Source organism: Arthrobacter sp. EpRS71, from assembly GCF_001512285.1.
GTDB lineage: Bacteria > Actinomycetota > Actinomycetes > Actinomycetales > Micrococcaceae > Arthrobacter.
The window spans coordinates 147086-193940 of the sequence record NZ_LNUV01000006.1 but is presented as its reverse complement, the minus strand read 5'-3'; the positions used below and the strand labels follow the sequence as shown (position 1 = coordinate 193940).

The window sequence follows — 46855 nt, the reverse complement described above, 5'->3', positions numbered from 1 at the left end:
GCTGCACGTAATACTCATGCACCAAATCCCTGATCTCATCGCGGCTAATACCACGCGGCCCAACAGTCATGGCAGCTCCTGCTCTCTTCAATCACCGACTGACTCACAACCAGCCTGACTTAGAGGGCCTTGGGCAGATCCCTCTCTCACCGGGTGAGAGAGGGATCCGGGGAACCCCGAGGGATGTGAGAGAGGGTGCTAGCCGGTGTTGCGAAGGCCGGCGGCTACGCCATTGACGGTGATGAGCATGGCGCGCTGGAGCCGTTCATCGATCTCGCCTCCTGAAAGCTGGTCCTCGCGAACACGCCGAAGAAGCTCCACCTGCAGGTAACTGATCGGGTCCAGGTACTGATCGCGGATTTCCAGTGAACGCTTCAACGTCGGCTGGGCATCCAGGAGTTCGGTCTCGCCGGTGAGGCGCTCAATTTCGGCCACAGTGAGCTCATACTCATCGCGAATCATATGGAACAGCCGGTGCAGTTCCTCCGGAACCAGAGACGAAACGTAGTGACCCGCAATTTCCATGTCCGTCTTAGCCAAGGTCATTTCCACATTGGAGATGACCGAACGGAAGAAGTGCCAACGGTCCATCATTTCCAGCAACTGATCCGTGTCCCCAGCCTCGCGGGCGGCCTTCAAACCGGAGCCCACACCGAACCAGCCCGGAACAATCTGTCGTGACTGCGTCCAGCCGAAAACCCACGGAATGGCCCGCAGGCCACCAAGTCCAGCACCGGAGTCCGGACGCTTGGAGGGACGCGAGCCAATGTTCAAGGAACCCAGCTGCTCCACCGGCGTGGAAGCCAGGAAGTAGGCCGGAAGCTGGGAATCGTCAATCAGCGTGCGGTAGCGGGCGAATGCTGCGTCCGAGATGGTTTCCATGACGTTGGCATAACGCTCACGCTCATCTTCCGAGGTCCGTGGAGTGCGGTGCAGTGCCGAGCCCTGCATTACGGCGGCCAAGGAGAGCTCCAGGTTTTCGCGGGCGAGTTCAGGCAAGGAGTACTTGTCCGAGATGACCTCGCCCTGCTCGGTGAACTTGATTTCGCCTTCCAGCACGCCGTTAGGCTGGGCCATGATGGCATCGTACGTGGGTCCGCCACCGCGGCCCACAGATCCTCCGCGGCCATGGAAGAGACGAACGCGGACGCCATGTTTGGCAGCAACATCGCGCAGCTTTCGCTGGGTCTTGTGGATTTCCCACTGACTGGTCATCACGCCCGATTCCTTATTCGAATCGGAGTACCCCAGCATGACTTCCTGGACATCTCCGCGGAGGCGGACCAGCTCCCGGTAGGACGGATCGGACAGCAACTGGTCAACGATCTCCGCTGATGCGCGGAGTTCCTCCACGGTCTCCAACAGCGGAGCGAAGCCGATCTTGGCGCGTGGCTTCCCGCTAAACAGGTCAATCAAACCGGCTTCGCGTGCCAGGACTGCTGCTGCGAGAACATCATCGGCGCCGCGGGTCATGGAGATGATGTAAGTTTCCACGACGTCCGGGCCGTACGTGTGAAGGGCCTGGCGGATGCTCCGGAAAACGTCATAGGTACCGTCGGCCGTACCCTCAAGCTTGATCGGGTGTCCGGAGAGAGGACGGCGGGAAGCCAACTCCGCGCCCAGGAAGTCGAAACGCTCTTCTCGGGTCAGTTCGGTGTAAGGCTTCCCCGCACCAAGCCTGTCCACGAGCTGGCCCACAGCATCGTGGTGGTAGTCAGCGTGTTCACGGATGTCCAAGGTTGCCAGGTGCAAACCAAAAGCAGCGATTGCACGGCGGACGCGGGCCAACGCACCGTCTGCCACCAATCCAGCCGAGTGGTTCCGCAGCGAATCCTCCAAGAGCCCGAACTCAGCCAGCAGCTCGGGCGTGGTGGCGTAGTCGCGGCCTGGTTCGTGATGGCTCGACGACGACACCCTGCGACCGGTGTTAATCAGCTTGGCTTTGATGCAGGTCAGCTTCAACCGGTAGGGCTCCTGCGCATTCAGTTCGAGGATGCGCTTGTCCAACCCGGGAAGGTTCTTGAGATCCACAGTGATGGAGTCCAGCAACTCCTGGTCGGCCCCGAAAAGTGCTGTGGAGTTGGAGAGAACCGAGATGAGTTCATCGATCAAGGCAATGCTGATGCGCACGGCGTTCTGGTTCTGAAGCTGCAGGATTTCGCGGGTGACTTCCGCGGTGACGTTCGGGTTGCCGTCACGGTCGCCACCGATCCAAGAACCAAACTTCAAGGGCGCGGCAGCGGCGGGAAGTGAGACACCGTGCTCAGCCAAGAGCTCTGAGAGGTCCGTCAGCATCTCCGGCATGGCATCGGTGAGGATGCTGTTCAGGTAATAGATGGCATTCCGTGCCTCATCCACGGGAGTGGGGCGCACTTGGCGGAGTTCGTCGGTCTGCCACATTTGATCAATGATTTCGGCGAGTTGACGGTCCTGGCGGCGCCGCGCTGAGGTCCCCTCCGTGGTGGGCTCGGCGAGGACGTCTGAAAGCTTGCGAACCTTATCCAGAACTGAGCGCCGCGAGGCCTCGGTAGGGTGCGCCGTGAAAATGGGCCGGACGTCGAGTTCGTTGATCACATCCTGCAGGACCTGAGGCCCGGCTTGGCCAGCGATTTCCGAGACCGCTTTGGCCAGCCATCCGTCCTTTTCCTGCCGGGTGCGCAAGCCACGTACACGGTGAACCTGCTCGGCCGCATTGCTGAGGTGGAAGTAGAACGCGAAGGCGCGGACCAAGTCAGTGGCCTGGTCCAGCGGCAGCGAGGCGAGCAGCTCACGGACCTGGGCAACGACGTCGTGCGCGCTCCACGGGCCGGTGGCATCCGCGCCGCCCCGGGCAGCTTCCTTGGACTCCTTGGTCAGCAACCGCACCTGCTCCACGAGCTGGAGCAGTTCCGGTCCGTGTTGGCGGACCAGGGACTCACCGAGAAGTGTGGAAACGCGACGCACATCAGCGCGCAGTTCGGCAGCGAGATCGGTGTCTTGATGGGCAGTGTGAACCATAGATACATACCTTCGGGATCTGGTTGGGCCCGTACACTGCGCTGGATACTGTGAGCCGCATTACTAATGTTTCCTACGGGATCTTACCCGTAGCTAACTCAACACAAGGAATGCGTCTCAGATTTTGACCTGGCCCTCTGCCGGCTTCCGGTCAGGCCGTGGCAGCACAACTCTTCCTCCGAACACTTCCTGTCCTGCCGCGCCCGGTCCCGCGGACAAGGACTCGTGCCGGCGCTGCCTCATCTCCTCAATGGCTGCGGCCGCTTCCATCCTGGTAGGCACACCCGTGGCCGGTTCTATCATGGAGAGGACGCTTCCCAAGGTCCCGGTGGCTCCTTTTGAGGGGACACCTTTCTGCACCAGCCGGGTACCGGCCCAGATTGCACCCACTATGAGCGCCAGACTGACCATGGCCGAAAAAACTGCCTCAATCCCCATGGGCTCAGGGTACGCCACACGATGATGGGAACACAGCGAAATCCCTCTCCTGAGGATGGTGCGTGCCACCCGCATCCATGCGATGCCCGGCTCAATACACAACAGAGAACCTTTTCGAGGCCAACCCTGGTCCGCTCAACGTGTAGGTGAGGACCCTCTCACCTTTGCTGGGATCAAACTTGCTTCGCTTAACGCCCGCTCCAAGCTGAAAGCTGAGGTCGGTGCGCTGCACAGAGTCGGTGGAACAAATAACCACGCTCCGGCTCTCGAACGTACAGGTCCATCCGTCAGGTGCCCGGAAGGAATCCTCAGCTATCCACGAGTTCTTCCCCACCGAGAACACCGCCTTGCCGGTACTCAGAGGGGCGGCCCCGGAAACCCTGAAGTCGATTTCCATTACGGTGTCGTTGGAATGGCTGTCCCCAGCCTCACGCGCAGAACCATCTACAACCGCTGGAGCAGTCACCGGCGGGACTGTCAAAGGTGCGGCAGGTGGTGTGGTGGCCGGCAAAGGACCAGGGGTCGGCGCGATCTGGGGATTAGCCGGAGTCGCCGGCACAGGCTCTTCCTCCACCACGGGCGGCACTTCAACGGGCAGGGCGTCCTCGGGTTGTGGTGCCGCCGGCACGGAGAAAACAGGCGCTGCCGTTGGGGAAGGCGCAGCGGTTGCTGAAGGCGCGGGCGTCACCGGAGCCTCGTCCCGCGGAGCAACGGCGGACTCCACTGCCCGCTTCTCCGAATAGGCGTCCGGAGTCAATTGGTCAACGACGCCCACGGCTCCCAGCACGAGACCCACTGCAGCCGCGGCGATGACCGCCATCACGGCCGGTTGCGCAAGGGCAGGGAGGGCAATAGCCGCCTTGGCGGGCATCACGCTTCCCACTACACCAAGTCCAGCCCCTTTCCCCGCCCAAAGTACGGCCGGGATTCCTGTCACCAACGGCAGGAGGACTGCCCTCATGCTGCCCTGGACGTCCTTGAGTTCGGCAAGGGCCGCCGTGCACGAAGCGCAACCATTCAGATGATCGCGGACTTTGCGCTTAGTGGCGCTGGACACTCCACCTCGGATGTAATTGCCGAGCTTCGACGCGTATTGGGAACATTCGCTGTCGGTTTGCTCCGAGACGTGGCATTGCAGGTACTGCCTCCTGAGACCTTCCCGGGCGCGAAGGGCCAGAGCCGAAACGGCATTGGCGGAGAGACCCAGAATCGGCGCCACGGCTGCAGGTTTCATGCGTTCGACGTCCAAGTACCAGAGCACAGCCTGCCACCGTTCAGGCAGGGCACGGAATGCTTTGGCAATAGTGTGTGACTCGAAAGCGCCGATGGCGGTGTCCGAGTCCGCCAGAGCCTGATCCAGAATGGATTCGTCGCCGCTAGGTACCACCTTCCCGGCTTTGCGATTCCGGTGGTGGGATAGCCGTGCAACTGTGGACAGCAGGTACGCCCTAAAGAACGTGTCCGGCCCTTTGCCCGCAATCAGGCTCTGCAGGACAGACTGGAAAGCCTCAGCCACCACGTCCTCGGCATCACTCTGGTTGTCCACGTTGCGTCTGGCAACATTGGAGGCAACGGCCACATGGCGCTCGTAGAGCCCGTCAAAGGCAGATATGTCTCCGCTGCGGACCAATTCAATGAGTTGATGGTCGTCGACGCTAGATTTATTGCTCGCATGGGACGTGCGTGCCATCTATGACACCCCCAAATCGTAGAGAACCCTACCCATATATATGGAGTGTCGGCAGTACGCGAGTCGTGACGCCAGTTTGTACAAAGTCTTTAGCAACCGATTCTCCGTAACGTCTCCGTCACGAACGAGCCCTTTTGCGCACTGTTCGGATATGACATCGTTCCGGACAAAACCAGGTGCCGAATACACGTTTCTGCAGCACCACTTGCTGCGCAAATGGCGGACCGCCAGTTACCAGAGGGGTTGGCGGTTCCGCGCGGATTGGTTCCTGCCAGAAGTCCGGACAGTAGTCACTTCCCTCGCGAGCAGCACGGTAGTTCCGGCCCCCGCGGCGAAATCGCTGGGCGCTGCGCGAGCCAGGAATGGCGTCAGCATCAGAGAAACCCTGAACGATTTCCGTGCACTGTTCACCGCAGCGGAGCGGGCCCTTGACATCGATGCCCTCCTGTCCATCGCGGAAGGCTGGGCCGAGGGGGCGGAAACAGCCCCCACTATCTCCTGCACGGACGTCTATACGGGGCTGGCCACCCCGGCCCACTTTCAACGGCGAATCCACGAGGTGTCCGCGCTCGGCGCGCAGTGGCCGGGTTCGCATGCGGTGGCCATCATTTCGCTGCCCCGTCCCCGGGATAGCCGCAGCCATTGCTGGACGCTGCTGGCCCGGCTTGGGGATGTAGTCAACGGTGAGCTGAAAGGAACCGGAGCGACGGCAATGTACCAAAATTCCGCCGTCCATATCCTCTTTTACATCAGCGACACCAACCTGTCGCAGCTCGTGGAATGCAAGGCGGCTTTGGAAGCCCTCGGCGATGGCCGCCTATGCCCTGCGCACATGAATTTCTTCCCACTTTCCGAGGCTGCGGCAACGGCTGCCACCCCCAAAACTGCCGCGCGGGACTCCTCTAGTTAGCCGGACTTGGCCAAAAACCGTTCTGCAGCGTAACGAACCACGCACTTCAAACACTCACCTTGTGACGGACACATCCCAAGGACTCTAAGGACCTTCCAATAATGAATAACCAGCTACGCCCAAGAACCTTGTCACTGGCTGCTGCCTTGCTGGCCGCTGTCATGGCCGTCCTGGGCCTGGGACTCTCGGCCCTGCCAGCCAGTGCTGAGGAAATCCCCGACGCCGAGATCACCCTCAGCACCAGTTCCATTGTCACCGGGCAATGGGATCAAGTGGATCTGACCTGCGAATGGTCCGTCCCGGACAACTCGCAGCCCGGGGACACGTTCACTTTGCAGCTTCCGCCCGAACTGCGGTGGTTTGGTGCTGCCACTTTTGACCTGGACACCCCCGATGGACAGACGGTGGCGACAGCTACGGCCAACGGCGCCGGCCTTGTGGTCTTCACGCTCACCGACTTCGTCGCCTTGCATCCGCTGGACGTGGGCGGAACATGCGCCTTCGTCACGCAATATTCCGTGGATCCGGCAACCGGTGGAAAAGAGGAACTTAGCTTCGTCTTTGGCGACAGCGTGATTCGCGTCCCTGTGAATATTGAACCCTGCACGGAAGACTGCCTCCCGGATGTGCCCGCAACTGCAGGAAAGTCGATGTGGTGGGCGGATCCTGCACAAACAGAATTTCAATCGATCCTTTACATGCCGCCCATGGCGTCAGCGAACAACGATGTAGTGGTCACCGATGTCCCTGCAGCCGGAATGGTCATCGACTGCAGCCAGGTAACACCGCGCGTTGGCAAGGTACGGGGCGAGGCCGGCAACATCGTTGAGCCCTACGACGACGAGCAGTATCCAGCCACCATCGACTGCACCCCTCAGTCGCTCACGGTCAGCTGGACCGGCCTTCCCAAAGGTGAGCACGTGGAGGTCTTTGTGACCACCAAGGTGTCTGACCCTTCTCTGGACGTCTACGAAAACAACGGGACAGTGACCATCTCGGGCGAAGAAAATCCCGTGGAAGCCCAAACGCGCCGGAGCAATGCCAGCGGAACCGGTCAGGGGACCGCGGCGGCAACACCTACACCCTCACCAAGCACCACCACAGCAACACCCACACCGACTCCCACACCCAGCACCACCACAGCAACACCCACACCCTCACCCAGCACCAGCAGCCCCGTTGTTGTAGTCCTTCCGGCAGAACCAACCGAACCAGCGCAGGCGCAGAACCCGGCGCCGTCTGCCACGTCGGAACCGCTGGCCAACACCGGTGCACAAGGCCAGGCGTTCTTCTTCCTGGCTGCGGTGCTTCTGGCCGTGGGATCCCTGCTCGCCTTTGCCGGTACCCGTAAGTACAGGCGCCGTTCGCACTGACCAGGTGAGCAAACGCCCCTCGGGGCAAGACGGCGAGGATGGACGTGGCATGTGGTGCCCGGCCAACGTCACCGTCCATCAATCCCGGCTCGCGCTGGCATGGGTTCAGGGCCAGCGCGAGCCGATCCAAACGCGAGCCGATCCAAACGCGAACCGATCCACAGCAGTGAAGTCCTGACCCACACGGGTGCGGATTCCGGGAATGCCCGCGCCCGGCGCATAGTTGAGGCAAGAGCATCCGCCGCGAACTGACGCGAACACCAGCTGAGGAGAACCATGAGCTCGCCCACCACCGCAACTGACGCCCAACTCGCACGTTGGGAGCGGTTCCGTGCAGGTCGAAATACAGCCCTTGCCACTGAACACGGCTGGTTGACGCTCACCTCCTTCCAATGGCTTGAGTCGCAACCGTTCGGGGTGGACCTTGTTCCGGGCCTCTGGTCAACGGACGGCACCACGGCTTTCCTCACGGCGAGCGCTGCGGATGGACTCACCGTGGTGGAAACGGGACAGCCCGTAGAGGGGACCATTACGGCGACGCTGCAGGACGAAGAGTCGCTCATGTGGGTCCAGTTTGGCGGCGACGACGGTAAGCAGGTTGTGGTGGAACTTGCCATGCGTGCGGACAAGTACGCTATCCGCACCCGCGACAACAGCTCCCCGGTGCTGACCGGTTTCGTAGGAGTTCCCACCTACGAATACAACCCTGAGTGGGTTATCCAGGGCCGGTTCGAAGCTTACGCTGAGCCCATTGACGTCCCCATCGGCACGGCAAACCCCTTGGTGGACGGCGTCCACCGGTCGGTGGGCGAGGTGGTGTTCCAGATACCGGGTGTTCCCCACGAAATCCGGCTGCACGCGGAAGAGGAGAAGCTGGGCGCGCTCAACGTCACCTTCCACGATGAGACCAACGGGGAGACCACGGATGAATGGCGGAAGGTCTTCATTCCCCGGCCTCGCCCTGATGGGACCGTGATGATCGATTTCAACCGTGCCATCAACTACCCCAGCGCCTTCACTCCGTATGGCACCTGCCCTATGCCTGTCCGGGGCAACTCACTGGACGTGCGCGTGGAAGCGGGCGAGAAGCTCCCCCAGGAATGAGACCGGCAGTTCTAGGTGATGGCTGAAACCCCTGTCACTGCACGGCCGACGATCAGGGAGTTGATTTCGTAGGAGCCTTCGTAGGTATAGATCGCCTCTGCGTCGGCGAAGATCTTGGCAATACGGTAATCGGTAACGATTCCGTTGCCGCCCAGGATGGAGCGGCCCATGGCCACAGTTTCCCGCATCCTGGCACTGCAGTAGGCCTTTGCGAGCGCCACCTGCGCCATGTCGGCCCCTCCGTGGCGCACCCCTTTGGCGTCTGTGAAGATGTCCTCCTGCAGCTGCGCTATTCGGACCATCATTCCCATGCTGGCCACCGCGTTGCCGAGCATGTCCACCAGGTGCTGTTGGATGAGCTGGAACTTGGCTAGTGGCTTGCCGAACTGCATGCGTTCGACGGCGTACTGCCGGGCGACGTCGAAGGCTGCCAGTTGTTGGCCTACTGCTTGCCAGGCCACCATGATGCGGGATCCGCGGAGGAGATGGTTGGTGTCCACGAAGCTGCTGATCCCGGCGAAGCGGTCCGCTTCAGCTACCTCGACGTCTTCAAAGACGATGTCGGCGTTCTGCACCGTCCGCAGGGCAATCTTGTTTTCGATGCGGCTGCGGGTGATGCCCGGCAGGGTCGCGTCGACGATGAAGGCACGCACTGCTCCGTCTGTTTCGTCCTTGGCCCACACCAGCATGTAGTCGCAGAACGTCCCGTTGCCAATCCAGCGTTTGGCGCCGTTGATCACCCAGTAATCGCCGCCGTCGGATTCTGGTCGGTCAACACGGCGGGCGGTGGTTTCCATCCCGCCGGCGACGTCGGACCCATGGTTGGGTTCTGTGAGAGCGAAGGCTCCGGTGGTGCGGAGGTTGGAGGCGTCGTCGAGGTAGCGGTCCTGTTGATGATCGCTGCCGAAGTCGTAGAGGGATTCGACGAAGAGGTCGTGATGGACCATGAAGAACGTGGCGATGGAGGTGTCGACGCGGGTCATCTCAGCGATCACGAGCCCGGCAAACAGGTGTGTGTACCCTCGCTGGGCGGGGGCGCTGAGCCGGAGGGCCGCGAGCTTGGGGAGGATGTGTTCCGGGAACTCCGCTTTCTCCCACCATTGCCCGGCGTAGGGGGCTATCTCAGAGGCCAGGAACGCCCGGAGTTCGTTGAGTTTACGCTGTTCCTGGACACTGAGCAGCGATTCGAAGTCGAAGAAGTCAGCAGTGGGAAGGTCTGCTACGGAGGGCCGAACGGGCCCAACTGACCCCGAAGAGCCGCTGTAGTCGCCCATCATTTGAGACCCATGCGGATGGCGCCATCGAGCCGGATGGTTTCCCCGTTGAGCATGGCGTTCTCCACAATGTGGGCGGCCAGGTTTGCGTATTCCGCGGCACGGCCCAGACGGGCGGGATGCGGAACCTGCTGTCCAAGGGATTCCTGGGCCGATTGGGGAAGTCCGGCCATCATGGGTGTTTCGAAGATGCCGGGAGCAATGGTGGCCACCCTGATCAACGAGCGGGCGAACTCGCGGGCCAAGGGCAATGTCATGGCTGCTACGGCGCCCTTGGATGCGGCGTAGGCAGGCTGGCCGATCTGGCCTTCGAAGGCGGCGACGGATGCTGTGTTGATGATGACGCCACGTTCGGGTCCACCCAGTTGCGTGGAAACGGGCTCCGTTTCCACCATGGCTGCGGCGGCCAAACGAATCACGTTGAAGGTGCCCACGAGGTTGATCTGAATGACTTTGTTGAAGTTCTCCAGCGGCAGCACGCCGTCGCGGCCCAGGACTTTTCCGGGGGTCGCGATTCCTGCGCAATTGACGACGATGCGCAGCGGCCCCAAAGCAACAGCGGCGTCGACGGCGGCTTGGACTTGGGATTCGTTGGTGACGTCTGCGGGAGCAAAGACCGCGCGCGGGGCCTGCTCCCCTGTACCCGAAGACGCGGCATTTAGCTCGGCCGCGTAGGACTCGCCGGCTGACTGTGGCAGATCCACCAACACCACCGAAGCTCCGGCGTCGAACAGTCGCTTGGCGGTGGCAGCGCCCAAACCTGACGCCCCACCCGTAATCAGTGCAACCGTACACTTGATGTCCATTCATCCTCCTTGATGCCGACCCAAATCCGTTAATGCATGTTAACTGGAATTGTGGCGCGGCGCACACTGCCCGGCCTCGCCCGGCTGATCCCCGGCCCGGATAGGCTGTGTCCATGTCCAGCCAGATCGAGCCAGCAGGAATTCCAGCCCCTTCCACAGACGCCGCCGAGTGGGCTACGCGCGCCAATCAGGCGGCCCGATCGGTGACCCGAAGCTTTGGCGGGCGCCTGCTGTTCCTGCCCGGAACCCATATCGCCGCAGTCAGCCTGCCCACCAATGCCCGCAAGAGCCTCTCCGGCCCGTGGCATTACTGGTGGCAAGCGCACTACGTCGATTGTCTGGTGGACGCGGGGCGTCGCGAATTGGCCACAAAAACGAAGTTCGACGGCGGCTCCCGGCCTAGCGCCGGCCGGCTCGCTTCGCGGCTGGTCACCACTATCCGCTTGCGGAATCTCTTGCGATTCGTGAACGACTACTATGACGACATGGCGTGGCTGGCCCTCGCGACCCTGCGCTTGGAGAAGCTGGCGGAGGAGACCAGGAAACCTGGTCGCCGACGCAATGCTTATGTCCAAAAGTGCCTGACCTTGCAGTTTGATTCCGCTTCCACGGACCACCTTGGCGGTGGAACTTTTTGGAGCACCAAGCGGGATTTCAAGAACACCCCTGCCACGGCCCCGGTGGCCCTCTACTACGCCAGGACCGGGCACACAGAGCGTGCGCAGCAGTTGGTGAACTGGCTCAACGGCAAGCTCCTCCACCCGGATCGAGGCTTGTATCAGGACGGGCTTCGGATCAGCAACGGCGAGGTGGTGGTGGACGGGGCCATTTACACCTACAACCAGGGCCCGGTCCTGGGCGCGTTGCTTGAGTTGGGCGGGGATGACAATCTGCGCAGGGCCACCCTCTTGGTGGACGCTGTGCGACGCGAGCTGACGCTTCCCGGCACGCAGGTGATCCGCGGCGACGGCACCGGCGATGGCGGCCTTTTTACCGGCATCCTGGTCCGCTATCTGGCGCTGGCTGCGCGGGACCAGCGGCTCCCGGACGCATCACGCCACACTGCCCGCGAACTGGTGTACGCCACGGCTGGAGCGTTGTGGCTGGGCCGCCGCAAAGTATCTGAGCTTGGGCAGGCCGCTCCGTCGCTTATTTTCTCCCCCGACCCCCTGCGGCCGGCGGTCGAAGCTTATCCGCCGGGTACCGCCGTCGAACTTTCCACCCAGCTGCAAGCGTGGATGACGTTTGAGGCCGCTGCCAGCATAGGTCACTAATTACGATACGCAACACTTCCGTAATTCAAGTGATCCTCGTCACTTAAGCCCTATCCGGCTTTTGGGCAAAGGTATGGCTAACCTACTCTTTTCACAGCGGGCTCCCCAACCTTCCCGCTACCCCGGACCCAAGCACCACCTCCTTGGGCTTCCATGCTTGTTCCCAGAAAGTAGCCCCATGAAGCTCCCCAAAAACGCTCTGGCAGGAATCGCACTCCTCGCCACCGCCGCTCTTGGCCTCACCGCCTGCGGCTCCAACGCCACCACCGCCCCGGACCCGTCCGGTTCTGCGGCTTCAGGCGACGGCATAACGGTCTACAACGCCCAGCACGAAAGCCTGACGAAGGAATGGATCGACGCCTTCACCAAGGAAACGGGCATCAAGGTCACCCTGCGCCAGGGCTCTGACACCGAGATGTCCAACCAGATTGTCCAGGAAGGCGCGGCGTCACCGGCTGACGTGTTCCTGACCGAGAACTCCCCTGCAATGGCGCAGGTAGAAAACGCGGGTCTGTTCGCTGACGTGGACAAGGCCACCATCGACCAGGTTCCCGCCGAGTTCCGTCCGTCCACGGGCAAGTGGACAGGAATCGCCGCGCGTTCCACCGTGCTGGTGTACGACAAGAACAAAATCAGCGATGACCAGCTCCCCACGTCCATGCTGGATCTGGCCAAGCCTGAATGGAAGGGCAAGTGGGCAGCTTCACCGTCCGGCGCAGACTTCCAAGCGATTGTCTCCGCACTGCTGGAACTCAAGGGCGAAGCCGCCACTGAGGAATGGCTCAAGGGCATGAAGGAGAACTTCAAGGCTTACAAGGGCAACAGCACCGCCATGAAGGCCGTCAACGCCGGCGAGGTGGATGCTGCGCTGATCTACCACTACTACTACTACGGCGACCAGGCCAAGACCGGCGAGAACTCCAAGAACGTCACGCCGTTCTACTTCAAGAACCAGGACCCGGGCGCCTTCGTTTCCGTCTCGGGTGGCGGTGTCCTGAAGTCCTCCAAGAAGGCAGCCGACGCGCAAGCGTTCCTGAAGTTCATCACGGGCAAGGCCGGGCAGGAGATCCTCAAGACCGGAACGTCCTTCGAATACGCCATCGCCTCACAGGTTGATGCCAACGAGAAGCTTGTTCCCATCAAGGACCTGCAAGCTCCCACGGTGGACCCCGCCAAGCTGAACTCCGCCAAAGTCACTGAATTGATGACCAAGGCAGGGCTCCTGTAATTCTGTGACCACCGGATCATCGGCTCCCAACGTTCCACGTTCAGAGGGAAGCACGACGACGGCGGGCCGGGGCAAGCGCCCCCGCCCGCCTTTCGGCGTTTCCACGGTGTCCTTGCTGGCAGTGCTGATAGCACTGTTTTCACTGATTCCGCTGGGTTATGTGCTCTACATGACGGCCGCGACCGGCTGGGACACGGCCGTTGAACTGATCGTTCGCCCACGTGTAGGCGAGCTCCTGCTGAACACCGTCTTGCTGATGGTCTTCACGGTGCCGCTGTGCCTGGTTCTCGGAGTGGGCGGCGCCTGGTTGGTGGAACGGACCATGCTGCGCGGACACCGTTGGTGGGCCGTGGCGCTGGCTGCTCCGTTGGCCATCCCGGCGTTCGTCAACAGCTACTCCTGGGTGTCCGCGGTTCCGTCCTTGGAAGGTCTCTGGTCCGGGGTGCTGATCGCCACCCTGTCCTACTTCCCGTTGGTGTACATTCCTGCCGCCGCAACCCTTGGTCGGCTGGATCCCGCCATCGAACAGTCCGCAGCGTCACTGGGCCTGGGCTCTTGGGCTGTCTTTTTCCGGGTGGTGTTGCCGCAACTGCGGATTGCCATAACCGGCGGTGCTTTGCTGGTGGCCCTGCACCTGTTGGCCGAATATGGCGCCTTCGCGATGATCCGCTTCGACACGTTCACCACGGCGATCATGGTTCAGTTCCAGTCCACCTTCAACGGGACCGCAGGCAACACGCTGGCCAGTGTTTTGGTTTTCCTGTGTTTGCTCCTGCTGCTGGCCGAGGTCAAGAGCCGCGGCAGTGCCCGCTACGCGCGGATCGGCTCCGGAGCGCAGGCGAAGTCCACGCGCTTGCCCCTGAGGGGATACCAGGTGCCTGCGCAACTGGCCCTTCTGGCCCTCACGATCCTGGCTTTCGGGCTCCCACTCTATTTCGTCCTCAAGTGGGTGATGGCGGGCGGCTCGGAGGTGTGGGCAGCCGAGGAATTCATCCCGGCACTCCTTCAGACCCTCATGTACGGGGCGGCCGGAGCCCTGGTCACCACGGTGGTGGCGTTCCCCATGGCATACCTTGCCGTCAGGCACCCCAGTTGGTTCAGCAAGATGCTGGAACTCTCCAACTACGTCACCAGTTCACTCCCCGGAATCGTGGTGGGCCTCGCGTTCGTCACCGTCAGCATCAGGGTGGTACCGGGGGTTTATCAGACCGCGGGAGTCCTGGTTGCCGCGTACGTCCTGCTGTTCCTTCCACGAGCTTTGGTAAACATCCGCGCTGGCTTGGCACAGGCCCCTAAGGAACTCGATGAAGCTGCGCGCTCCCTGGGCAAAACACCCTTGGTCTCCTTCTTCCGCGTGACCTTGAGGCTAACGGCACCGGCCGCAGCCGGTGGTGCTGCCCTGGTGTTCCTGGCCATCGTGAACGAGTTGACCGCCACACTTCTGCTCTCCCCCAACGGCACCCGCACCCTGGCCACCGAGTTCTGGAGTAAGAGCAGCGAGATCGACTACACCGGCGCAGCCCCGTATGCCCTGCTGATGATTCTGTTGTCGGCACCCATGACGTACCTGCTTTTCCAACAGTCCAAGAAAGTAGCCGGACAGTGACCGAACAATCCCCCTCCAGGCTTCCCGCGCCGCGGGTGGCTCCGTCCGTGGCTCCGTCCACGAATGCACACTTGGATATCTCGGAGGTCACCAAGAACTTCGGTTCCCAGGCCGTCCTGAAGGGCGTCAACCTTTCTGTCGCCAAAGGCGGGACCACGGCCATTGTGGGGCCTTCGGGCTCGGGCAAGACCACGTTGTTGAGGTTGATTGCGGGCTTTGAGCACCCGGACACCGGATCCATCAGCCTTGGTGGTTCCCCGGTGGCAGGAGATGGAATGTGGGTACCCGCCCACAAACGGCAGGTAGGGTACGTGGCCCAGGACGGCGCGCTCTTTCCACACCTGACGGTGGGCCAGAATGTGGCCTTCGGTGTGGACACGGCAAAGCTCGACGGCGGCCGCTCAGCAGTGCGGGCCAGGGTCCAGGAACTGCTGGAAATGGTGTCCCTGGACGCATCCATGGCAAAGCGGCGCCCGCACCAGTTGTCAGGCGGGCAGCAACAGCGCGTAGCACTGGCCCGGGCCCTTGCACGTGAGCCGGAGCTCATGCTGCTGGACGAGCCGTTCTCCGCGTTGGATGCAGGACTCCGCGTAGCTACCCGTCGGGCAGTGGCCAAAGTACTCAATGCTGCCGGCGTGACCACCATCCTGGTGACCCACGACCAAGCAGAAGCACTGTCGTTCGCGGATCAGGTGGCCATCATGCGCGGCGGCAAACTGGCCCAGATCGGCAATCCCTTTGTGGTCTATACCCGCCCGGCCGATCGCGCCACCGCCGAGTTCCTTGGCGATGCGGTGATTCTTGATGCGTGGATGGAAGGCTCCTTGGCCACATGCTCGCTGGGTGGAATTCCGGTCCGTCGCCCGCCGGCACAGGGAAAGGTCCAGCTCATGCTGCGGCCTGAGCAAATTCGCATTGCCTCGGACGGGCCCATTCGCGGGGTTGTTGTGGACACGGATTATTTTGGCCCGGAAACCACGGTTCGTATCAAGCTCGGCGAATACACGGCACCTGACGGCGGCGTTTCCGGCAACAGCCACCGCTACCCGGGTGGCGGCGAGATCATCACCATCAGGCATTGGAACGCCTCCATCACCCGGCCGGGTACCGAGTTGTGCCTTCGTGTTGTGGGCGAGGGCGTCGCTTTCCCTTTCGAGGCCTGAGCGGCACAGCTAACTAGGCCGGACGCTTCCTTTGTGGATACGGCGCCTCGTGGCGGGCCAGCATCTCCACAAAACCTGCGATCTTCCGTTCGCGGGTCTCGGCCCGTTTGACCCCGTTGGTGCGGTGGATCAGCGCGAAACGGTTCTGGGAGGTCAGGACGTCGAACATCGCCTGCGCTTCCGGGACAGCTGCGATGGCTGCGGCAAGATCCTCCGGCACCACTGAATCCGCCGGACCGGCGTAGGCCGCTTCCCACCTCCCGTCGGCCTTTGCCGCCTCCACGGCTGCCCGGCCGGCGTCGGTCATTTTGCCTTCTTCTTCCAGTCGCGCAATGTGTCCCACATTCCGCAAGGACCAGATGCTCTTTTTGCCGCGCGGTGTCATGCGCTGCATGTAGCTTTCGGCGTCGCGGCTCCTGGCCTGGCCGTCGATCCACCCGAAGCACAGGGCCTCGTCCAAGGCGGCGTCGTAGTCCAGCTCGGTGACGTTCCCGCCTTTTTTGTGCAGGATCAGCCACACGCCGGGGCTGTCCGCGGCGTGCTCTTCCAACCAGGTCCGCCACGCGGTGCCGTCACTGACCAGCAGCTCTTCCAATTCGATGGGCATGGCCCCAGCATAGGCTTTGACCCCGGCTTAGGCTTGGAGAAGGATCCCAATACCCACCAGGAGACCCCATGTTGCGAGCCCGCCCCATCCACTACACCTCCCGCCCGGACAATTGGGGCACCATCCTGCGAGCGCTGGGCTTGGTGAAGACCGTTGACCACGGCGAATGGCAGGAATTCGACGCCGGCTCGGGTCGCCTGGCGCTGGCCGCCGTGCAGCACGGCCATCCGTTCGACGGATCCACGGTGTTTGGCGTCGAGGTTGGGAATCTGGAGGAGTTTGCCCGGCGCACCGAGGAAGCGGGCACCCAGGCAGAACTCCACGAAGGCCCCGACGGAACCACTGTGCAAATATCTGCGGACGACGGGTTTGAGTTTTTCGCTTTTCCCGCGGAACGGGCAACGGATGGCACCTGGGCTACGTCAGGCGACGCCCACCCGGCACTGAGCGTGGTGGCCACCTGGATCAGCCCCTTGGTGGGTGTGGCAGCCAACGCGCTCACTAACATTGGTGCCCGGCCCCGGAGCGAGGACGACGAATCCGCCACCTTCACCACCAAGAACGGCGGAATCCTCCGGGTGATCCACGGAGCGGATGGCGCCAACGGCGATCTCGCGTTCGAGTACAGCGACGGGTTGGAAGCACTGCTGGACCGCCTCAGGGCAGCAAAAATCGAGGCCCGGATCAGTGAGGGCCTGCTGTACGTCGCCAACCCCGACGCCGCGGGTGGCGCGGCACCGGCGTCGATCGCCATAGTGAAAGTTGCCGGTCCCTTCCAGTAATACCGCCGAGAGCGTAACCACGCAGCCATCGGAACGCCTCCACGAAACTTCCGGCGGGGATGGGGTAGAACTTAACCATGAGCGTACGTACACCCGACCCGTATCCAGGCTGGCTTTCAGATGAAGACCTCTTCGAAGCCCGCGGCCGACTCCCCATGGTTTACGTGGAGGCTGTCCCGGTCAGGCTGGATCCGCTCGGGTATGTGAATGAAGTTGGCACGCTCCTGCAGGGCGACGCCGACGGCAACATGGTGCGCTACCTCGTCTCCGGCCGCGTTCTCTACCGCGAGACCATCCGCGCAGCACTCCTGCGGCACATGGAAAAGGACCTCGGTCCCTTGGCGTTCCCGCAGCTGCCCATCAGCCCCGTGCCCTTCACGGTGGCCGAATACTTCCCTGCTCCGTCGCAGACCGGCTTCACCGACGACCGGCAGCACGCCGTCTCGCTGGCCTACGTCATCCCGGTGACCGGTGAATGCGAGCCGCGCCAGGATGCCTTGGAGCTGACCTGGATGACGCCCCAAGAGGTGCTGAGCGAGAACGTCCAGCAGGAATTCGACGGCGGCCGCGGGAACCTCGTGCGGCAGGCCCTGGCTTTCTCGGGCATCGTCCTCTAGCGGGTCCCGGCCCCCGCGCCAGCCGGTCTTTGTAGACTGGACGGCGGACCCCACGAGAACCAAAGGACTTCCGATGACTCACAGCCCAGCCACACAGCAGTACATGGAAAAGCAGGCTGGGGACCTGCAGCCCGGAGATTTTGTGTTCCCGCCCGGTGACGGGCCGGCCGAGGAAATCCGCACCATCGAGGTGCAGAACGACGACTTCGGTGTGGCAGCGCTGCTGCTGGTGACCATGGTCGACGGCGGCACGGTGCGGATCGCGGTAGGGTCCAGTGTTCCTGTGGGCGACGGCGTTGCGGCCGGCTCTGGTGATGCTTCTGACCCCGGCAACCCTGACTCCAGCACGCCCGCGGAACCGGACGCCGAAGCGCAAGCCGGACCCGCCGTCGTCGTGCCTCCCCGCCCGCAAACGCCGCCCGCGTACACCGGACCGAGCGCCGAAGAACTGGCCCTCATCCCCGAGCCGGACGGCACCCCGGAAGCCGTGGTGCGCGCAGCTGCTGCCGACCACAAGGGCAAGAACGGCGTGCAGGTACTGTCCGAACGGCTCGCCAAGGGCATCAACACCAAGTCCGGTAGCTGCCTGCGCGACCTCAGCGACCTCGCGTTCGATCTGTGCATTGTGCTGCGGGATCCGGACCACGCGTTGGCTGTTGCCGACCTGCTGAACGTGCTGCCCTTTGACGGGAACCTGGACCGGTGGGCGTCCATTGAACGGGCGCTTGCCCTGTCCAGTTTCATCTGCCGCGAAGCCGGACAAAGTGATCGTGCAGCGGTCTACGAGAAACTGCTCCGCGCCCCCGAGTCCCAGGAAGAGGACCCGTTCAAGGCACGGATCAATGCCCGGGTACGCCAGCGCTCACTCAACGAACCCAACCTGTACGACAAGGAAATCTTCCGCGCGATTGACAACGGCAACCACGAAGCCGAGCGCGAATGGCGGTTCCTGCGCCTCGAGGCGCTGATGTTCCTGCGTGCCCACGGCGGTTCGAAGACCATCGGCGAAGAAGAGCTGGCGCGTCGGATCGGCAATGAACTGGAATCGGTGCGCGCCTAGGTTCCCTGTCCCGCGGAATCCCGGAATTCAAGGCCTGTTTTATGGGCGCGAACGGCGGTAGATTCGGGCCATGACGAACAATCTGAGCGTTGTGATTAATGCCGACGCGCAGCAGGTTTGGACAATGCTGCGTGAACCGTCCCTGGTCGCACAATGGCACGGCTGGGAAGCTGACGACCTCACCGACGAAATCCAACAGATCTACTTCACCACGGACGTCGTGGAAGGGCCCGATCATACGAGCCTGACCGTCAACGGCGGCGATGTCTTTGAGCTCCACCCCGTCTCCGGCGGCACCGAAGTGAGCGTCACCAGGGTTGCCCTGGATCACGACTCCGAGTGGGCCGACTGGGACGAGGACATCACCCAGGGGTGGCTGACGTTCCTTCATCAACTGCGCTTTGCCTTGGAACGGCACCCTCACGGGCACCGGCGGACGCACTTCGTCTCCGTCTCCGGCAAAGGAGGCCCGGCCATTGAAAAGCTGGGGCTCGGAGACCTGCCGCCCGTTGGGGAGGAGTACTCGCTCACGCTTGCCACCGGCGAGAAGATCTCCGGCAAAGTCTGGTTCAAGAGCCGGCACCAGGTTGGCCTCACCGTCCACAGCTACGCCGAGCACGGCGAAGGGCTGCTGATTGTGGCTGAGCAGCTGCCCATCCCGGAGAAAAGGCCCGACGGCGGGTCCATGGTAATTGCCTCCACCTACGATTTGGGGGCCCACTCTCTGGCGGAGATCCGGTCCTCGTGGGACAACTGGAAGGCTGAGAAGAACGGGGCCTAGGGTTTCCTGAGCAGGTTACTGAGGGTAAAGCTGGCACACTTGGTAGCGTGCCAGCTTCCGTTTCTGCTTCCGCGTCTGTGTCGTCCCCTCCTCCTGCCCTGCCTGACTTGGCTGCCCGGCAATCGGAGTTCTCTTTTTCCGTGGGCAAGCGCCTGACGGAAACGTGCGCGCCGTCGGACGCCCAAGTGGAGGCCAACGGCGGCGCTTTCCTGGGCCGGACCGGAACCATCACCACACCGCACGGAACCATCCAGACGCCCGCGTTCATCGCCGTCGGGACCAAAGCCACCGTCAAGGCCGTGCTGCCCGAGTCCATCGCTGACCTCGGTGCCCAAGCTGTGCTGGCCAACGCGTACCACCTGTACTTGCAGCCCGGGCCGGAGATCCTCGACGCCGCGGGCGGGCTGGGTTCCTTCATGAACTGGCAGGGGCCCACCTTCACGGATTCCGGCGGATTCCAGGTGATGAGCCTGGGCTCGGGGTTCAAGAAGGTCATCGACATGAAAAATGTGGACAGCTCCGGGCCTGATGACGCGGTGGCTCCGGGCAAAGAACGGCTGGCACACATTGACGACGACGGTGTCTGGTTCAAGTCGCACCTCAACGGGGACCGGCACCGCTTCTCCCCCGAGATCTCCATGCAGGTCCAGCACCAGATCGGCGCGGACATCATGTTCGCCTTCGACGAGCTGACCACACTGCAGAATTCGCGGGCTTACCAGGAGGAGTCGCTGGAGCGGACACGGTTGTGGGCCCTACGCTGCTTGGAAGAGCACGCTTCCCTGACTGCATCCCGGGTGGGCAAACCGTACCAGGCGCTGTTCGGCGTGATTCAGGGCGCCCAGTACGAGGACCTGCGACGCAAGGCCTGCCAGGACCTCGGCGCCATGCCGTTTGATGGTTACGGGATCGGCGGTGCGCTGGAGAAGGAAAATCTAGGCACGATTGTGCGGTGGTGCAACGAGGAACTCCCCGAGAACAAGCCCCGGCACCTGCTGGGGATTTCCGAACCGGACGATATTTTCACGGCGATCGAGAACGGTGCGGACACTTTCGACTGTGTATCACCCACCCGTGTGGCCAGGAATTCCGCGTTCTACACACCCTTTGGGCGATTCAACCTGTCCGGGGCTAAGTACAAGGCCGATTTCGGGCCACTACAGGATGGCTGCGACTGCTACACCTGCGTGAACTACTCGCGCGCGTACATCCACCACCTGTTCAAGGCCAAGGAAATGCTCTCGGCAACCCTGATCTCCATCCACAACGAGCGCTTCGTGGTGAAGATGGTGGACGATGCCCGCCTGGCCATTGAGTCGGGGGACTTCTTCGAGTTCAAGGCGGAGACTCTGGGCCGGTACTACTCCTGACCCTCTGCGTCGAGTTCGCCGGAAGCGTGCGTGTTAGTGCGGAAACTTCCGGCGAACCCGCACGTTTCCGGCGAACTCGGCCACTTGCCCGGGGGGCTTAGGCTGCGGCTACCCCGTAGCTGGGCTCGCGCTTCTTGATCCAACCAACCACCAGCACGGTGACAGGCACGAACAGGAACTCGACGGCGGTCTTGTAGACGAAGCCGGCCAGGGCGTAGTTCAGGAATGAGCCCGCGTCCGTGATGCCAATGACCGACGCCGCGATGCTGCAGAAGATCAGCGTGTCCACCAATTCACCCACCACGGATGAGCCCATGAGTCGCGCCCAGAGGGACTTCTCACCCGCACGGGCCTTCATCTTGACGAGGATCCACGAGTTGATGGTCTGGCCGGCGAGGAAGGCAAGCAACGAGGCCAGAACGATCTGCGGCACGGGGCCAAGTGCGCCTTCGATAGCCGCCTGCTTGCTGGTGCCGTAATCGTCAGTGAAGCCCGGCAGCACAATGATGATCCAGTAGCAAAGGGACGCGAACACGGACAGCGCAAACGAGGTGATGATCGCTTTGCGTGCAACTTTGAAGCCGTAGACCTCGCTCATGACGTCGCCCAGGATGTAGGCGATGGGGAAGAGGAAGAATCCACCGTCCGTGATGATCGGCCCGAGCACCACGCCCTTGGAAGCGCCAATGTTGGACAGGATCAGCACCACGGCCATGATGGCCAGCATGATGCCGAAATACGGGGAGCCGATCGACGCGAAGCGCGGCGCGGGCTTGCTCAAGGTACTGGAGCCTGAGGGCGAGGGCATGGGTCATCCATTTCGTAGTGGTTCGCGCAGGCTCCCTGATTGTGGTGCCCCGCTGTATTAGCACTGTGGTTGGCGGGGCATCCGGCCCGGCACCGGTTCCATTGTCCCACCCCCGTCCCTCTCTCACATCCCAAGCCCTCCCTCTAAGTCAGGCTGGTTGTGAGTCAGTCGGTGATTGAAGAGAGCAGGAGCTGCCATGACTGTTGGGCCGCGTGGTATTAGCCGCGATGAGATCAGGGATTTGGTGCATGAGTATTACGTGCAGCGCCTTGTTCTCACCAGCTGAAGTCCACGACGGCTCCTGGAAGAACATCTGGAAGACACGCGACCGAGCCCTCCAGCACTACTACGACCAGAACCCTCACCGATTCCGGCAACGACCCACCACACCGACCCCACGAAGCCACGTCGGAATCAACCTCCCCGAAAAACCAACCAAACAACCCACCCACTGACTCCACACAGTTTGACAACCTGCGCCTTCCAGCCGTCCCTCTCTCATATCCCGCGTGCTTGAGACCAACGCTCTATCACCTCCCCTTTTGAACACGTTCAGAAATAGTGGCATACTCATTCTTGAACACGTTCAAAACATTCCGTGAGGAGTATGGCATGGCCGCAAAGAGTGAACAGACCCGCCAACTCGTGGCCGACGTCGCACTGAAGATGTTCCGCGAAATCGGCTTCGAAAAGACCACCATGCGTGCCATTGCGCAGGAGGCGGGGGTGTCCGTGGGGAACGCCTACTACTACTTCGCTTCCAAGGACGAGCTCGTGCAGGAGCTGTACATCCAGGTGCAGGACGAACACGCAGTGACCGCGGCGCAGGCCCTCGAAGGGGTTCAGGATCTCGCCGGCCGCCTGAAAGCTGTGCTGCACACCGGCGTCGACGTCATGGCGCCGTACCACCAGTTCGGTTCCGACTTCATTGCGACCGCGATCCGGCCGTCGTCGCCCGTCAACCCGTTCGGCGAGGCGTCCACCGCCGCCCGCGAGGCTTCGCTCGCGATCTTCCGGTCCGCCGTCGAAGGCTCTTCCCCCGCCGTCGCGAAGAAGCTGCGCGGCGACCTGCCGGAGCTGCTGTGGCTGGCGTACATGGGCGTCGCGCTGTTCTGGGTTTACGACAAATCCGAGAGCCAACGCCGCACGCGCAAGCTGATCGACGGCGCGGCTCCGCTGGTGGCCCGTGGCTTGTCGCTGGCGAAGATTCCCGGCGTGAGCAAGGTGTTCGACGACGTCCTGGGACTCGTGCGCAGCGTCAAGGAGGACTCGGAATGACCCGGACCGTGGTTCTCGCAGGTGCGAGCGGCTTCATCGGCAGCTACTTCAAGCGGCGGTTTCTTGAGGAAGGCTGGCAGGTGCGTACCGTCGGGCGGGACGCTGGGGCTGACGCTCAATGGAACGACGACGGCGCCATCACCACAGCGCTGAACGGCGCCGAACTACTGGTGAACCTCGCCGGACGGTCCGTGAACTGTCGCTACGACGAGCGGCATCGGCGGGAAATTCTGGACTCCCGGGTTCTGACCACGCGGGCGTTGGGGCGCGCCGTGGCCGCGTGCACCGAACCACCCAGGACCTGGATCAACTCAAGTACCGGCACCATCTACCGGCACGCCGAAGATCACCCGCAGTCGGAGGCCTCAGGCGAACTTGGCCGTGGGTTCTCTGTGGACGTGGCCCGTGCATGGGAGGACGAATTGGCTGCCGCTGATGTGCCTGGTACCCGCACGGTGCCTCTGCGCATTGCGATTGTGCTGGGGCCCGGCGGTGGCGTGATGGGCCCGTTCCGGAACCTCGCCCGGCTGGGCTTGGGCGGGCACATGGGACCCGGAACACAGAAGTTCAGCTGGATCCATGTGGAGGACCTGTTCCGGACGGTGTTGTTTGTCCATGAGCGGCCTGAGCTGAGCGGCCCGGTGAATGCGGCGACGCCCTACGCCGTGGACAACCGTGAGCTGATGACGCTTGTCCGGCAAAGCATGGGAGTCCCTTTCGGCATCCCTACGCCCGCTTGGATGCTCGAGGCCGGCGCGGTCCTCATCCGGACCTGACTGAGCTGGTTCTCAAAAGCCGGTGGGTGGAGCCCAGGAAACTGCTCGACGCCGGGTTCGCGTTTCAGCACCCAACGCTGGCCGGCGCGCTCAACCAGATCGCGAACCCCACACGCTCTCTCACATAACCACCCCTTCATCCGAACCATCTCTCACATAACCACCCCTTCAGCCGAACCATCTCTCACGTCACTCGGAGGTAATCGTGAGCCAGGAACCATGGACCGACGAAGATGAGTACGCGCTGGCAACAAAACGCCCAACCGAAGGCTGGCGTTACGGCCCGAAGGACCGGGTGGTGCTGGGTTGGAAAGGCTTAGTTGTAGGAATCGCCGTCGCGCACCTGACGTTCTGCATCTTTTGGGGCATCCAAGCACCGGGATGGGCCATCATTTTCTTCGGTTACAGCCTGCTCCCGGTATGGGCAATCGGCGCCACTGTGGGCTCACTCGTGGGCTTGGCCCTGCGTCGAGTCCGGAGTCAGTGGATTCACGTTGCCGCGTTCTTCGCAGCGGGGTTCCTTATCTGCGCACCATTCGGTGCACTTTCATCCACAGGCCCGCTGTTGCTCCCTTTATCCATCGCGATCGCAGCCGGCGTTGGCCGCCTCGCCGTCTGGAGACTGGTGCGAATCAACCACGCCGGCGATCCGACGTAGCGGGGAACATCCCTCTCATAGTCGGCGTAGGACTGGCCAAACCGCTCCCGGAGCGTGGCCTCTTCCCACAACGCACCCAAATGTTCCACCAGCATTCCCGCAGGCAAAGTCACCAGAGCCCAAGCAGAACCTCGGTTCACTGCGACTCCCCCATGGATGAGCCACCACCCCAGGTACATCGGGTGGCGACTCAGGGCATAGGGGCCGCTGGTGACCAGGTCCTCGGGGTGGCCCAAGGAAAAGTTTCCGGTCGTTTTACGCCGGCGCTCCGCGACTGCCCACCCGGTGATCCCCGCGCCAACCAATGCCAAGCCAACACCGGCGGCTTCGCGCCGGGCCTTGGGCTCGGCGACGCGAATGGGGCGCAAGCGGTTGAGGACTACATCAAGCACCAGGCCAACAACCTGCCCTGGCGGCAGCGGGATCCTCGCTGCCTCCTGCAGCACTACGCGAGTTGTTCGACGAACTGCACCCATGCCACGAAGATAACTCCGGCCGTTCCGGAAAGCTACTGAGAGAGCGACGCAGCCAAACCCGAGGGACGTGAGAGAGCGACGCAGCCAAACCCGAGGGACGTGAGAGAGCGACGTGCCGCGTAGGCGAGCCGCCGCCGTCGAGCCTTGACGTTCACGGGTTGAGGTCCGCACCAAACTCAAGCCGAAACCTAAGGAAGTGTTAGGAAATCCCCCGCGAGCTAGGGCTGTGCCGTGCATCACCCATAGTTTGGAACATGTCCTCTTCACCCCGGAGGGCCTTTCTTAGTCGACGAAGAGCCATGCGCAAGGACGCCATGAGCACGAGCTTCATGGACAGAACGAACTCATGCAAGACACGGCCGCTGCAAAACGCTGCCGTCCAGGAAGGTTCATTGATGAGCACCCAACAAGCTGCACCTCTGAGCGAAGCCGCCCAGACACGTAAAGCCGTGAGCAACATCCTCAAGGGCTCCGCGGGCAACCTCGTGGAGTGGTTCGACGTTTATGTCTATACCGCTTTTGCGGCGTATTTCCAGTCGCACTTCTTCAACTCCTCGGACGATCTGCAGGCAGGCCTTGAAGCGATGGCTGTCTTCTCCACGTCGTTCCTCATGCGCCCGATCGGCAGCTGGTTCTTCGGCCGCTACGCCGACCGCAAGGGCCGCAAAGCTGCGCTGACACTCAGCGTGACCATGATGTCGGCCGGCTCCTTCGCCATCGCGATCCTGCCAACGCAGGACGTGATCGGCCTCTGGGCACTGATTTTGCTGGTGTTTATCCGCATGATCCAGGGCTTCTCAGTGGGTGGCGAGTACGGCACCAGCGCTACGTACATGTCCGAGGCTGCAACGGCTAAACGCCGCGGCTTCTTCTCGAGCTTCCAGTACGTGACGCTCATTGGTGGGCAGATGCTGGCCCTCCTGGTGCTGGTGATCCTGCAGAACACCATGAGCAAGGAAGACCTGACGGCGTGGGGCTGGCGGATTCCCTTCGCTTTGGGTGGCGTGGCTGCGCTTGTTGTTCTCTGGCTTCGCCGCTCCATGGAAGAGACCCTTTCCGCAGATCAACTCCGCGCAGCCCACGTCAAGGTTGAGGGCGAGGCACAGCCTGGCACCATGAAACTGCTGTTCACCAAGCACTGGAAGCCGCTGCTCATCTGCATTGGCATCACGCTCGGCGGCACGGTGGCGTTCTACACGTACACCAACTTCATCCTGAAGTTCATGAACGATACGTCCGGCATCGCCAAGACCGACACCTCCGTGATCAATTTCTGGGCGCTCTTCATCTTCATGCTGCTGCAGCCTGTGTACGGCATGCTCTCGGACAAGATCGGCCGGAAGCCGCTGCTGATCTGGTTTGGTGTGACCGGGGTGCTGTTCACCTGGCCGTTGCTCTCCGCACTTGCTGGAACCAAGGATCCGTTCGTGGCGTTCCTGCTGATGTTCGGCGGCCTTCTGATGGTGGGTGGCTACACGTCCATCAACGCGCTGGTGAAGGCTGAACTGTTCCCGGCATCCATCCGCGCCCTCGGCGTCGGGCTCGGCTACGCGATTGCCAACTCGCTGTTTGGTGGCACGGTTCCGCTGATCGGTGCGGCCCTGCAGAAGTCGGGTCAGGTGGACATGTTCTTCACCTACGTCACCGCCGCGATCTTCATCTCGCTGCTGGTGTACATCTTCGCGCTGAAGAACAAGAAGCCCACTCACTTGGATGCGGAGCAGGGCAACGCCTTCGTGGCCAAGGGCGCTGTGAAGGAAACCGACGACGACGGCATGAAGGATCGCGTCAACGCCTGACTTGCCTGACTTGTGAGGCCCGTTCTGCGCACTTTGGATACTCCGAAGGGCGCAGAGCGGGCCTCACAACGTTAAGCTCTAGTAGCGAACCACCACCTCCGAACCACCACCTCCGAACCACCACCTCCGAACCGAAGGACCCAGCCCGTGCACGTGCTCATCGTCGAGGATGACGACGCCATGGCGTCGGCCTTGAGTGCAGCCGTCGCTTCCGCCGGGCACAAACACACCAGGGTGGCCCGCGGCGAGGACGCACTCCTTGCCCACCGGCAGCACGAGGTGATCCTGCTGGACCTTGGCCTTCCGGACATGGACGGTTTGGAGGTTCTGCGGAAGCTGCGCCAAGTCACAACAGTTCCCATCCTGATCCTGACGGCCCGCGACGACGAGAGAAGCGTTGTCCTGGGCCTTCGTTCGGGGGCAGATGACTATCTGGTCAAGCCCGTGAAGCTCGTGGAATTGCTCGCCCGGATCGAAGCCGTGACCCGGCGAACCAACCGCTCCGGCCATCAAGCCCCGCACAACATCGTCCTCGGAGAACTGGAAGTAGACCTCGATCGGCGCGTGGCCGCCGTCGGGGAACGGCAGCTCGCCCTGACCGCCACTGAGTTCGACCTTCTGAGTCTGCTGGTCAGGAACGCCGGCTCGGTGGTCACCCGGGAACAAATTCTGGACGCACTCTGGGGCGACGCGTTCGTGGCGCATTCACGGTCCTTGGATGTGCACCTGACGGGCCTCAGATCCAAGCTCCAACTGCCTGGATTCATCATCAACGTCCGCGGCGTGGGCTATCGCGTCGAGCAACCGTGAAAGTCCGCGTCCTCGGCATCCTGAGCCTGCTGGTGGTGATCATCGTGGTAACGGTGTCCAGCGTGATCCTGACGTCGGCCAGCCGGGAACTCACCCAGGAACTCCAAATCAACCGCGTCGCAGCCCTGAACCGTTTTGCCCAACTGGCCAGCGATGCCGCGGAGGACAACGACACCACCCAACTGCAGCGCGAAATGGATCGATATTCCGAACTGTACGGTGAGGGAATCCTGATCCGGCTCCAAGAAAAGACACTGGGCTCCGGCGGTCTCACTGCAGACCGGCCCGAGGCCAGGGACGCACTCAATCGGGCGAGCCTCAACCTCAGCGACACTACCCTCAACCCCATCCGCGCCTTCGGATCTGGCACGGACATCATCTCCCGGTCCTTCGGCACCGCCAGCCAGGTGCTCGGCGAGGTGGTCCTTGAAGTGGACCTCGATGCTGCCCGGCAGAAGTTACGGGAGCGGTGGCTCGTCGTCGTACTTGCCGCTTTGGCGTTGGGTGCACTGCTCCTGCTGGCGGCATCCCGCATCACCGGCTGGGTCCTGCGCCCTGTCCACAGACTGAGCAAGGCTGTCCACGAGTTGGAAACCACGGGCAAAACCAGCCAGCTCCCGGAAGCTGGCCCGCCGGAACTGCGCGAACTCAGCCGCTCCTTCACGGCCATGGCCGGCACCGTGACGGAGAGCATGGAGTCCCAGCGCCGGCTCATCGCCGATACCTCGCATCAGCTCCGAAACCCTGTTGGCGCACTGCGTTTGCGCATCGATTTGCTGCAGCTGGCTTTGCGCTCAGACCCGGAGAAGGAGGCGGCAGCGGGCGTCGTTGCGGAACTTGAGCGGGTGGAGGAAATGCTCGACGGCGTGCTGAAGCTGGCTGCGGCGGAACACCGCGCCTTCGAAGGGTCATCCCGTGTGGAGCACACCGAGCACAAGCGTCTGGCCGTCATCGATCCCTACCCGGTCCTGCAGGGCGAAGTGGAAAGGGCGACGCCGGCCGCTCACCGTGCCGGATCAGAGCTGACGTTGGAGGGCCCTGCATCCGAAGGCCACATCGTGTGCGACCCCGACGAACTCGCGCACATGGTGGGCGAGCTCCTCACCAACGCCATCAAGTACGCACCCGGCTCCCGCATCACGGTGGCGACCCAACAGACGAGCGGAGGCACCGCCGTCGTAATTTCCGACGACGGTCCCGGCCTTCCAGCCGAACAGCTCGCTGAGTCCACCACCAGGTTCTGGCGGGCGCCGCAGCACAACAAGATTCCCGGCAACGGCTTGGGCATGACCATCGTGGAGCGACTGGCACAGGCGAACGGTGGGCGACTGATCCTACAAACGCGTGAGCCACACGGGTTGGTAGCCCGACTCGAATTTGCGGGGCCTGGGGATGGTTCTCATGTCTAAGGCACCCAAGATCTCCCGGCGAATCGCCATCAAGACAGGCTTCGCACTGGGCATTGGCGGCAACCTGCTCGCGTCGACCACAGCCTGCACGCCGGAAGAACAGCCGAAGGAGCTCACTGTTGCCGGTGGTGAATCCGGTGGCTTTTACCTGGAGTTCGCCACCCTTCTCGCGGACTTGCTGCAGCGGGAAGGTGTGGCCGCAAACGCCGCCGCGCTGACCACTGGTGGGAGCCTTGAGAACATCCAGCGGGTTGTGTCCGGCGAGGCGACCCTCGCCGTCGCGCTGGCCGATGCCGCAGCGCAGGCCGCAGCGCCCGCCGGGACGCCAGCGCAACCCGAAGACCTTGTGGCACTGGGCAAGGTGTACCAGAACTATGTCCACTGCATCGTGCGGGAGGACAGCGGGATACGGACCCTCGCAGACCTCGCCGGGAAGATCGCGGGAGTGGGTGAAGTGGGCTCGGGGACCACTTTGACCGCTGGACGGATCATCACAGCTGCGGGACTTTCCGAACCGCCCCGCACCGTGAAGCAAGTGAACCTCGGCTTGAACCAGGCGCTGGCTTCACTGCAGGACGGTTCGATTGACGTGATGATCCAATCGGGAGGGGTGCCCACCGCTCCCATCGCGGCCGCAGCGAAGGACATTGGCCTTCGGCTCCTGGATATTTCCGAGCTCATCCCGGCAACGCGCGCGGAGTCGGGGTTCTTTTACGACCGCGTGCTGATCCCCGCCAACAGCTACGGTAACGCTCCCGCCGTGTGGACAGTGGGCGTTGCAAACCTGCTCCTGTGCCGCAGGGACCTGGCCGATCATGTTGTTCGGCGGACAGTGGAGTTGCTGGTGGAGCAGGCTCAGCACCTGGTTCCGACGTCGAGCACCGGCGTCCAGTTCCTGAGTCCGGAAACCCTCATCAACACCGCGGGTATCCCGCTGCATCCGGCCGCCGAGGCCGCCTACCGGACGTTGCACGGCTAGCCTCGTTTAGGAGTCGAACCGGAGCAACTGCCAAAATGGTGTCATGACTTCTGCCGTTGCCCCTGCCATTGCCCTGACCATCGCCGGCTCCGAAGCGACCGGTGGCGCCGGCGCGCAGGCAGACCTCAAAACCTTCCAGGAACTCGGAGTGTTCGGCATCGCGAACCTCACGTGCATCGTGTCTTTCAACCCGAAGGACAACTGGAACCACCGCTTTGTGCCGGTGGACCAGCAGGTCATCGCGGACCAACTGGAAGCGACGACGGCGGCCTATGGTGCCGCCTCCGGCGCACCTTCGGTATTGGACACGGTGAAGATCGGCATGCTCGGAAGCCCGGCAACCATCAGCACCGTGGAGAAAGCGCTGACTGATGCTTCGTTCGCCAATGTGGTGCTGGACCCGGTCCTGATCTGCAAAGGCCAAGAGCCGGGCCACGCCCTGGACACCGACCAGGCGTTGAAGGCGCAGATCCTGCCTCTAGCCACCTTCGTCACGCCGAACCACTTCGAAGCCGAGTCGCTGTCCGGACTCACCATCACCGACGAAGAGTCGCTCAAAGCTGCAGCCATCCGCATCCACCAGATCAGCGGCGCAGCAGTCCTCGCCAAAGGCGGGGTCAGGCTGGAAGGCCCGGACGCCGTCGACGTCTACTACGACGGTGAGACCCTGGAAGTCCTGCGCGCGCCGAAGGTTGGCGAAGTGGCTGTGTCCGGTGCCGGATGCTCGCTTGCTGCCGCGGTGACCGCCGAACTGGCCAAGGGTGCCACTCCGCTGGAAGCCGCGCGCACCGCGAAGGCTTTCGTGACGGCCGGAATCAAGAACCGGGTGTCCTCCGGCGCTCCCTTTGACGCCCTGTGGCAAGGTGGGGCTCTGTCCTAGCTTCTGTCGATACAGGCAGAAGCAGCCGCCCCGGAATCACTTCCGAGGCGGCTGTTTGTCTTTGAGTGAGGGTTTCTTTGCGTTTGGTTAGCGCGAGACCTTGCCCATCAGCGAAGCAATGGGCCGCAGGAACAGCGGGCGGGCCAGGAACCAGGCCGCCGCCGTGAAGACGATGGATGCCGCGAAGATCCCGAAGCCCCACCAGCTGGTGTTGTCGTCATTGGCGGCGTACATGTGGTTGAGGTTCCTTAGTGCCCCCGTAGCCAGCACCAGGGTGACGTGGACGATCACGAAGGCTACGAAGTAGATCATCACCGGGAAGTGGATCTTGCGGGCCAGCTCGATGGGGTAGAACTTGTTGATCGCGGCCTTCTTGGGCCACGCCCCGGACATCCGGATGCCCGTGATGATGGCCAGCGGGGCCGCGATGAAGACCGTGATGAAGTAGGTCAGAAGCTGAAGGCTGTTGTAGTTGTTCCAGCCGTTTTCAACGGGCCAGTTCAGCGAGGCGTATTGAAGTCCTGCCGAGACGGCGTTCGGGAAAACGTCCCAGTTGGTGGGGACGATCCGCAGCCATTGGCCGGTGGCGAAGAGGAGCACAATGAAGATGATGCCGTTGAGGACCCAGAGCGCATCCAGCGTCAGGTGAAACCAGAGATCCAGGCTGATCTTGGTTGGCGGGTTCTTGGTCTTAATGAGGCCCTTGTTGTTCCGGGTCCAGTTGGCTGCCGGGCGGGTGGTGGTGCGCACCTGCCAGCCCGAACGGATGATCAGGACAATGAAGAACATATTAAGGAAGTGCTGCCAGCCCAGCCATGCCGGGAAGCCGATGGGTGTGCCTTCAGGAATTGCCGAGTGCCCCGGGTAGTCGGTGAGGAACTGCTGCACGGGGTGAAGGGTCCGGAGCCACTGCGCAACGAGCACCAGGATCAGTGCCACCACCAAGGCTCCTGCGGTGACGACGACGGGTTTGAACCACCTGTTCGACGTGATCCCGGACGACTTGCTTGAAACGGACATCAGGCCGCGTTCCTCTCTGGCTTGTTTGGCTGCGACCAGTTGGCGCTATATAGCGATTCAACCAGTTGCAGCCCGACGGTGAAAACGGCACCCGGGTTTCGGGGCGTCTCGCGTCAAAAATCGCAGCATTCGGATACATGCCGCAATACGTATTTCTAGAACAGACTTCCAGAATTATTTCCTGTGTTTCACGGGCCAGTCAAGGCTTGATGCTGGCTATGTGGATTATTTGGACGGTAGGATTCCAAAAAATGGCTGTTCGACACTCCGGTCTACGTCCTGCCTGCGAGAGGAGCACACAGCATGGTCCGCAAGACATCCGAAGTAGCCAGCAACGCGGGCTCCTGGCAGTGGACCCGCACCGCTGCCACCCAACGCAATCTGCTGGATGCGGCCACCGAAGTGTTCGTGGATCATGGGTTCACCGACGCAAGCATCTCGGACATCGTGGCCCGCTCCGGGTCCAGCGTGGGCAGTCTCTACCACCACTTCGGGGGCAAGACCGAGCTCTTCCTCGCACTGTGGAACGACTACCAAAATGAGCACGAGCGCCTGGTGGCAGCCGCTGTGGCCAAAGCGAGGAAAGCCGGCGAGGACCATCCCCTCGCCCTGTTCAACGTAGGCAGCCGCAGCTACTTCGACTACACCTGGAAACACCGGGGCCTGGAGCGTGTGTTCATTGAGGGCGACACTCCCCCGGGCTTCGAGGTTCTCCGGCGCGAACGCGGACGCGAGTGGGTCCGGCAGAACTCCGTGCTCCTCGGTGCCAGTGACGACACCCTGGGCCGCCTCACCGTAGCCGTGATCACGGACATCATCACGGTGGCCGGACAGGAAGTGGCCCTCAGCGCATCCAAGCGCGAGGCCGACGAGGTTGTTGAGGCTGCGGCCGTGCTGGTGGGCCGCCTGATCCTCGCTCATCCCTGAGGGTACGTTCAGGCAGAACTTCGCAGGCTCACGGACAAGCAGTAGCTTCCGTGAATCGTGAGAACATCATTGAGTGACCGACAGTACCTCGCTTGAACTGCCGCCCCTCTACGAGTCTCTTACCTGGCTTACCCCGCTCTCCGAAGAACGCGCTGCGCACCTTGTGGCGTTCCTGTCCGACCCTGCCCCGGCTGAGGTTCTGGACATGGGGTGCGGATGGGGTGAACTACTGCTTAGGGTATTGACGTCGGCCCCGCAGGCACGGGGACGCGGAGTGGACTGTGCTTCAGTGTCCATCGACCGAGCGAGGCAACAAGCATTGACTCGTGGGCTGCTCGACAGAGCGACGTTTGATTCGATGCCGGGGCTGGAAGCCGAGGATGTCGCCGCGGACGCTGTCATCTGCATCGGCGCGAGCCAAATCTGGGGGCCGCCAGTAGAGGAGGCGCAGCCGCTCGACTACGCCGCAGCCCTGCGCGCCCTTCGAGCACTGGTGCGTCCGGGCGGCCGACTCGTCTACGGCGAGGCAATCTGGTCAACAACACCTCATCCTGCTGCCACCGCCCCTCTGGCTGGACGTGATGACGAGTACCTAACGGAGGATGCGTTGCGCGAGCAGATCCGCGCCGCCGGTTTCGAGGTGGTAGATCACGACCAGGCAAGCATTCAGGAGTGGGACGTTTTCGAGGCCGGGTATCGCGAAAGGTTTACCCGTTGGCTGGAAGCACATGATGCCGAACATCCCGCTGCAGAGCACGTCCGTCAGCGATATGAGGAACAGCGCGCTGCATATGAAGAGGGCTACAGAGGCGTACTCGGGATGGCGTATTTCTGCCTAAGGGGTAGGAGTCCACTGCGGCTCACCGTCATGTGACGCACCGACGTGCTGGCGTTCCCCTTACTGGGCGTCACGGCTCGACGGCGGCGGCTATCCAGAGAGCGCCCGCCCCAACGACGGCGGCTTCTATCCAGAGAGCGCCGGCCCCAACCACGCGGGACGTGATAGAGCGCCGGCCCCAACCACGCGGGACGTGAGAGAGCGCCGACCCCAAGCACGCGGGACGTGAGAGAGCGTCCAATCCAGGGGGTCAGCGCTCGGAGTGGGCCGCCAGGAAGCTGTACACCTCGGTCTCGTCCACGCCGGGGAACGCGCCGGGAGGCATAGCGGCCAGCAGGTGTGAGTGCGCGCGGGCGGAGGGCCAGGCGTTGCCGGCCCACTCGTTCGCCAAAGATGCCGGGGGGCGCTTGCAGCAGGTGGGATCCGGACAGTTTGATGTGGCACGCGCGGTGGTCTCGCGGCCTCGGAACCATTTCACATGCTGGTAGGGCACGCCGATGCTCAGCGAGAATTCACCGGCAGCCGAGCGCTCAGTACGGGCCGTGCACCAGTACGTGCCCGACGGCGTGTCCGTGTACTGGCTGTAGGCACTGAATTTGTCCGGCACATCGAACACGGCCCGCGATGTCCATGCCTTGCACGACGGCTGCCCCTCAATGGCCCCCGTGTGGTCCTGCGGGAAGGCCACGCCATCGTTCTCGTAGGCCTTGTAGATGATGCCGGACTGGTGGGTCTTCTGGAAGTGGGTGGTGATGCCCAGGTGCTTGGTGGCCAGGTTGGTGAAACGGTGCGCAGCGGTTTCGTAAGACACAGCGAAGGCGTCGCGGATGTCCTCCACGGCAATCTCCTTGGCGGCCTTTGCCTTCTGCAGGAACTCCACTGTGGCCTGCTCCGGTAGCAACAGCGCCGCGGCAAAGTAGTTGGTGGCCACGCGCTGGGCCAGGAAATCTCCGTAGTTCCGGGGAGTTTCATGCCCCAGGACATAGTGTCCCAGTGCCTGCAGCAAAACAGACCGGGGATCGTGATCCTGCCGCTGGTTCTGCGTCAGATAAATTCTGCGGTTCTTCAAATCGGTCACGGACCGTGTGGAGTGCGGCAGATCGCCCACGTGATGCAAGGAAAACCCGAGGTTCTCGGCAATGTCCGCAATGACGTGCTGGCTGAGCGGACCAGCGGTGTAGCCAACCCCTTTGAGGACCTTCTGCGCCTCGGCTTCATACTCGGGGAAATAGTTACCGCGCTCGCGCATCATGGCACGCAACTCGCCGTTCGCGCGGCGGGCTTCTTCCGGCGTCGCCACCTGCTCGTTAAGTTTGCGTTCGAGCTCCTGAAGCAGCCCCACCTGCGACTCCAGAACATCGAGTGGAAGCCGCGAGCTGATGCGGATTTTCGGCAGGTTCAGGGACTCATACAGCGGCCCGCGCTGGTACCGTTCCAACTCGATTTCCAGGGCCGCCCTGCGGCTCGGCGGCTCGGCCCCCAGCAGCTGATCGATGCTCACGTTGAGGGACGCGGCGAGCTGCTGCAGCAGCCCCAACTTGGGTTCGCGCTTGCCGTTTTCGATCAGGCTCAGCTGGCTTGGTGCGGTCCCGACGGCGGCACTCAAGTCGTCCAGCGTCAGTCCAGCCTGCTTGCGCAGATGGCGCACCCGGCGGCCAAGGCTGATGACGTCCAGTTCGGGGGACGCAGGGGACAACGACGGCGACGCTACTTCACGATTCCAGCTCACAGGAGACATTTCTTGAGAATACGCGAAGAAGTGCATTTCTTTCCACTGTTTTCCTCTAGTAAGTCCATTGGAAGTGCAGAAAAGTAGGTCTTACGAAAAGAAATACAGAACCCGGTTAGCCGGCCGATGCAGCAAAGGCGCAGCGGAGGCCGGCCCGGGCATTACATAGGAGATCAAGATGACCGCTTCATTTGAACCCGCAGAGCAGTCCGCAGAGCAGCAGGCCGCAGCGCTGGAACTTGAATGGTCCGCCAACCCGCGGTGGGAAGGCGTCACCCGTGATTACTCGGCCACAGACGTCATCCGTCTCCGCGGTCGCGTCTCCGAAGAGCACACCCTGGCCCGCCGCGGCTCGGAGAAACTCTGGAAGCAGCTCACCGAGGAAGCTCCCACCGGCGGCTACACCAACGCCCTCGGAGCACTGACCGGCAACCAGGCCGTTCAGCAGGTCAAGGCCGGCCTCCGCGCCATCTACCTTTCCGGCTGGCAGGTGGCAGCTGATGCCAACCTTTCGGGCCAGACCTACCCGGACCAGTCCCTGTACCCGGCCAACTCGGTACCCCAGGTTGTCCGCCGCATCAACAACGCCCTGCTCCGCGCAGACCAGATCGAGTATGCCGAGGGCGTCAAGACCGTTGAAGACTGGCTGGTCCCGATCGTCGCCGACGCCGAAGCCGGTTTCGGTGGCCCGCTGAACGCTTACGAGCTCATGAAATCCATGATCACCGCAGGTGCCTCGGGCGTGCACTGGGAAGACCAGCTCGCTTCCGAAAAGAAGTGCGGCCACTTGGGCGGCAAGGTCCTCATCCCCACCCAGCAGCACATCCGGACCCTGAACGCAGCCCGCCTGGCAGCCGACGTCGCCGACACCCCGACGGTGGTCATCGCCCGCACCGACGCCGAAGCAGCAACCCTGATCACCTCCGACGTTGACGAGCGCGACCAGGAATTCATCCTCCGCGAAGGAGGACAGCCGGTTCGCACCGCAGAGGGCTTCTACAAGGTCCGCAACGGCATCGAACCCTGCATCGCCCGCGCCAAGGCCTACGCACCGTACTCCGACCTCATCTGGATGGAGACCGGCACCCCGGACCTGGAGTTGGCCCGCAAGTTCGCCGAATCGGTCAAGGCCGAGTTCCCGGACCAGATGCTCTCCTACAACTGCTCCCCGTCCTTCAACTGGCGCAAGCACTTGGATGACACCACCATCGCGAAGTTCCAGCGCGAACTCGGTGCCATGGGCTTCACGTTCCAGTTCATCACCCTGGCCGGCTTCCACGCCCTGAACTACTCGATGTTCGACCTCGCCCACGGCTACGCCCGTGAAGGCATGAGCGCGTACGTCGAGCTCCAGGAGAAGGAATTCGCCTCCGAGTCCCGCGGCTACACCGCCACCAAGCACCAGCGCGAAGTCGGCACCGGCTACTTCGACGACATCGCAACCGCGCTCAACCCGAACGCATCCACCCTCGCACTGGTCGGATCGACCGAAGAGGGCCAGTTCCACTAAAAACTTCCCCATCCAAGTAGCAGTAGATGCCGTTATGAACGTCCAAAACGGCATCTACTGCGACTCAGTTGGGTCCCCGAAAGGACACTCCAATGAACAGCTTCACTGACAACTTCACTATCAATGGCATCACCATCACCGCGCAGCCCATTTGCCGGCAGAACGAGGTCCTCACACCGGATGCGCTTGAGTTCGTCGGCAAGCTGCACAGGGCTACGGCGGATCGTCGTCAGGAGCTGATGCAGGCACGGCACACACGTCGTGGGCAGATCGCCGCCGGCCAGGATCCGCGGTTCCGCCCGGAAACTGAGGGTATCCGGAATGATCCGTCGTGGCGCGTCGCTCCCCCGGCACCGGGTTTGGAGGACCGTCGCGTGGAGATCACGGGTCCGGTGGATAAGAAGATGACCATCAACGCCCTGAACTCGGGTGCGAAGGTGTGGCTGGCTGACATGGAGGATTCGTCCACGCCGACGTGGCGGAACGTCATCCAGGGCCAGCTGAACCTGACTGATGCTTTGGAGCGTCGGATTGATTTCACGTCCCCTGAGGGCAAGGAGTACAAGCTCAAGTCCGCCGAGGACCTGCCCACCATTGTGGTCCGTCCGCGTGGCTGGCACCTGCCGGAGAAGCACATGCTCATTGACGGCAAGCCGATCGCCGGCGGCATTGTGGACTTCGGCCTGTTCTTCTTCCACAACGCCCGCCGCCTGCTGGCCCAGGGCAAGGGTCCCTACTTCTACCTGCCGAAGATTGAGAACCACCTCGAAGCCCGGCTGTGGAACGACATCTTCGTCCTGGCCCAGGATCTGCTGGGTATCCCGCAGGGCACCATCCGCGCCACCGTGCTGATCGAAACCATCACGGCCGCGTTTGAGATGGAAGAAATCCTGTACGAACTCCGGGACCATGCGAGCGGTTTGAACGCCGGCCGCTGGGACTACATCTTCTCGCTGATCAAGAACTTCCGTACCCGCGGACCGCGTTTCGTGCTCCCGGACCGCGGCCAGGTGACCATGACCCAGCCCTTCATGCGCGCCTACACCGAGCAACTGGTCCGGGCCTGCCACCGCCGCGGTGCCATGGCGATCGGGGGCATGGCAGCAGCGGTCCCGAACCGGAAGGACGAGGCCGCCAACCAGGCATCGTTCGAGAAGGTACGTGCGGACAAGACCCGCGAGGCCAACGACGGTTTTGACGGCTCCTGGGTGGCTCACCCGGACCTGGTGCCGGTATGCCGCGAGGTGTTCGACTCAATTCTCGGAGACCGGCCCAACCAGCTGGACCGCAGCCGCGAGGACGTCACCCCCGATGACCGCGCGCTGATTGACATCGCCAGCACGGAGGGCACCATCACCGAGGGCGGGGTGCGCCTGAACATCGAGGTAGGCATCCGCTACATCGAGTCCTGGCTGCGCGGCAACGGTGCGGTGGCAATCCACAACCTCATGGAAGACGCCGCCACAGCCGAGATCTCCCGGTCCCAGCTCTGGCAGTGGATCCACTCCCACGCCATCATCGAGAACGGCGACGTCATCACCCGTGAATGGGTGGAGGACCTGCTGGACGAGGAATTCGCCCGGCTGGAACGCTTCGACGGGGACCGCTTCGCTGATGCCCGCGCCATCTTCGAGGAAGTCACCCTGGCCGAAGAATTCCCCACCTTCCTGACCATCCCCGCGTACGCCCGTTTCCTCACCGAGGCCAAGGAAGAGGCCACAAAAGAGGAACTCGTCGCCGCCTAGGTCCAGGACCTGAGGAAGCGACACATCAAGCCCCGACGCTGGGCTGCCTGCACTCTTCGCAACAAGTGACCCCGACCGCCGGGGAGGCAGCCCAGCAGCGGGGCTTCTCTGTGCCCAGCGCCCCATTCCGGGGGTTCCCTGCGCACCATGCCGTGCGCACGGCACGTTCAGCAGGGAACCATCGAATCGGACCGGAAGAGCTAACCCTGCCGGGCCACCCAGCGCACGGACAACGTGGTGGACACGCAGAACGCGAGCACCGAGCCGAGGATCACGAACAACGGCACCGTCCAGCCGTCGGTAACACTGTGCACATAGCCAATAATCGTGGGAGCCAAGGCAGCGAAGCAGTAGCCCACCCCTTGCACCACGGCGGACATCTTGCCGGCGGCGGCCTGGGATTGCGCGAACTTGATAATGGCTATGAAGATCACCGTGATACCCCCACCTTGGGCAACGCCGCCCAGCGAGGACCACAACCACCACAGCGAAGGCGCCAGCAGCAAGCCCACGGGAACCGTCAGCCACATCGCACTCAAGGTGACCGCCACCGTCGTCGTACTGGCGAAGCGGGCCAGGAGCGGCACGCCCAAGCCGCCCACGATCGCGAAGATCTGGAACAGCGAGGACCCTGCACCGGCTTCGGCGGTGCCCATGGCGAGTTCGTCGGACAGGAAGCTGGGCAGCCACGCGGTGACGCCATAGTAAGAAAAGGCCTGCCCCGCGAAGCCGAGTGTGAGGCCCACCGTCAACCAGCCCACACCCGCAACGGGGCCGGACGAGGACGCCGGAGGAACAGGAACAGCTGCCGGAACAAAGGCCCGGCGCGCCCCCACAGTGGGCACCCAGAACAGGATGGCCGCCAACGACAACAGGGCGCTCGCGGCCAGGGCCAGCCTCCACCCCACCAGCTCAGCCAGGGGTGCAGTCGCCACCGAAGTGAGGAACGAGCCGATGTTGAGGGCAGCGGTGTACACACCCATGGCCGTTGCCTGACGCCTTGGCGCAAAGTCGCGCCGGATGATGAGTGGCACCGCGATGTTGCCGATGGTGATGGCCACACCGATGATGACCGTGCCGGCCATGACCAAGGCACTGTCGCCACTGGAGCGGATCACCACCCCGGCCAGCACACCGAGCAGCGTCAGCATCACGGCGAATTCAGCTCCGAGGCGTCGTCCGGCCAGCGAGGCCAAAGGGGACGCGAGGGAGAAGCAGAGTACGGGAATGCCGGTCAGCAGCCCGAGTTCCACCGGCGAGAACCCCAGGTCCTGACGCAGGGAATCCACCACGGGGGCCACGGCCACAAAGGGTCCGCGCATGTTGAGGGCGATGAGGCCGATGCATGCGAGGATCAACCAGCCGCGGGGAATTTTGGCAAAGAAAGTAGACATCACTTTCATTGCTATCACGCCACTGCCCGTGATCCGGCACCAAACAAGGCTTAGCCCGTCGCTTGGAGCGTGGCCTCAATCACTGCCGGGGACAGGACATACTGGGTGACCATTTGGCTGGCACCCAGGATGGCGGCGCGGTCGCCGGCCATGGAAATGCCGATGCGCAGGTGCGTTGTGGCCAGCGGCAGGGAGCGCCGGTAGACCACTTCCCGAATGCCGGCCACGAGGTGTTCGCCGGCTTCTCCTACGCTGCCGCCAATGATGATCATGGACGGGTTGAGCAGGTTGACCACGGTTGCCAGGACATCACCAACATCGCGTCCCGCCTGCCGCAGCGCCTGAATGGCCTGCAGATTTCCTTCGCCCACCAGCCGCAGGACATCGGCACCGGTGGAAGCTTCCAGCCCTTGGGATTGAAGTTGACGCGCGACGGCGGGACCTGAGGCGAGTGCTTCGAGGCAGCCGTGGTTGCCGCATCGGCAGAGGACGTCGTCGCCGCGGGGAACACGGACGTGGCCGAGGTCGCCGGCGGTGCCGTTGGCGCCCCGCTGCAGTTCACCGCTGCTGATGATGCCCGCGCCGATGCCGGTGGCCACCTTGATGAACAGGAAGTTGTCGTGGTCCGGCCAGTACGCGGTTCGTTCGCCGAGGGCCATGATGTTGACGTCGTTGTCCACCAGGACGGGAACAGGCAGCGAACGCTGGACGTACGTGACGACGTCGAATCCGTCCCATCCCGGCATGATGGGCGGTTTCACGGGCCGCCCGGTGTCGTGCTCTACGGGCCCGGGCAGACCGATGCCCATGCCCGCGAGGTCGCCGGGTTCGCGGCCCGCCTCGGTAAGGAGTTCACGGCCTGCGGAGACGACGCGGCCGAGGACAACCTCGGGTCCGTCGGCAACTTCTTGTGCAAGTCGCCGCTCGGCGAGGATGCTGCCGCTGAGGTCGGTGACGGCAACAATCACGTGGGTGGCTCCGACGTCGACGGCCAGGACGACGCGCGCGGCGGGGTTGAAGGCAAAGCGCGACGGCGGCCTGCCGCCGCTGGAGCTCGCCTCACCTGCGGGGCCTACCAGTCCGGAAGTGATGAGGGCGTCGATGCGGGAAGCGACCGTTGAGCGGGCCAGCCCGGTGGTGACTGCGAGTTCGGCCCGTGTGCGGGCTTGGCCGTCGCGGAGGAGTTGGAAGAGATCGCCAGCACGCGAGAGATTACCGGCCTCCTGGACGGAGGCATTTCCGGCGTCGTGAGTGGTGGCGGTTGTCATGCCTTTAGTGAAGCACGATTGCTTATGCGTGTCATGCAGCAGAAGTTTGTCGGCAATATTTCGACTTTTGCTTGACGCTCGTCAAAAGTCCCTCTAGGTTGTGATGAGCAGCACATCAGTCCGCTTACGAAGAGGTAACTGAACTTGTCCAGCCAGCCACAGGCACCGCAGCAGGCACTTCCCCAACCCATGGGTGTTGGCATCCTCGGCGCCGGCCCGGTCACCCAGGCCATCCACTTGCCATCCCTCGCCCGACTGGGCGAGATCCTCACTGTCCGCCACATCATGGATGTGGACCCCGCCGTAGCTGAGTCCGTTGCAGCCCGGGTCGGTGCCACTCACAGCACCAGCATCGACGCACTCCTCGGCGACCCCGCTGTGGACATCGTGGCCATCTGCAGCCCGCACCAGTTCCACGCCGAACAGGTCATCGCCGCCTGCCGCGCCGGAAAGAAGGCGGTCCTCTGCGAGAAGCCCTTCGCCATGAATGCCGAAGAAGCCGCGCAGATCGCCGCCGTCAGCGCCGAAACCGGCGTGCCCATCATCGTGGGCGCCATGCACACCTTTGATCCGGGCTGGCTTGCCGCCCAAGAGAACTGGGATGACCTGCCGGAAACGGCCCACACCATCCGCTCCTCGATCGTCCTTCCGCCCAACGCACGTTTTGAAGACTTCGCCACAGAGATCATCACCCGTCCGGCCGGCGGCACTCCGGACTACACGGACCCCGAAGTCATCAAGGGCGCACTCCGCGGCGGCGTCATGGGCTTAGCCATTCACGACCTCCCTTTGATCCGCAGGTTCACTCCGGACTTCAAGGACGTAGAGGTGCTGGAGGCACGCCATGTCCGCCCCTTCGGCTATGTCATCTCACTCCGCACCCCCACGCGGACCATCGAACTCCGCGCAGCCATGAACAACACCTGGAAACCGGAGTGGAGCTTCGAGGCCTTTTCCGACCACGCTGCCCTCCGCATCGACTTCACGCCGTCCTACGTCCAGGCCGGCTCCGCCGTGGCAACCTTCACCCGTGGTTCGCAGACAACGGTGCACGGGCCCTTCGAACACAACGGCTATGAAGGTGAATGGCGTGAACTCGCTGCCTTGGCCGCCGGCACCAAGCAGCCACCGTCTGCGCAAACGCTGATTGACGATCTCACCTTCGCACTGGACATTGCCGATGCCACGGTGGCCAACGTCGAAAGCCAGCACGCTGTTGCCGAAGGAGCCCACGCATGAGCGCCACCGACGGCATCAAGCAGTACACCGTCCGGGCCACTCCCGAGGCGCAGGAGGCTGGCGCTGTGGCACTGGCAGTGGCTTCCCTTCCCGAGTCCTTCGGCCCGGCTGCCGGCACCAACCAATCCGACGTCCATGTCATCTCCGGACAGCCAGGTTGGGCTGCTGATGCCGCGGAAGCCATCACCGCTGGAGCCCGCGCCGTAATAGTGGTCAACCCTGCGCCAGAAGGCGTTGGAACCCTGGCTGAAGCCGCCGCACGACACAACACTGTGGTGGTCCTCGACCAGCGCTGGGCCTCCAACCCGGCCATCCCTGCGGCCGAAGACGCAGTCCGTTCCATGTCCGGCCGCGCGGCCCTCCTCGACACGGTAGCCACAGCAGCCGTGGGAACCGACTCCGGCGAGTTGTTCGCGGACCATCTTGCCGCCGTCGTCCGCATTGCGGGTCCGCTGGCGAACCTCCGGCACCTCAGCCGCGGACCTCACGGCTACACCACCACGGCGGTCCTCGCCAACGGTGCGCCGGTTGCCATCCAGGGCGTGGTGTCGAACGCACGCCCGGCGGCGCTGGACCTCCGCCTGTTGACCGACGACGGCGGCGTCAGCGTCACGCTGCCGGAACCGGTGGCTGCCTGGCCGGCAACGGTCAAGGTCACCGGACCTCACGGCGAGCTGCTTCTTCCCACGATCTACGAATCTGCTCACCGCGCCACGTGGCGCCGGCTCAAGCGACACCTCGACGCCGGCACCAGTCCCTCCGATCTGCACCGCTTCGCGGCGCTCACGGAATCCATCACAGCCCTTTCCTAACCCGAGCTTTACAACAAACAGCACTACCAGTCATTCACTACGCATTGCCCTACTCAAAGTTGAGCTGGACCGGCTCTGAAAAACGCTTCGCAGCGTTGCCTGTCCCGAAAGGAATCACTATGAATGTTCAGTCCGCAGCCTCCCGTTCCTTCTCCCGCCGCGGTTTCCTCGGCCTGACCGCGGCGGCGGCTTCAGTGCCGCTATTGGCCGCCTGCGGCGGCGGCTCAGCCACCCAGGGCGGAGGAGGCGGCGGCGCCGGTGGGACCGTCAAGTTCTGGGACATGCCCTGGGCAACGCCCGCATACAACGACTCCGCCAAGAAGATCGCTGAAGGCTTCGCAGGTGCCAACAACGCCAAGGCCAACTACCAGATCATCCAGTGGAACAACTTCTACCAAACCTTCTCCTCGGCCATCGCGTCCAAGACCGGCCCGGCAGTATCCACCGGTGGCGGCTTCCAGGCCTTCCAGTTTGAGCAGCAGGGCCAGATCGCGTACGCGGACAAGGTCATTGAGAAGCTGAAGTCCAACGGCCAGTTCGACGATTTCCTTCCCGGCGTGCTGGATCCGTTCAAGTCAGACAAGGGTTACGTCGCCGTGCCGTGGCAGCTGGACATGCGCGTGTTCTGGTACCGCAAGTCCCTGTTCGAGAAGGCCGGAGTCTCACTCCCCACGGACTGGCCGTCCCTCCTTGAGGCCGGCAAGGCCCTGAAGAAGGTGGGCGCGTTCGGCTTCGCCACCGGTGCCGGCTCGGGCAACAACTACGGCAACCACTCCATGATCATGATGATGGTCAACAACGGCGGCGGCGTTTGGAACAAGGACGGCGAGCTGGACCTGCTCAACGACCGCAACGTGGAGGCGATTGAGTTTGTCCGCGAACTGGTATCCAACGGCATCGTGGATCCCGCCGCCGTCAGTTACACCACGGACAACATGTCCGCGCAGTGGAAGGACGGCAAGGCTGGATTCGGCCTCTTCCAGGTCAACGTTCCGCAACGTGTAGGCGACACCTCAGGTGACCTGCTGGTGGCCGACCCCATCACCGGCCCGCATGGCGACAAGGCCACCATCGTGTTCCCGAACAACATCATGATGTACAAGAACACCCCCTCGCAGGAAGCTTCCGAAGAGTTCCTGGTCTACTACTTGGGTCAGCTTAAGGAACTGTGGAAGCAGAAGCTCATGTCCGCGCTTCCGGTGTTCAAGTCGATCACCGAAATTCCTGAATTCGCCGACGATCCCAACAACGTGAAGATCGTCAAGGACTGGCAGCCCATCGCCAAGACCTTCGCATCCCAGGGCAGCACCCTCAACGCCAACCTCGCAGCATTGGACGGCGGCCAGGCACTGAACCAGTTCAGCCAGTCGATCCTCACCGGCCAGGCAGCAGATGCCAAGAGCGCACTGCAGGCCTTCCAGTCCGGCCTCGAATCGGTCCTGAAGAAGTAGAACGGGACCGGCCATGACATCCACCACCGCACCATCAGGCCTGTCCCGGGCCCGCCGGGGGCTCGCCCCCGGCGGATCGGGGGCCTCCCCGGGAAGACGTAAGAGCAAGCTCAGCGCGCAAACCACGCGCACCTTCTTCTGGCTCCTGATTCCCTCCGTAGTCCTGCTCGTCCTGATCCACGGCTACCCGCTGATCCACGCCGCAGTACAAGCCACCCACGACGGCGACCTGCTCCAGACCGGAAACTTCGTAGGCGGCGAGAACTTCGCCAACGTCCTGTCCTCGCCCGCGTTCTGGAAAGCAGCACAGTTCACCCTCTGGTTCACCATTGTTGGCGTGTTCGGCTCGTGGCTGGTGGGCCTGGGGCTCGCCCTGTTGCTGAGGACCAAGATCCCCGCAGGGAACACCTTCAAAGTCCTGCTGCTCCTGCCGTGGGTTGTGCCGATCGTGGTCTCCTCCACGGCCTGGAACTGGCTGGTGGCAACCCCTGACAGCCTGATCCCCTCGATCTTCCGGGGCCTCGGCTTGGGGACCCCGCTGTTCCTGGCAGATCCCACCCTGGCCTCCATCACCGTGATGGTGTTCAAGGTCTGGGTGTCCTTCCCCTTCATGATGATGATGATCTCCGCGGCCCTGGCCTCGGTGGACACCACTGTCTACGAAGCGGCCAGCATGGACGGTGCCAGCCCCTGGCAGCAGTTCACCCAGATCACCCTCCCGCTGATCGCCCGCTCCACCTACATCAGCTGGATCCTCATGACGATCTTCTGCGTCAACGATTTCCCCACCATTTACCTGCTCACTGGCGGCGGCCCCGTCAGCGCCACCACCTCCCTGGTGGTCCTTGCCTACCGCACCGTCTTCCAGGACTTCGCCACCGGCCCCGGTGTGGCCATCGCCTTCCTCATGACCATGACCCTGGTAGTCATCTCCGTCATCCTGTACCGCCAGATCCGAAAGTCGAGCGTCGAATAATGAGCGCTGTACTCCACGCCCACCCCGAATCCGGCCCGGCCCTCGGCATCACCGACACCGGCAAGACCCGCCGCGTCCTCTCCGAAGCCGGCATGCGCGGACGCTGGTGGCGGTTCGCCCTGATCCTGGCCATCACCGTGATCGTCCTGGTCCCCATCATGGTGACCGTGGTGCTGGCCTTCACTCCCGGTGTGAACAGTACGGCCACCGGGTTCACGTTCGAGAACCTTGCCAACGTTTTCAATGGGACGCTCGCCGCGACCTGGCTGCAGAACAGCCTGGTCACCACGCTCTCCACCGTGGTGGTCTCCGTCGCCGTGGCCGCACCCGCCGGATACGTCCTCTCCCGTGGCCGGTCCAAAGCAGTCTCCGGCTACTCCCTGCTGCTGTTCGTCATGCAGTCCCTGCCCATCATCACCTCAGTGGTCCCACTGTTCATCCTCTTCGCAGGCATGGGCCTGGTGGACAACCTGCTGGGCATCACCATCATCTACGTCGGCTCCACCATGACCGTGGCCACCTGGATGATGGCCGCCTATTTCGATTCCATCCCCATCAGCCTCGAAGAAGCATCTTGGATTGATGGCTGCTCGGTGTTCGGGTCCTTCACCAAAGTGGTGCTCCGGAACTCACTGCCAGGCATCCTCTCCACCGCCATCTTCGCCTTCCTGCTGGCGTGGAACGACTACCTGGTAGCCATCGTGTTCCTTCGATCCAACGAGATCTTCACCCTTCCCATGGGCGTCCAATCGTTCTTCCAACAGAACGCCACCGACTGGACATCCGTGATGGCCCTGGCCGTGGTGATGATGCTTCCGCCGATCATCGTCTTCGCCGCACTGAACAAGTACTTCAGCGTCGGCGGAATCGGTGGCTCCCTCGCCGGGCGCTAACTAGACTGGCGCCAAGTCCCTGAATTCCCGGAAACACCCACTCCCGAAAAGGAACCCAATGTCGTATTCACTCCAGCTGTACACCCTCAGGAACGCCATC

At 62.9% G+C, this 46855-nt stretch carries 40 protein-coding genes and 2 pseudogenes (1 of these 42 only partly in view); 30 read left to right on the top strand and 12 right to left on the bottom strand.

All coding sequences use genetic code 11. The features are described 5' to 3' along the window. Nucleotides 1-198: 198 nt before the first annotated feature. The 3 genes from ppc to AR689_RS11030 all read right to left on the bottom strand — a co-directional run bounded on the left by ppc (nt 199) and on the right by AR689_RS11030 (nt 5125). A complete protein-coding gene (ppc, locus tag AR689_RS11040) occupies nt 199-2997 on the bottom strand; it encodes a phosphoenolpyruvate carboxylase (protein ID WP_062070117.1) in 2799 nt (932 codons plus the stop codon). A 117-nt stretch (nt 2998-3114) separates the two neighbouring features. Beyond that, nucleotides 3115-3504 (bottom strand): hypothetical protein, encoded by a 390-nt coding sequence (locus AR689_RS11035; RefSeq protein WP_231745490.1) that lies wholly within the window; start codon nt 3502-3504, stop codon nt 3115-3117. Between the two features lie 22 nt (nt 3505-3526). Then, entirely contained in the window at nt 3527-5125 is a 1599-nt protein-coding gene (locus AR689_RS11030) for a sigma-70 family RNA polymerase sigma factor (protein WP_062070113.1), read from the bottom strand. Between the two features lie 151 nt (nt 5126-5276). Here AR689_RS11030 and AR689_RS11025 point away from each other — a divergent pair, with 151 nt between their 5' ends. The 3 genes from AR689_RS11025 to AR689_RS11015 all read left to right on the top strand — a co-directional run bounded on the left by AR689_RS11025 (nt 5277) and on the right by AR689_RS11015 (nt 8512). Continuing rightward, nucleotides 5277-6035, top strand: a complete 759-nt coding sequence (locus AR689_RS11025) for a hypothetical protein (RefSeq protein ID WP_062070111.1) — start codon at nt 5277-5279, stop codon at nt 6033-6035. 101 nt (nt 6036-6136) lie between these two features. Then, nucleotides 6137-7408 (top strand): Ig-like domain-containing protein, encoded by a 1272-nt coding sequence (locus AR689_RS23310; protein ID WP_197412858.1) that lies wholly within the window; start codon nt 6137-6139, stop codon nt 7406-7408. Between the two features lie 276 nt (nt 7409-7684). Then, entirely contained in the window at nt 7685-8512 is an 828-nt protein-coding gene (locus tag AR689_RS11015; protein WP_062070107.1) for a DUF1684 domain-containing protein, read from the top strand. Nucleotides 8513-8523: 11 nt separating this feature from the next. Here AR689_RS11015 and AR689_RS11010 read toward each other — a convergent pair whose 3' ends face one another. Both AR689_RS11010 and AR689_RS11005 read right to left on the bottom strand, forming a co-directional pair. After that, nucleotides 8524-9789, bottom strand: coding sequence for an acyl-CoA dehydrogenase family protein (locus tag AR689_RS11010; RefSeq protein WP_062070105.1), 1266 nt, complete (start codon nt 9787-9789; stop codon nt 8524-8526). Beyond that, nucleotides 9786-10592 carry an SDR family NAD(P)-dependent oxidoreductase gene (locus AR689_RS11005; protein WP_062070103.1) on the bottom strand — a complete coding sequence of 269 codons (807 nt, stop codon included), beginning with the start codon at nt 10590-10592 and terminating at the stop codon, nt 9786-9788. Before AR689_RS11005 ends, AR689_RS11010 begins: the two co-directional genes overlap by 4 nt. Before the next feature lie 113 nt (nt 10593-10705). Between AR689_RS11005 and AR689_RS11000 the strand changes: the two genes are divergently transcribed. The 4 genes from AR689_RS11000 to AR689_RS10985 all read left to right on the top strand — a co-directional run bounded on the left by AR689_RS11000 (nt 10706) and on the right by AR689_RS10985 (nt 15863). After that, nucleotides 10706-11866: a glycoside hydrolase family 76 protein gene (locus AR689_RS11000; RefSeq protein WP_062070101.1), complete on the top strand. Its 1161-nt coding sequence runs from the start codon at nt 10706-10708 to the stop codon at nt 11864-11866. A 178-nt stretch (nt 11867-12044) separates the two neighbouring features. Then, complete coding sequence (locus tag AR689_RS10995) at nt 12045-13094, top strand: iron ABC transporter substrate-binding protein (RefSeq protein ID WP_062070099.1); 1050 nt, start codon at nt 12045-12047, stop codon at nt 13092-13094. A gap of 4 nt (nt 13095-13098) precedes the next feature. After that, complete coding sequence (locus tag AR689_RS10990) at nt 13099-14700, top strand: ABC transporter permease (RefSeq protein ID WP_197412857.1); 1602 nt, start codon at nt 13099-13101, stop codon at nt 14698-14700. Next, the gene (locus AR689_RS10985; RefSeq protein WP_197412856.1) at nt 14697-15863 is read left to right on the top strand and encodes an ABC transporter ATP-binding protein; all 1167 of its coding nucleotides are present in this window, start codon (nt 14697-14699) and stop codon (nt 15861-15863) included. The genes AR689_RS10990 and AR689_RS10985 overlap by 4 nt, the downstream gene beginning before the upstream one ends. A gap of 13 nt (nt 15864-15876) precedes the next feature. Here AR689_RS10985 and AR689_RS10980 read toward each other — a convergent pair whose 3' ends face one another. Further along, nucleotides 15877-16470, bottom strand: a complete 594-nt coding sequence (locus tag AR689_RS10980) for a YdeI/OmpD-associated family protein (RefSeq protein WP_062070097.1) — start codon at nt 16468-16470, stop codon at nt 15877-15879. A gap of 68 nt (nt 16471-16538) precedes the next feature. On the opposite strand from AR689_RS10980, the gene AR689_RS10975 reads away from it, so the two are divergent. The 5 genes from AR689_RS10975 to tgt all read left to right on the top strand — a co-directional run bounded on the left by AR689_RS10975 (nt 16539) and on the right by tgt (nt 21080). Further along, nucleotides 16539-17252, top strand: coding sequence for a hypothetical protein (locus tag AR689_RS10975; protein ID WP_062070095.1), 714 nt, complete (start codon nt 16539-16541; stop codon nt 17250-17252). Nucleotides 17253-17329: 77 nt separating this feature from the next. Continuing rightward, nucleotides 17330-17869 carry an NUDIX hydrolase family protein gene (locus tag AR689_RS10970; RefSeq protein WP_024819523.1) on the top strand — a complete coding sequence of 180 codons (540 nt, stop codon included), beginning with the start codon at nt 17330-17332 and terminating at the stop codon, nt 17867-17869. Nucleotides 17870-17942: 73 nt separating this feature from the next. After that, nucleotides 17943-18929 carry a DUF6707 family protein gene (locus tag AR689_RS10965; RefSeq protein ID WP_062070093.1) on the top strand — a complete coding sequence of 329 codons (987 nt, stop codon included), beginning with the start codon at nt 17943-17945 and terminating at the stop codon, nt 18927-18929. 70 nt (nt 18930-18999) lie between these two features. Next, nucleotides 19000-19710 carry an SRPBCC family protein gene (locus tag AR689_RS10960; RefSeq protein ID WP_062070091.1) on the top strand — a complete coding sequence of 237 codons (711 nt, stop codon included), beginning with the start codon at nt 19000-19002 and terminating at the stop codon, nt 19708-19710. A gap of 140 nt (nt 19711-19850) precedes the next feature. Then, nucleotides 19851-21080: a tRNA guanosine(34) transglycosylase Tgt gene (tgt, locus tag AR689_RS10955; RefSeq protein ID WP_502686015.1), complete on the top strand. Its 1230-nt coding sequence runs from the start codon at nt 19851-19853 to the stop codon at nt 21078-21080. A gap of 97 nt (nt 21081-21177) precedes the next feature. Here the strand turns inward: tgt and AR689_RS10950 are convergent, their stop codons facing one another. Then, entirely contained in the window at nt 21178-21888 is a 711-nt protein-coding gene (locus AR689_RS10950) for a queuosine precursor transporter (RefSeq protein ID WP_062070087.1), read from the bottom strand. Between the two features lie 612 nt (nt 21889-22500). Between AR689_RS10950 and AR689_RS10945 the strand changes: the two genes are divergently transcribed. The 3 genes and pseudogenes from AR689_RS10945 (at nt 22501) to AR689_RS23535 (ending at nt 24600) form a co-directional block, all read left to right on the top strand. Further along, nucleotides 22501-23166 (top strand): TetR/AcrR family transcriptional regulator, encoded by a 666-nt coding sequence (locus tag AR689_RS10945; RefSeq protein ID WP_062070084.1) that lies wholly within the window; start codon nt 22501-22503, stop codon nt 23164-23166. After that, a pseudogene (locus tag AR689_RS10940) lies at nt 23163-24070 on the top strand (TIGR01777 family oxidoreductase). The gene AR689_RS10945 and the pseudogene AR689_RS10940 overlap by 4 nt, the downstream one beginning before the upstream one ends. A gap of 77 nt (nt 24071-24147) precedes the next feature. After that, nucleotides 24148-24600, top strand: coding sequence for a hypothetical protein (locus tag AR689_RS23535; protein WP_062070082.1), 453 nt, complete (start codon nt 24148-24150; stop codon nt 24598-24600). 92 nt (nt 24601-24692) lie between these two features. Here AR689_RS23535 and AR689_RS23530 read toward each other — a convergent pair. After that, nucleotides 24693-25076: pseudogene (locus AR689_RS23530) on the bottom strand (methyltransferase family protein); the annotation flags it as partial. 395 nt (nt 25077-25471) lie between these two features. Here AR689_RS23530 and AR689_RS10925 point away from each other — a divergent pair. The 5 genes from AR689_RS10925 (at nt 25472) to AR689_RS10905 (ending at nt 30953) form a co-directional block, all read left to right on the top strand. Then, the gene (locus AR689_RS10925) at nt 25472-26875 is read left to right on the top strand and encodes an MFS transporter (protein WP_062073748.1); all 1404 of its coding nucleotides are present in this window, start codon (nt 25472-25474) and stop codon (nt 26873-26875) included. Nucleotides 26876-27022: 147 nt separating this feature from the next. Then, nucleotides 27023-27685: a response regulator transcription factor gene (locus AR689_RS10920; protein ID WP_062070078.1), complete on the top strand. Its 663-nt coding sequence runs from the start codon at nt 27023-27025 to the stop codon at nt 27683-27685. Further along, nucleotides 27682-29094, top strand: coding sequence for a sensor histidine kinase (locus AR689_RS10915; protein WP_062070076.1), 1413 nt, complete (start codon nt 27682-27684; stop codon nt 29092-29094). The genes AR689_RS10920 and AR689_RS10915 overlap by 4 nt, the downstream gene beginning before the upstream one ends. Continuing rightward, nucleotides 29087-30073, top strand: coding sequence for a TAXI family TRAP transporter solute-binding subunit (locus AR689_RS10910; RefSeq protein ID WP_062070074.1), 987 nt, complete (start codon nt 29087-29089; stop codon nt 30071-30073). The genes AR689_RS10915 and AR689_RS10910 overlap by 8 nt, the downstream gene beginning before the upstream one ends. 43 nt (nt 30074-30116) lie before the next feature. Then, entirely contained in the window at nt 30117-30953 is an 837-nt protein-coding gene (locus tag AR689_RS10905; protein ID WP_062070072.1) for a hydroxymethylpyrimidine/phosphomethylpyrimidine kinase, read from the top strand. Between the two features lie 87 nt (nt 30954-31040). Here the strand turns inward: AR689_RS10905 and AR689_RS10900 are convergent, their stop codons facing one another. After that, nucleotides 31041-31973 (bottom strand): cytochrome b/b6 domain-containing protein, encoded by a 933-nt coding sequence (locus AR689_RS10900; protein ID WP_062070070.1) that lies wholly within the window; start codon nt 31971-31973, stop codon nt 31041-31043. Nucleotides 31974-32276: 303 nt separating this feature from the next. Here AR689_RS10900 and AR689_RS10895 point away from each other — a divergent pair, with 303 nt between their 5' ends. Both AR689_RS10895 and AR689_RS10890 read left to right on the top strand, forming a co-directional pair. After that, nucleotides 32277-32900, top strand: a complete 624-nt coding sequence (locus tag AR689_RS10895) for a TetR/AcrR family transcriptional regulator (RefSeq protein WP_062070068.1) — start codon at nt 32277-32279, stop codon at nt 32898-32900. A gap of 73 nt (nt 32901-32973) precedes the next feature. Next, entirely contained in the window at nt 32974-33774 is an 801-nt protein-coding gene (locus AR689_RS10890) for an SAM-dependent methyltransferase (protein ID WP_062070066.1), read from the top strand. Between the two features lie 214 nt (nt 33775-33988). Here AR689_RS10890 and AR689_RS10885 read toward each other — a convergent pair whose 3' ends face one another. Then, a complete protein-coding gene (locus AR689_RS10885) occupies nt 33989-35503 on the bottom strand; it encodes an XRE family transcriptional regulator (RefSeq protein ID WP_024819507.1) in 1515 nt (504 codons plus the stop codon). A gap of 142 nt (nt 35504-35645) precedes the next feature. Between AR689_RS10885 and aceA the strand changes: the two genes are divergently transcribed. Both aceA and aceB read left to right on the top strand, forming a co-directional pair. Beyond that, a complete protein-coding gene (gene aceA / locus AR689_RS10880) occupies nt 35646-36977 on the top strand; it encodes an isocitrate lyase (protein ID WP_062070064.1) in 1332 nt (443 codons plus the stop codon). Between the two features lie 92 nt (nt 36978-37069). Continuing rightward, the gene (gene aceB / locus AR689_RS10875) at nt 37070-38722 is read left to right on the top strand and encodes a malate synthase A (protein WP_062070062.1); all 1653 of its coding nucleotides are present in this window, start codon (nt 37070-37072) and stop codon (nt 38720-38722) included. Nucleotides 38723-38922: 200 nt separating this feature from the next. Here aceB and AR689_RS10870 read toward each other — a convergent pair whose 3' ends face one another. Both AR689_RS10870 and AR689_RS10865 read right to left on the bottom strand, forming a co-directional pair. Then, on the bottom strand, nt 38923-40116 hold the full coding sequence (locus AR689_RS10870) for an MFS transporter (RefSeq protein ID WP_062070060.1): 1194 nt from the start codon (nt 40114-40116) through the stop codon (nt 38923-38925). Between the two features lie 50 nt (nt 40117-40166). Then, complete coding sequence (locus AR689_RS10865) at nt 40167-41384, bottom strand: ROK family transcriptional regulator (RefSeq protein ID WP_062070059.1); 1218 nt, start codon at nt 41382-41384, stop codon at nt 40167-40169. Nucleotides 41385-41573: 189 nt separating this feature from the next. Here AR689_RS10865 and AR689_RS10860 point away from each other — a divergent pair, with 189 nt between their 5' ends. The 6 genes from AR689_RS10860 to AR689_RS10835 all read left to right on the top strand — a co-directional run. After that, complete coding sequence (locus tag AR689_RS10860; RefSeq protein WP_062070057.1) at nt 41574-42623, top strand: Gfo/Idh/MocA family protein; 1050 nt, start codon at nt 41574-41576, stop codon at nt 42621-42623. Further along, nucleotides 42620-43435 carry a hypothetical protein gene (locus AR689_RS10855; RefSeq protein WP_062070055.1) on the top strand — a complete coding sequence of 272 codons (816 nt, stop codon included), beginning with the start codon at nt 42620-42622 and terminating at the stop codon, nt 43433-43435. The genes AR689_RS10860 and AR689_RS10855 overlap by 4 nt, the downstream gene beginning before the upstream one ends. Before the next feature lie 119 nt (nt 43436-43554). Next, the gene (locus AR689_RS10850) at nt 43555-44886 is read left to right on the top strand and encodes an ABC transporter substrate-binding protein (RefSeq protein WP_062070053.1); all 1332 of its coding nucleotides are present in this window, start codon (nt 43555-43557) and stop codon (nt 44884-44886) included. A gap of 13 nt (nt 44887-44899) precedes the next feature. Continuing rightward, entirely contained in the window at nt 44900-45862 is a 963-nt protein-coding gene (locus AR689_RS10845; protein WP_062070051.1) for a carbohydrate ABC transporter permease, read from the top strand. Continuing rightward, a complete protein-coding gene (locus tag AR689_RS10840) occupies nt 45862-46755 on the top strand; it encodes a carbohydrate ABC transporter permease (RefSeq protein WP_062070049.1) in 894 nt (297 codons plus the stop codon). The genes AR689_RS10845 and AR689_RS10840 overlap by 1 nt, the downstream gene beginning before the upstream one ends. Nucleotides 46756-46813: 58 nt before the next feature. Next, nucleotides 46814-46855: the beginning of a sugar phosphate isomerase/epimerase family protein gene (locus AR689_RS10835; RefSeq protein WP_062070047.1), read on the top strand. The gene runs 735 nt beyond the window's last position; only the first 42 of its 777 coding nucleotides appear in the window; the start codon lies at nt 46814-46816; its stop codon lies off the right edge, out of view.

What these genes read in the sequence shown, in the direction of transcription:
- AR689_RS10885 (WP_024819507.1), bottom strand. Translation starts at nt 35,503, where the DNA reads ATGCACTTCTTCGCGTATTCTCAAGAAATGTCTCCTGTGAGCTGGAAT.
- AR689_RS11010 (WP_062070105.1), bottom strand. Translation starts at nt 9,789, where the DNA reads ATGATGGGCGACTACAGCGGCTCTTCGGGGTCAGTTGGGCCCGTTCGG.
- aceB (WP_062070062.1), top strand. Translation starts at nt 37,070, where the DNA reads ATGAACAGCTTCACTGACAACTTCACTATCAATGGCATCACCATCACC.
- AR689_RS23310 (WP_197412858.1), top strand. Translation starts at nt 6,137, where the DNA reads ATGAATAACCAGCTACGCCCAAGAACCTTGTCACTGGCTGCTGCCTTG.
- AR689_RS10945 (WP_062070084.1), top strand. Translation starts at nt 22,501, where the DNA reads ATGGCCGCAAAGAGTGAACAGACCCGCCAACTCGTGGCCGACGTCGCA.
- AR689_RS11030 (WP_062070113.1), bottom strand. Translation starts at nt 5,125, where the DNA reads ATGGCACGCACGTCCCATGCGAGCAATAAATCTAGCGTCGACGACCAT.
- ppc (WP_062070117.1), bottom strand. Translation starts at nt 2,997, where the DNA reads ATGGTTCACACTGCCCATCAAGACACCGATCTCGCTGCCGAACTGCGC.
- AR689_RS10895 (WP_062070068.1), top strand. Translation starts at nt 32,277, where the DNA reads ATGGTCCGCAAGACATCCGAAGTAGCCAGCAACGCGGGCTCCTGGCAG.
- AR689_RS10910 (WP_062070074.1), top strand. Translation starts at nt 29,087, where the DNA reads ATGTCTAAGGCACCCAAGATCTCCCGGCGAATCGCCATCAAGACAGGC.
- AR689_RS10970 (WP_024819523.1), top strand. Translation starts at nt 17,330, where the DNA reads ATGAGCGTACGTACACCCGACCCGTATCCAGGCTGGCTTTCAGATGAA.
- AR689_RS10960 (WP_062070091.1), top strand. Translation starts at nt 19,000, where the DNA reads ATGACGAACAATCTGAGCGTTGTGATTAATGCCGACGCGCAGCAGGTT.
- AR689_RS10900 (WP_062070070.1), bottom strand. Translation starts at nt 31,973, where the DNA reads ATGTCCGTTTCAAGCAAGTCGTCCGGGATCACGTCGAACAGGTGGTTC.
- AR689_RS10865 (WP_062070059.1), bottom strand. Translation starts at nt 41,384, where the DNA reads ATGACAACCGCCACCACTCACGACGCCGGAAATGCCTCCGTCCAGGAG.
- AR689_RS10845 (WP_062070051.1), top strand. Translation starts at nt 44,900, where the DNA reads ATGACATCCACCACCGCACCATCAGGCCTGTCCCGGGCCCGCCGGGGG.
- AR689_RS10980 (WP_062070097.1), bottom strand. Translation starts at nt 16,470, where the DNA reads ATGCCCATCGAATTGGAAGAGCTGCTGGTCAGTGACGGCACCGCGTGG.
- AR689_RS11015 (WP_062070107.1), top strand. Translation starts at nt 7,685, where the DNA reads ATGAGCTCGCCCACCACCGCAACTGACGCCCAACTCGCACGTTGGGAG.
- AR689_RS11005 (WP_062070103.1), bottom strand. Translation starts at nt 10,592, where the DNA reads ATGGACATCAAGTGTACGGTTGCACTGATTACGGGTGGGGCGTCAGGT.
- AR689_RS10870 (WP_062070060.1), bottom strand. Translation starts at nt 40,116, where the DNA reads ATGTCTACTTTCTTTGCCAAAATTCCCCGCGGCTGGTTGATCCTCGCA.
- AR689_RS11025 (WP_062070111.1), top strand. Translation starts at nt 5,277, where the DNA reads ATGACATCGTTCCGGACAAAACCAGGTGCCGAATACACGTTTCTGCAG.
- AR689_RS10995 (WP_062070099.1), top strand. Translation starts at nt 12,045, where the DNA reads ATGAAGCTCCCCAAAAACGCTCTGGCAGGAATCGCACTCCTCGCCACC.
- aceA (WP_062070064.1), top strand. Translation starts at nt 35,646, where the DNA reads ATGACCGCTTCATTTGAACCCGCAGAGCAGTCCGCAGAGCAGCAGGCC.
- AR689_RS10855 (WP_062070055.1), top strand. Translation starts at nt 42,620, where the DNA reads ATGAGCGCCACCGACGGCATCAAGCAGTACACCGTCCGGGCCACTCCC.
- AR689_RS10925 (WP_062073748.1), top strand. Translation starts at nt 25,472, where the DNA reads ATGAGCACCCAACAAGCTGCACCTCTGAGCGAAGCCGCCCAGACACGT.
- AR689_RS10850 (WP_062070053.1), top strand. Translation starts at nt 43,555, where the DNA reads ATGAATGTTCAGTCCGCAGCCTCCCGTTCCTTCTCCCGCCGCGGTTTC.
- AR689_RS10840 (WP_062070049.1), top strand. Translation starts at nt 45,862, where the DNA reads ATGAGCGCTGTACTCCACGCCCACCCCGAATCCGGCCCGGCCCTCGGC.
- AR689_RS10860 (WP_062070057.1), top strand. Translation starts at nt 41,574, where the DNA reads ATGGGTGTTGGCATCCTCGGCGCCGGCCCGGTCACCCAGGCCATCCAC.
- AR689_RS10950 (WP_062070087.1), bottom strand. Translation starts at nt 21,888, where the DNA reads ATGCCCTCGCCCTCAGGCTCCAGTACCTTGAGCAAGCCCGCGCCGCGC.
- AR689_RS11000 (WP_062070101.1), top strand. Translation starts at nt 10,706, where the DNA reads ATGTCCAGCCAGATCGAGCCAGCAGGAATTCCAGCCCCTTCCACAGAC.
- AR689_RS10975 (WP_062070095.1), top strand. Translation starts at nt 16,539, where the DNA reads ATGTTGCGAGCCCGCCCCATCCACTACACCTCCCGCCCGGACAATTGG.
- AR689_RS10965 (WP_062070093.1), top strand. Translation starts at nt 17,943, where the DNA reads ATGACTCACAGCCCAGCCACACAGCAGTACATGGAAAAGCAGGCTGGG.
- AR689_RS10905 (WP_062070072.1), top strand. Translation starts at nt 30,117, where the DNA reads ATGACTTCTGCCGTTGCCCCTGCCATTGCCCTGACCATCGCCGGCTCC.